At 42.5% G+C, this 57,671-nt stretch carries 49 protein-coding genes and 1 tRNA gene (1 of these 50 running past the window's edge); 32 read left to right on the forward strand and 18 right to left on the reverse strand.

What is annotated here, in order from left to right; all coding sequences use genetic code 11:
• Positions 1–278 (reverse strand): helix-turn-helix domain-containing protein (locus FC26_RS08910; RefSeq protein ID WP_157061161.1); only part of this gene is annotated, 278 nt, incomplete at its 3' end.
• A gap of 73 nt (positions 279–351) precedes the next feature.
• Here FC26_RS08910 and FC26_RS13230 point away from each other — a divergent pair.
• Positions 352–456, forward strand: coding sequence for a transposase (locus FC26_RS13230; protein WP_083483807.1), 105 nt, complete (start codon positions 352–354; stop codon positions 454–456).
• 311 nt (positions 457–767) lie between these two features.
• On the opposite strand, the gene mnmG is transcribed toward FC26_RS13230, so the two are convergent.
• The 6 genes from mnmG to rpmH all read right to left on the reverse strand — a co-directional run bounded on the left by mnmG (position 768) and on the right by rpmH (position 6,667).
• Positions 768–2,687: a tRNA uridine-5-carboxymethylaminomethyl(34) synthesis enzyme MnmG gene (gene mnmG, locus FC26_RS08915; protein ID WP_057779781.1), complete on the reverse strand. Its 1,920-nt coding sequence runs from the start codon at positions 2,685–2,687 to the stop codon at positions 768–770.
• A 60-nt stretch (positions 2,688–2,747) separates the two neighbouring features.
• Complete coding sequence (gene mnmE / locus FC26_RS08920; protein WP_057779783.1) at positions 2,748–4,136, reverse strand: tRNA uridine-5-carboxymethylaminomethyl(34) synthesis GTPase MnmE; 1,389 nt, start codon at positions 4,134–4,136, stop codon at positions 2,748–2,750.
• A gap of 180 nt (positions 4,137–4,316) precedes the next feature.
• The gene (gene jag, locus FC26_RS08925; protein ID WP_057779785.1) at positions 4,317–5,141 is read right to left on the reverse strand and encodes an RNA-binding cell elongation regulator Jag/EloR; all 825 of its coding nucleotides are present in this window, start codon (positions 5,139–5,141) and stop codon (positions 4,317–4,319) included.
• 134 nt (positions 5,142–5,275) lie between these two features.
• Positions 5,276–6,109 carry a membrane protein insertase YidC gene (gene yidC / locus FC26_RS08930; RefSeq protein ID WP_057779787.1) on the reverse strand — a complete coding sequence of 278 codons (834 nt, stop codon included), beginning with the start codon at positions 6,107–6,109 and terminating at the stop codon, positions 5,276–5,278.
• A gap of 3 nt (positions 6,110–6,112) precedes the next feature.
• Complete coding sequence (rnpA, locus tag FC26_RS08935; RefSeq protein WP_057779789.1) at positions 6,113–6,469, reverse strand: ribonuclease P protein component; 357 nt, start codon at positions 6,467–6,469, stop codon at positions 6,113–6,115.
• A 57-nt stretch (positions 6,470–6,526) separates the two neighbouring features.
• Positions 6,527–6,667, reverse strand: coding sequence for a 50S ribosomal protein L34 (rpmH, locus tag FC26_RS12570; protein ID WP_338045568.1), 141 nt, complete (start codon positions 6,665–6,667; stop codon positions 6,527–6,529).
• Positions 6,668–7,155: 488 nt separating this feature from the next.
• On the opposite strand from rpmH, the gene dnaA reads away from it, so the two are divergent.
• The 13 genes from dnaA (at position 7,156) to FC26_RS09010 (ending at position 22,826) form a co-directional block, all read left to right on the forward strand.
• On the forward strand, positions 7,156–8,475 hold the full coding sequence (gene dnaA, locus FC26_RS08945) for a chromosomal replication initiator protein DnaA (RefSeq protein WP_057779792.1): 1,320 nt from the start codon (positions 7,156–7,158) through the stop codon (positions 8,473–8,475).
• Positions 8,476–8,642: 167 nt separating this feature from the next.
• Positions 8,643–9,782 carry a DNA polymerase III subunit beta gene (dnaN, locus tag FC26_RS08950; RefSeq protein ID WP_057779795.1) on the forward strand — a complete coding sequence of 380 codons (1,140 nt, stop codon included), beginning with the start codon at positions 8,643–8,645 and terminating at the stop codon, positions 9,780–9,782.
• Between the two features lie 335 nt (positions 9,783–10,117).
• Positions 10,118–10,342: a S4 domain-containing protein YaaA gene (yaaA, locus tag FC26_RS08960; protein ID WP_057779799.1), complete on the forward strand. Its 225-nt coding sequence runs from the start codon at positions 10,118–10,120 to the stop codon at positions 10,340–10,342.
• Between the two features lie 8 nt (positions 10,343–10,350).
• A complete protein-coding gene (gene recF / locus FC26_RS08965) occupies positions 10,351–11,526 on the forward strand; it encodes a DNA replication/repair protein RecF (RefSeq protein WP_057779801.1) in 1,176 nt (391 codons plus the stop codon).
• A 57-nt stretch (positions 11,527–11,583) separates the two neighbouring features.
• Positions 11,584–13,527: a DNA topoisomerase (ATP-hydrolyzing) subunit B gene (gyrB, locus tag FC26_RS08970; RefSeq protein WP_057779804.1), complete on the forward strand. Its 1,944-nt coding sequence runs from the start codon at positions 11,584–11,586 to the stop codon at positions 13,525–13,527.
• A gap of 30 nt (positions 13,528–13,557) precedes the next feature.
• On the forward strand, positions 13,558–16,086 hold the full coding sequence (gene gyrA, locus FC26_RS08975; RefSeq protein WP_057779806.1) for a DNA gyrase subunit A: 2,529 nt from the start codon (positions 13,558–13,560) through the stop codon (positions 16,084–16,086).
• 218 nt (positions 16,087–16,304) lie between these two features.
• Complete coding sequence (gene rpsF, locus FC26_RS08980) at positions 16,305–16,601, forward strand: 30S ribosomal protein S6 (protein ID WP_057779808.1); 297 nt, start codon at positions 16,305–16,307, stop codon at positions 16,599–16,601.
• A gap of 37 nt (positions 16,602–16,638) precedes the next feature.
• Entirely contained in the window at positions 16,639–17,187 is a 549-nt protein-coding gene (gene ssb, locus FC26_RS08985) for a single-stranded DNA-binding protein (RefSeq protein WP_057779810.1), read from the forward strand.
• A 24-nt stretch (positions 17,188–17,211) separates the two neighbouring features.
• Positions 17,212–17,448, forward strand: a complete 237-nt coding sequence (gene rpsR / locus FC26_RS08990; RefSeq protein ID WP_057779812.1) for a 30S ribosomal protein S18 — start codon at positions 17,212–17,214, stop codon at positions 17,446–17,448.
• A gap of 217 nt (positions 17,449–17,665) precedes the next feature.
• Positions 17,666–19,684, forward strand: coding sequence for a DHH family phosphoesterase (locus FC26_RS08995; RefSeq protein WP_057779814.1), 2,019 nt, complete (start codon positions 17,666–17,668; stop codon positions 19,682–19,684).
• A gap of 5 nt (positions 19,685–19,689) precedes the next feature.
• A complete protein-coding gene (rplI, locus tag FC26_RS09000; protein ID WP_057779816.1) occupies positions 19,690–20,142 on the forward strand; it encodes a 50S ribosomal protein L9 in 453 nt (150 codons plus the stop codon).
• A 33-nt stretch (positions 20,143–20,175) separates the two neighbouring features.
• Positions 20,176–21,561 (forward strand): replicative DNA helicase, encoded by a 1,386-nt coding sequence (gene dnaB, locus FC26_RS09005; protein WP_057779818.1) that lies wholly within the window; start codon positions 20,176–20,178, stop codon positions 21,559–21,561.
• Between the two features lie 86 nt (positions 21,562–21,647).
• Positions 21,648–22,826, forward strand: coding sequence for an MDR family MFS transporter (locus tag FC26_RS09010; protein ID WP_057779820.1), 1,179 nt, complete (start codon positions 21,648–21,650; stop codon positions 22,824–22,826).
• A 44-nt stretch (positions 22,827–22,870) separates the two neighbouring features.
• Here the strand turns inward: FC26_RS09010 and FC26_RS09015 are convergent, their stop codons facing one another.
• Positions 22,871–23,305, reverse strand: coding sequence for a helix-turn-helix domain-containing protein (locus FC26_RS09015; protein ID WP_057779822.1), 435 nt, complete (start codon positions 23,303–23,305; stop codon positions 22,871–22,873).
• Positions 23,306–23,740: 435 nt separating this feature from the next.
• Here FC26_RS09015 and FC26_RS09020 point away from each other — a divergent pair, with 435 nt between their 5' ends.
• Positions 23,741–24,112: a DUF1304 domain-containing protein gene (locus tag FC26_RS09020; RefSeq protein WP_057779824.1), complete on the forward strand. Its 372-nt coding sequence runs from the start codon at positions 23,741–23,743 to the stop codon at positions 24,110–24,112.
• 326 nt (positions 24,113–24,438) lie between these two features.
• Here FC26_RS09020 and FC26_RS09025 read toward each other — a convergent pair.
• Positions 24,439–24,511: transfer RNA gene (locus tag FC26_RS09025), tRNA-Lys, on the reverse strand.
• A gap of 225 nt (positions 24,512–24,736) precedes the next feature.
• Here FC26_RS09025 and yycF point away from each other — a divergent pair.
• The 10 genes from yycF to FC26_RS09080 all read left to right on the forward strand — a co-directional run bounded on the left by yycF (position 24,737) and on the right by FC26_RS09080 (position 35,369).
• Positions 24,737–25,438, forward strand: a complete 702-nt coding sequence (gene yycF / locus FC26_RS09030; RefSeq protein ID WP_057779826.1) for a response regulator YycF — start codon at positions 24,737–24,739, stop codon at positions 25,436–25,438.
• Positions 25,439–25,452: 14 nt separating this feature from the next.
• Complete coding sequence (gene walK, locus FC26_RS09035) at positions 25,453–27,315, forward strand: cell wall metabolism sensor histidine kinase WalK (protein ID WP_057779828.1); 1,863 nt, start codon at positions 25,453–25,455, stop codon at positions 27,313–27,315.
• The gene (locus FC26_RS09040) at positions 27,296–28,600 is read left to right on the forward strand and encodes a YycH family regulatory protein (RefSeq protein ID WP_057779830.1); all 1,305 of its coding nucleotides are present in this window, start codon (positions 27,296–27,298) and stop codon (positions 28,598–28,600) included. The genes walK and FC26_RS09040 overlap by 20 nt, the downstream gene beginning before the upstream one ends.
• Before the next feature lie 26 nt (positions 28,601–28,626).
• Entirely contained in the window at positions 28,627–29,454 is an 828-nt protein-coding gene (locus tag FC26_RS09045; RefSeq protein WP_057779832.1) for a two-component system regulatory protein YycI, read from the forward strand.
• Positions 29,455–29,480: 26 nt separating this feature from the next.
• Positions 29,481–30,284: an MBL fold metallo-hydrolase gene (locus tag FC26_RS09050; RefSeq protein WP_057780310.1), complete on the forward strand. Its 804-nt coding sequence runs from the start codon at positions 29,481–29,483 to the stop codon at positions 30,282–30,284.
• A gap of 92 nt (positions 30,285–30,376) precedes the next feature.
• Positions 30,377–31,666, forward strand: a complete 1,290-nt coding sequence (locus tag FC26_RS09055; protein ID WP_083483827.1) for a S1C family serine protease — start codon at positions 30,377–30,379, stop codon at positions 31,664–31,666.
• A gap of 728 nt (positions 31,667–32,394) precedes the next feature.
• A complete protein-coding gene (gene rlmH, locus FC26_RS09065; protein ID WP_057779838.1) occupies positions 32,395–32,874 on the forward strand; it encodes a 23S rRNA (pseudouridine(1915)-N(3))-methyltransferase RlmH in 480 nt (159 codons plus the stop codon).
• Between the two features lie 48 nt (positions 32,875–32,922).
• Positions 32,923–33,408, forward strand: a complete 486-nt coding sequence (locus tag FC26_RS09070) for an isochorismatase family protein (protein ID WP_057779840.1) — start codon at positions 32,923–32,925, stop codon at positions 33,406–33,408.
• Positions 33,409–33,608: 200 nt separating this feature from the next.
• The gene (locus FC26_RS09075) at positions 33,609–34,385 is read left to right on the forward strand and encodes a DeoR/GlpR family DNA-binding transcription regulator (protein WP_057779842.1); all 777 of its coding nucleotides are present in this window, start codon (positions 33,609–33,611) and stop codon (positions 34,383–34,385) included.
• Positions 34,386–34,481: 96 nt separating this feature from the next.
• Complete coding sequence (locus FC26_RS09080; RefSeq protein WP_057779844.1) at positions 34,482–35,369, forward strand: LysR family transcriptional regulator; 888 nt, start codon at positions 34,482–34,484, stop codon at positions 35,367–35,369.
• On the opposite strand, the gene FC26_RS09085 is transcribed toward FC26_RS09080, so the two are convergent.
• Positions 35,359–36,171, reverse strand: a complete 813-nt coding sequence (locus FC26_RS09085) for a Cof-type HAD-IIB family hydrolase (protein ID WP_057779846.1) — start codon at positions 36,169–36,171, stop codon at positions 35,359–35,361. The genes FC26_RS09080 and FC26_RS09085 overlap by 11 nt on opposite strands.
• 154 nt (positions 36,172–36,325) lie before the next feature.
• Here FC26_RS09085 and FC26_RS09090 point away from each other — a divergent pair, with 154 nt between their 5' ends.
• Together FC26_RS09090 and FC26_RS09095 are read left to right on the forward strand one after the other, a co-directional pair.
• Complete coding sequence (locus FC26_RS09090; protein WP_057779848.1) at positions 36,326–37,357, forward strand: lactonase family protein; 1,032 nt, start codon at positions 36,326–36,328, stop codon at positions 37,355–37,357.
• Positions 37,358–37,886: 529 nt separating this feature from the next.
• Entirely contained in the window at positions 37,887–38,360 is a 474-nt protein-coding gene (locus tag FC26_RS09095) for a YbaK/EbsC family protein (protein WP_162259981.1), read from the forward strand.
• 533 nt (positions 38,361–38,893) lie between these two features.
• Here FC26_RS09095 and FC26_RS09100 read toward each other — a convergent pair.
• The 5 genes from FC26_RS09100 to FC26_RS09120 all read right to left on the reverse strand — a co-directional run bounded on the left by FC26_RS09100 (position 38,894) and on the right by FC26_RS09120 (position 45,921).
• Positions 38,894–40,282 (reverse strand): DHA2 family efflux MFS transporter permease subunit, encoded by a 1,389-nt coding sequence (locus FC26_RS09100; protein ID WP_157061165.1) that lies wholly within the window; start codon positions 40,280–40,282, stop codon positions 38,894–38,896.
• 302 nt (positions 40,283–40,584) lie between these two features.
• Positions 40,585–41,931: a dihydrolipoyl dehydrogenase family protein gene (locus FC26_RS09105; protein WP_057779855.1), complete on the reverse strand. Its 1,347-nt coding sequence runs from the start codon at positions 41,929–41,931 to the stop codon at positions 40,585–40,587.
• A gap of 56 nt (positions 41,932–41,987) precedes the next feature.
• Positions 41,988–42,416 carry a MarR family winged helix-turn-helix transcriptional regulator gene (locus tag FC26_RS09110; protein ID WP_057779857.1) on the reverse strand — a complete coding sequence of 143 codons (429 nt, stop codon included), beginning with the start codon at positions 42,414–42,416 and terminating at the stop codon, positions 41,988–41,990.
• A 175-nt stretch (positions 42,417–42,591) separates the two neighbouring features.
• Positions 42,592–44,562 (reverse strand): glycoside hydrolase family 127 protein, encoded by a 1,971-nt coding sequence (locus FC26_RS09115; RefSeq protein ID WP_057779859.1) that lies wholly within the window; start codon positions 44,560–44,562, stop codon positions 42,592–42,594.
• Between the two features lie 15 nt (positions 44,563–44,577).
• Positions 44,578–45,921 carry an MFS transporter gene (locus tag FC26_RS09120; protein ID WP_057779862.1) on the reverse strand — a complete coding sequence of 448 codons (1,344 nt, stop codon included), beginning with the start codon at positions 45,919–45,921 and terminating at the stop codon, positions 44,578–44,580.
• Between the two features lie 296 nt (positions 45,922–46,217).
• Between FC26_RS09120 and FC26_RS09125 the strand changes: the two genes are divergently transcribed.
• Positions 46,218–47,171, forward strand: coding sequence for an AraC family transcriptional regulator (locus FC26_RS09125; protein ID WP_057779864.1), 954 nt, complete (start codon positions 46,218–46,220; stop codon positions 47,169–47,171).
• Between the two features lie 533 nt (positions 47,172–47,704).
• On the opposite strand, the gene FC26_RS09130 is transcribed toward FC26_RS09125, so the two are convergent.
• Positions 47,705–48,625 (reverse strand): AraC family transcriptional regulator, encoded by a 921-nt coding sequence (locus tag FC26_RS09130; protein ID WP_057779865.1) that lies wholly within the window; start codon positions 48,623–48,625, stop codon positions 47,705–47,707.
• A 132-nt stretch (positions 48,626–48,757) separates the two neighbouring features.
• On the opposite strand from FC26_RS09130, the gene FC26_RS09135 reads away from it, so the two are divergent.
• Together FC26_RS09135 and FC26_RS09140 are read left to right on the forward strand one after the other, a co-directional pair.
• Positions 48,758–51,226 (forward strand): DUF5695 domain-containing protein, encoded by a 2,469-nt coding sequence (locus FC26_RS09135; protein ID WP_057779867.1) that lies wholly within the window; start codon positions 48,758–48,760, stop codon positions 51,224–51,226.
• 33 nt (positions 51,227–51,259) lie between these two features.
• Positions 51,260–52,828, forward strand: a complete 1,569-nt coding sequence (locus tag FC26_RS09140; protein ID WP_057779869.1) for an MFS transporter — start codon at positions 51,260–51,262, stop codon at positions 52,826–52,828.
• A 358-nt stretch (positions 52,829–53,186) separates the two neighbouring features.
• Here the strand turns inward: FC26_RS09140 and FC26_RS09145 are convergent, their stop codons facing one another.
• On the reverse strand, positions 53,187–55,349 hold the full coding sequence (locus FC26_RS09145; RefSeq protein ID WP_235809499.1) for a glycoside hydrolase family 36 protein: 2,163 nt from the start codon (positions 55,347–55,349) through the stop codon (positions 53,187–53,189).
• Positions 55,350–55,529: 180 nt separating this feature from the next.
• On the opposite strand from FC26_RS09145, the gene FC26_RS09150 reads away from it, so the two are divergent.
• A complete protein-coding gene (locus FC26_RS09150; RefSeq protein ID WP_057779872.1) occupies positions 55,530–55,868 on the forward strand; it encodes an ArsR/SmtB family transcription factor in 339 nt (112 codons plus the stop codon).
• Positions 55,861–56,541 carry a type 1 glutamine amidotransferase domain-containing protein gene (locus tag FC26_RS09155; protein WP_057779874.1) on the forward strand — a complete coding sequence of 227 codons (681 nt, stop codon included), beginning with the start codon at positions 55,861–55,863 and terminating at the stop codon, positions 56,539–56,541. The genes FC26_RS09150 and FC26_RS09155 overlap by 8 nt, the downstream gene beginning before the upstream one ends.
• Positions 56,542–56,655: 114 nt before the next feature.
• Here the strand turns inward: FC26_RS09155 and FC26_RS09160 are convergent, their stop codons facing one another.
• Positions 56,656–57,671 carry the 3' portion of an NADP-dependent oxidoreductase gene (locus FC26_RS09160; protein WP_157061185.1) on the reverse strand. The gene runs 4 nt beyond the window's last position, so 1,016 of the gene's 1,020 nt are visible here — the last part of the coding sequence; its start codon lies beyond the right edge, outside the window — the gene reads right to left on this strand; it ends in the stop codon at positions 56,656–56,658.

Raw genomic sequence — 57,671 nt, forward strand, 5'->3', positions numbered from 1 at the left:
TCTAAATCATTATCATTAAGCCAACCATGAACATTTGATATGCCAGTAGATGGCGTTTTTAATCGTTGTTCTAGTGTTTGAATTCGTTTTTGTACTAGTTCAATTGGTATTTTCACTTGGTGAAGTAAAAATAATTCGTTATTCATCCCATTCATTTCATTGTAGATGAAGCGACTAGCGTCGCTATTCCGTTTAATAAGTCTTTTCTGCTCATTAGATGGAAAAATACGTAATTTTACGCCGTAGTGATAGGGAAGTTTGGCCATGGTTTTACTCAATTAGTTTCACCTCCTCAACTATGATAAAATTATTATAGCACACAAACGAACGTAAGTTCCCCACAATATTATAATGATAACACTGAGAAAAATCGTAGATCTAAATGAGATTACAGTAGAAAAAATGGAAATCATGCCCGACCATGTTCACGCGTTGATAAATTTCAACTCTTACTAATATCGTGAAAGTATTTAAAGGGACCTTTGCACACATTTTTTCGAAAATCACCAAAACTAAAGCGGCAAAAATTCTGAGGGAAGGCCATCTATGGTCTCTCACAGTTACTACATGAATACCCTAGGCAACATAAGCAAAGATGTTGTGAATCAATATATCCAAAATCAAAATAAAAACGCCTTACGGCGTTAATACATGGGCATTCATCTACCTGATTAAAATCCGGAGATTTCTGCCGTATTTCCTATTAAATTTCACAAAAAAATAGCGTTGCGCAAGGACACTACTGTGTTCGCGCAACGCTATTTTGCTTATTGGGCCGCTTTTAGCTTGGCAATTTTGCCTTGTTGAATATAGACACTCAAGATCGCAATATCTGCGGGGTTAATGCCGCTAATCCGCGATGCTTGGGCAATAGTTTCCGGCCGAATCTTGTTCAGCTTTTGATGGGCCTCGGTAGCTAGGCCATCAATGGCATCGTAATCGATTCGATCTGGAATCTTCTTCGCTTCCATCTTCTTCAACCGTTCAACTTTTTGTTCGGCCTTTTTGATATAGCCATCATACTTAATTTGGATCTCGACCTGTTCAATGACCCGCCGATCTAATTCGTGATCGGCTGCTGGGATAAATTGCAGCAAATCGGCGTACTTCACTTCTGGCCGCCGCAAGAATTCACTTGCGAGCACACCATCTTTTAACGGCTTTTGCCCATTTTCAGCTAAAAAGGCGTTCACAGCCTCATTGGGCTTAATCCGAATTGATGCCAATCGTGCTTCTTCGGCTTCCACTTCATGCCGTTTGGCAAGCATTGCTTCATAACGCTCGTCGCTAATGAGACCAATTTCATGTCCCATTTCCGTTAACCGTAGATCAGCATTATCATGACGCAAGATCAACCGGTATTCGGCCCGACTCGTTAGTAGCCGGTAAGGCTCGTTGGTGCCCTTAGTAACCAAGTCATCGACCATCACGCCAATGTAGGCATCCGAACGCTTCAGGATTAGAGGATCCTTGCCCAGAGCTCGCAACCCGGCATTAATTCCGGCTAACATGCCTTGGCCGGCTGCTTCTTCATACCCTGACGTTCCGTTAGTCTGTCCGGCCGTGTACAGGTTCTTAACCAGTTTCGTTTCCAGTGTGGGCCGTAATTGATAAGGCGCCACAACGTCGTATTCGATGGCGTAACCTGGCCGCATCATTTCTGCATTTTCAAGCCCCTTGATTGAATGAACAATCTGCTGTTGAACCTCTTCTGGTAATGACGTCGACAGCCCCTGAACATACCATTCGTCAGTGTTTCGTCCTTCAGGTTCTAGGAACAGCTGGTGGCGTGACTTATCCGCAAACCGTACGATCTTATCTTCAATCGATGGGCAATAGCGGGGACCCACACCCTTGATCGTGCCGGCAAACATCGGTGCCCGATCCAGATTATCCCTAATTAACTTATGGGTGTCTTCGTTGGTGTAGGTCAACCAACAAGAGAGCTGATCCTTTAACAAGAGGTAGTCACTATCCGGGGTCGTAAAGCTAAAGTGGTTAGGCTCCGCATCCCCGAGTTGTTCCTCGGTTTCGGCGTAGTTAATCGTCGTTCCGTCCACCCGGGGAGGTGTTCCCGTCTTGAACCGCTTGAGTTCAAAACCGAGCTCTTCCAAGTTACCGGATAGTTTCATGGCTGCTTTAGAGTTATTAGGACCAGATTCGTATTGCAACTCACCGATAATAATCTTGCCACGCGCCGCCGTACCAACCGTTAAGACGACCGTTTTGGCACCGTAATGTGCCCCAGTATTCGTCACGACGCCCTTGCAGACCCCGTCTTCAACGATCAAAGAATCGACCACTCCTTGCCGTAAGGTTAAGTTCGGTTCCTTTTCAATCGTATGTTTCATTTCGGCATGGTACGCATGCTTATCAGCTTGGGCCCGCAATGCTCGGACAGCAGGACCCTTCCCCGTATTCAACATCCGCATTTGGACGTAGGTCTTATCGATATTCTTACCCATTTCACCACCGAGGGCGTCGATTTCACGCACCACGATACCCTTAGCAGGTCCCCCAATGGAAGGGTTACATGGCATGAAGGCCACCATTTCGAGACTAATTGTGATTAACAGGGTCTTATTTCCCATTCGGGCGGCAGCAAGGGCCGCTTCACTACCGGCATGACCGGCACCAACGACGATAACGTCGTAATCTTTTCCTTTATAAGGTAAAGCTTGTTCCATGATTTTTGTCTCCTAAGTTTTTAAGTTAAATCTGAACGTTGCACTGCTTGGACGAACCGCTTATTTCCCCAAACAGAATTGGCTAAAGAGTTGATCTAGCAACTCATCTTGATAGCTATCACCGGTGATTTCACCGAGTAAATCCCAGCAACGGGTCATATCGATCTGGACAAGATCTACCGGCATACCGGCCGCAATTCCCATCTGCACATCGTTCAGAGCGTCACTGGCCTGATGTAACAGCCCGATGTGTCGCGCATTCGTGACCATCACGCTGTTTTGGTTACTCTCAATCCCCTCTTCAAAGAAGAGATGGTTAATCTTGTCTGCCAGCTGGTCCATCCCCGCATTATGCACGATCGATGTTTCAATCACATGATCATCATCGACATATGTCCGGAGTTGATCGCGGTCTAATTGCATCGGTAAATCCGTTTTGTTCAACAATACAATCCGTTGGCTCGCATCAGTTTCTTGCAACAGATCCAGATCCTCTTGTTGCAACGGCTCACTACTATTAAGAAGGAGGAGCACTAAATCGGCCGTTTCAATTGCTTGATGGCTCCGTTCAACGCCAATTTGTTCAATTTGATCGGTTGTTTTACGAATACCGGCCGTATCGATTAATTTCAGTGGGACACCGTTCACGTTCACGTATTCTTCGATCACGTCACGCGTCGTACCGGCAATGTTCGTGACAATCGCCTTATCTTCGTGTAATAAATTATTAAGCAGGCTTGATTTACCCACGTTGGGCCGGCCAATAATCGCCGTTGCCAGACCATCTCGGAGGACCTTGCCCTGCTTAGCCGTCTTAAGCAACTGATCGATTTGTTGCTTGAGTTCGGCACTTTTTTCTTTTAATAATTTGGTGGTCATCTCTTCGACCGCATCATATTCGGGATAGTCAATATTGACTTCAACTTGAGCCAGCACGTCCAAAATATCCTGACGAAGCGCCTTAATTAATCGCGATAAATCACCATCAAGCTGATTTAAAGCCACCTTCATTGAGCGATCCGTCTTAGCCCGGATCAGGTCCATCACCGCTTCAGCCTGCGACAGATCAATGCGGCCATTCAAGAAGGCCCGTTTGGTAAATTCACCCGGTTCGGCCAACCGTGCCCCGTAGCTTAGGGCTAGTTGTAAAATTTTGTTGGTGGCCACAAGACCACCATGACAGTTGATTTCAATAATATCTTCACGCGTATACGTTTTTGGGGCCCGCATCACGGATACCATTACTTCATCGACTTCTTTTTGCGTCGTGGGATCAATGATATGGCCGTAGTTAATCGTGTGACTCGCGACCTGGGTGAGGTCCTTACCATGGTAGATTTCACTAGCCACGGTCAGGGCGTCATCACCACTAATGCGAATAATCGAAATACCGCCTTCCCCCACCGGGGTCGAAATCGCCGCAATCGTATCAAACTCTGAATTTGCCACGTTAGCTCTCCTTTCAAAATACATACACCAAATAAAAAAAGCGCCACTCCACGCCTGCCAAAAAAGCCAGCGTGGTCAAAGCACTTTCACTACTTTACCCGTATTAACATTTAAACGTCCATTATTTTAGAAAACTTTGGCAAGATTGTCAATCATTATTGTCTCCCGCCATGATATTCACTAGCTCAATTCGCTGGCCGGGGCAACAACAACACTCCGCCGTGGGTCGCGACCGTGCGAATAAGTCCGCACAAATTTATTTTCTGCTAAAATTTGGTGCACCTGCTTCCGTTCATTGGCCGGCATCGGATCTAAGTAAACCGCCGTGCCACTCGCAATGACTTCCGTGGCCGCCTTTTTCGCTACCCCGATCAGCACTGTTTCCCGCTTTTTACGGTAATCATTAGTGTCCAGCACGACGGTGACCTTTGCAACACCGTGTAGGTTCATAAAGGTCTGTCCCATCGATTGTAACGCGTTAATGGTCATACCATGACGGCCAATCACCTTGGCCGGCTGGTCCGTTGCTAACTCAATCGTTACCGTTCGGCGATCCACCGTTACGGTCGTTTCAACTGGTAACTGCATACCATCTAAAATATCACCCAAGTAATACCCCGCCATTTCGGCCACCTGGTTTAGTTTTTGCTGGTTCGCCACTTCACGACGGTGAATTTCGGCCGGACTAATTTGCTGATCGTCGGTCGCTTCTTCACTTTCGTCTTCGGTCGGTGCTTCTTCCACGCCGCCAAATCCTTCCGTGGCCTCTTTTTGGTGCTGCTGCACATTGACCTCTTCAGCAAGGTCCGGATGAAGGAGTGCCCCACCCGTATGTTGGGGTAAAATCGCCTTCACTTCGACTTGCGCTTCTCGCCGATGCAAGCCTAAGAATCCCTTCTTAGGCGACTCAATCAAGTTAATTTCAACTTCGTGTCGGCTTAATTTAAGGGTGCGCAACCCATTTTGAATCGCCTCGGCAACTGTTTTACCTGTAAAAATCGCCATTTCGCGACCTCCTCATGTTCTTATCGTCAACGATTATACCATACATGGACATGAAACCTGGCACAACGTTTCTGGCCATCCGATCGTATAAAAAAAGGCCCCGCCTCACGACGATGACCTTAATCAAGTTCAGCTTATTTTCGACGACCCTTTACGGCCCGCCGCTTGGCTTTTTCTAGTTTCTTACGCTTGGCTTTTTCAGCGGCTTCCTTCTCAGCCCGTTCGCGATTAATCTTGAATGGGTTTTGAATAGCGAGTGTTTGACCAGCTTGGAAGACGTTCGTCACCACCCAGTAAAGGGAGATGGCTGACGAAATATTCATTGCCATGAAGAAAATAAAGATTGGCATTAACCATGTCATACTGGTCGTCATCGCGTTTTTCTCTGGCATTGAGGCCATTGATAACCACGAGCTAACAAACGTAAACAGTGCCGCAAGGAGTGGCAAAATGAAGTATGGATCTCGGTGACCCAACTGTAACCACATAAACGACCCAGCCCGCAAAACATCCGTCCGCCAGATTGCTTGATACAGCGCATAGATGACTGGCAATTGAACAATCATTGGTAACATGGATGCGAATGGGTTTACGCCCGCTTCAGCATACAGCTTCTTTTGTTCAGCCTGCATCTTCTGAACGGTTTCCATATCCTTAGAAGAATACTTCTTTTGTAGTGCCTTCAGTTTAGGTTGCAGTTCCTGCGTCTTACGCATTGATTTCGTTTGGTAAATCATCAACGGCAGGATAATGATCCGGATGATGATCGTGAAGATGATGATCCCCATGCCATAACCGCCGAAGCTGTTTGACAACCAAATGATGGCCCGTGAGAAGTTGTAAACAATCCAATGATCCCACAAACCAGTGCTGTGACTATTAATGGGCTTATTCGAGCACGCTGCCAAAAATAGCCCTAGTGACAAAACACTTGCCAACGTCAGGTACTTTTTGATGTGTTTTTTCAAGCCTTATTCCTCACTTTGTTTTTCGTCTAAGAGTTGAGCCAGTTTTAATGCATGCATTAAATGCTTTTTAGTCTCGACCATACTCATCTGATCAGCGGCTGGGCGAGCAATCACCAAGAAATCACAATCGGCTTTCAATTGGGGCTTTACTTCCAGCAACGTTTGCCGAATCCGCCGTTTAACCCAGTTGCGATGAACCGCATTACCAATTTTCTTGCCGACTGAGATCCCAACACGAAAATGCTTTTGTCCCGGTTTCTCCATTGTATAGATGATGAATTTACGGTTAGCAACCGAGTTATGGGTCTCAAATACGCGCTGAAACTCGCTTTCCTTTTTCACCCGATACGATTTTCTCATAATTAATTTTCTCCAAAACTTTTCAGAAAAAAAGACCACTATAGTCTAGTGGCCTTTTTATGCAGATAATACTTTTCTGCCTTTTGAACGTCTACGTGCTAATACTTTACGGCCGTTACTTGTACTCATGCGTTTACGGAAACCGTGAACACGTGAACGATGCCGTTTCTTTGGTTGAAATGTGCGCTTCATATATATAGCACCTCCTATTTAGCAATTGATTTATTTTTATAGTCGAAAAGTCCGTTCTTTCCAAACAATACCTATCGATTTTAGCACACTCATTCCTAATAATAAAGGATAAAAAATAAATAAAATTTTTTTAGTTATCCACAATTTAGCCAAATAATCCACAGCGTTGTTTTTGCACAGCTTTGTCTCAAATTCTTTCCACAGGTATTTTCCGCGTTTTTGCACATGTAAACACCCTGTTAATAAAGTTATCCACAGGCATTTTATTTGCTGTGAATAACTCTCTTAAGTCCCGCTATTATCACATTGGTTTCGAACACCTTTTTGTGGAAAACTCTATTCTAGTCCAGTCCGTCTTTGTTTTACACATCCCTGTGGATTATTTCCACACAGCGTTGTGCAATTTGTTATTTCTTTTTTTAACACCCTGTGGAAAACTCCTTGTCAACATGCTAAACTAACTAAAGTATTTCTTTAAATTAGGAGGAGTCACTGTGAATGATCTAGAAGCACTTTGGCAAATGATCAAAAAATCCTTCAAAACGGAAGCATCGCCCGTCACCTACTCAACCCTGATTGAGCCGGCTAAGGCTATCTCGCTAGCCAATAACCAAATGACTATCGAACTCCCCACCCGTTTTCACAAGGACTACTGGAATGATTCGCTTGCAGATAAGTTTCGCTTGTACGCTTATGAGGCCACTTCGACGAAAATTGAACCTCACTTTATCGTTGAATCGGAAGAACCGGCCGAACAGCCCCAAGCAACTGTCGTTAAGCCATCGTTCAAGGTCAACACTGCCCTTAATCCGCGTTACACCTTCGATACCTTTGTGATTGGTAAGGGTAATCAAATGGCTCACGCGGCTGCTTTAGTGGTTTCAGAAGAACCCGGCAATATGTACAACCCGCTCTTCTTCTATGGGGGCGTGGGACTTGGGAAGACCCACTTGATGCACGCCATTGGCAATAAAATGATGGCTACCAACCCCGAAACCCGTGTTAAATACGTCACCAGCGAGGCATTCACGAACGACTTCATTAATGCCATTCAAACCGGGACGCAGGAACAATTTCGACAAGAATACCGTAATCTCGACCTCTTATTAGTCGACGATATTCAATTCTTCGCGGATAAGGAAGGAACGCAGGAAGAATTCTTCCATACTTTCAACGCCTTATATGAAGAAAACAAGCAAATCGTGCTCACTTCCGACCGTTTGCCAAACGAAATCCCTAAGCTGCAGGATCGCTTGGTGTCCCGGTTTAAGTGGGGGTTGTCCGTCGATATTACGCCTCCCGACTTAGAAACCCGGATTGCGATCTTGAGAAGCAAGGCGCAGGCTGACCACATCGACATCCCCAACGACACCCTGACCTACATCGCTGGCCAAATCGACTCCAACGTCCGTGAATTAGAGGGCGCGCTTTCCCGTGTTCAGGCTTATGCCCACCTCAGTAAAGCCATGATCACAACCAGCTTGGCCTCCGACGCCTTGAAGGGCTTAAAGCTGTCTGGCTCAACGGTTTTGACAATCGCCCTCATTCAAGAAAAGGTTGCCAGCTACTACCACATTTCGCAAGCGGATCTGAAAGGAAAGAAGCGGGTCAAGCAAATCGTCGTTCCCCGGCAAATTGCGATGTATCTGTCACGAGAGCTCACGGATAATTCGCTCCCTAAAATTGGGGCCGAGTTTGGTGGGAAAGATCATACGACCGTGTTACATTCCATCGACAAAATCGAAGAAGCCCTGCAAACCGATCAAAGTTTGCAAGAAGATGTGCAAAACCTTAAAATGGAACTGAAACCTTAGCTTGTGGAAAACACAGGAATGAATTGGGCAGTTATCCACAAGATATCCACAGGTGGAAAACTAACTGGTCATTACGTTCACCGTCCTTTTCAACATTATCCACAGGCCCTACTACTACGACTTTCTTTTTAATTAATAATATATAAATCCCGTTAGGAGCTTATCAGATGAAATTTACAATTAATCGTTCTGCGTTTACCGCAAAATTAAATGATGTGCTACGTGCTATTTCTTCCAAAACCACGATTCCCATTTTGACTGGTCTTAAGATGGTTGTCTCACCACAGGATGTTACCTTGACGGGGAGCGATGCTGACATCACCATCCAAACCGTTATGACGACCGAAGATGATGCCTTTGGCCTGACCGTTGATCAAGCCGGTTCAATTGTTCTACCAGCGCGATTCTTCAGTGAAATTGTGAAGAAACTACCTGATCAACAGGTAACGATTGAAGTTAGCGATGGTTTTCAGGCTCAAATCACATCTGGCTCAGCCTCATTTACTATTAATGGGCAGGATGCTGAAAATTATCCGCGATTACCAGAAATCGAAACAACCGACACCGTGAAACTAGCGGGCGACTTGTTTAAAGAAATCATTGGGCAAACCGTCATTGCTGTTTCCAATCAAGAAAGTCGACCAATTTTGACTGGGGTGCACTTCGTTTTAGAGGGCACGCAATTAATGGCCGTCGCCACGGATAGTCACCGATTGGCGCAGCGTAAGGTGCAACTCCCCGAGGCGATTGCTCAACGCTATGATGTGATTATTCCCGGAAAGAGCTTAACGGAACTGTCACGAATGATTAGCGACGGCAGTGAAACCGTGGAATTACGAATTGCTGAAAACCAAGTACTCTTTATTCTCGGCGAAACTTGGTTCTACTCTCGTTTGCTGGAAGGAAACTACCCTGAAACTAGTCGTTTGATCCCAGAATCATCCGAAACAACCGTTGAATTGAACGCGTCGAGTTTCTTAGCTTCAATCGAACGGGCCTCGTTGCTCTCTCACGAAAGTCGCAACAACGTGGTTAAATTGACCCTCGGACCAGATGCTAACTTGGCAAAGATTAGCGGTAATTCGCCAGACGTCGGAAATGTTGAAGAAGACATTCAGGCTTCTAGTCTGGAAGGTGCGGGTCTTGAAATCTCGTTTAATCCCGATTACATGAAGGACGCGCTGCGGTCATTTGGCCAAAGTGAAATCAAAATTGCCTTTACGTCGGCACTGCGACCATTTACACTGGTTCCAACAGAAGACGAAGATAATTTCATCCAACTGATTACACCCGTTAGAACCTACTAGTCAGAAATAACGGCAACTCAAAATAAACGTTCCCACGCTATGTGGTGAACGTTTATTTTTTTGAAAATGTTCGTTTTTCCCTTCATAATCACTAAAAATGATGGTCAAATGTTCTCATTACTCTATGAAAACGCCATCATCTCAGCTGACGACCCTCAAATGACCAAAATGGACGCTAAACGGGCTGATTTTAATTTTAAGGCGTTTTTTATTGTTTTTGATAAAAATGCCAAAATACATAAAACAGGCTATAAAGTGGGTAAATAAGCGTGATTCATTTGTTTTTCGCCATTTTTAAAGGTATAATAGATGGGTAAGTGAGAGTAGGTGATGAGATGCAAGAATCCAAAATTGTTCAGATTGAGGGCCCCTTTATTACCCTCGGACAACTGTTGAAAGAAGAGTCAATTATTGCCTCTGGTGGTGCCGCTAAATGGTTCCTCAGAGAAAATGAAGTGTTAGTCAATGATGAAATTGATCAACGTCGTGGCCGGAAACTTTATCCCAATGACCATGTGACGGTCCCCGAGGCCGGTAGCTTTGTCATTCAAAGTAAGTAGGTAGCACAATGATTTTAAAGCAACTTCATTTGCACAATTTTCGCAACTACGATGATTTGACCGTGGACTTTGCCCCCGGAGTGAACGTCTTAATTGGTGAAAATGCGCAGGGGAAGACCAACCTATTGGAGGCGGTCTACGCCCTAGCATTAACCCGCAGTCATCGCACTTCAAATGACCGAGAGCTGATTAATTGGCAGGCGCACGAAGCCGTGTTATCAGGATCGGTTGAAAAACGAACTGATACGGTACCACTAGAACTCCATTTTTCAGCGAAGGGAAAAAAAGCCAAGGTCAATCATTTGGAACAAAGCCGGCTATCCCAGTATGTGGGCCAGCTGAATGTGATCGTGTTTGCCCCCGAAGATCTGTCCCTTGTTAAGGCCGGACCAGCTGTTCGGCGGCACTTTATGGATCTTGAATTTGGGCAGATGAGTAATAAGTACCTTTACAACTCTGGTCAGTATAAAACGGCGCTCCGGCAGCGAAACGAATACCTCAAGCAATTACGATCGCGCCGTCAGTCGGATCGGGTCTTTTTGCAGGTCCTGTCTGATCAGGTTGCAGCCTTGGGAGCGGAAATCATTGTTGCGCGCGCAGCCTTTCTCAAGCAACTAGAGAAGTGGGCTCAGGTGATTCACGGAGATATTTCACTTCAAAAAGAACAGTTACGGTTTCAGTATGCGACGCAGGTGACGTTGGACGATGACCTCAAGGTAGAAGATGTTTACCAGGCGTTATTAGAGCTGTTAACTAAAAATGAAGATCGAGAAATTGACCATGGATCAACGCTTTATGGACCACATCGCGACGATCTTATTTTTTTGGTCAACGATAAGAATGTTCAGACCTACGGATCACAAGGCCAGCAACGGACGACAGCTTTGTCGGTTAAACTGGCTGAAATTGATCTCATGAAGGAACAGACTGGCGAATATCCGGTCTTGTTGCTCGACGATGTGCTGTCAGAATTGGACGATGATCGGCAAACACATCTGTTAACAGCCATTCAAAATAAGGTGCAAACTTTTTTAACCACCACGAGTTTGAGCGGGATTGCGCGGCAGTTAATTAATGCCCCGACGATCTTCAGAATTGCACATGGCACGTTGGAAAAGGAAACAGAAGAAACAAACGAAACAAAAACGGACGAGCAAGTAGACTCGTCATCGGAGACGGAGTGACTCAGGGAACCATTGCGCAACGCGTGGATGGTGTAATTCAACTAAGGAGGAAACAAAGTGAGCGAGGAAAACGAAACCAAAGCAGAACGGGCGAGAGAATATAATGCCAGTCAAATCCAAGTTCTAGAAGGACTAGAGGCCGTACGGAAACGTCCCGGAATGTACATTGGGACCACCACGTCTCAAGGACTGCATCATTTGGTGTGGGAAATCGTCGATAACGGCATTGACGAAGCCCTTGCCGGCTTTTGCGACGAGATCAACGTGATCGTTGAAAAGGACAATAGCGTGACCGTTACTGATAATGGCCGGGGAATTCCGGTTGATATTCAAGCTAAAACAGGGAAGCCCGCCCTAGAAACGGTCTTCACGATTCTGCATGCCGGTGGTAAGTTTGGCGGCGGCGGATATAAGGTTTCCGGTGGTTTGCACGGTGTGGGAGCCTCTGTCGTGAATGCTTTGTCAACCGAATTAGACGTTCGTGTGATTCGGGGTGGCAAGGAATACTACATGGACTTCAACCGGGGTCATGTGAAGACGCCGATGAAGGTCATTGGTGATCGTCCTGAAGATCAGCACGGAACAATCGTGCACTTCACGCCAGATCCAGATATTTTCCAAGAAACGACGACCTATGACATCAAGGTACTCACCACCCGGATTCGAGAATTATCCTTCTTGAACAAGGGCCTAAAGATCACAATTGAAGACAAACGGCCTGCAGAGCCGACCAAAGAGTCATTCCACTATGAAGGCGGAATCCGGCACTACGTGGAATACCTTAACCAAAACAAAGACGTTCTATTTGACGAACCCGTCTATGTTGAAGGGCAGGAAAAGGGCATTACGGTTGAAGTATCGTTGCAATACACGGACGATTTTCACAGTAACCTATTAACCTTCACCAACAACATTCATACCTACGAAGGTGGGACCCACGAAACGGGCTTTAAGACTGCTTTGACGCGGGTCATCAACGACTATGCCAAGAAGAATGGGCAGATTAAGGCAAATGAGGATGCCCTTTCGGGGGATGATGTGCGTGAAGGCATGACAGCCGTTGTGTCAATCAAGCATCCCGATCCACAATTCGAAGGACAAACAAAGACGAAGTTGGGTAATTCAGATGCACGGACCGTTACGGATCATTTATTTGCTGAAACGTTTAGCCGATTCATGATGGAAAATCCCGACGTCGCCAAAAAGATTGTCGACAAAGGTATTTTAGCGTCTAAGGCACGAATCGCGGCTAAACGGGCGCGCGAAGTTACCCGGAAAAAGAGCGGACTAGAAATTAGTAACCTCCCTGGGAAACTGGCCGATAATACCAGTAAGGATCCAGCGATTTCTGAATTATTCATTGTCGAGGGTGATTCGGCCGGTGGATCTGCTAAGCAGGGGCGGTCACGACTGACACAAGCAATCTTGCCAATTCGGGGGAAGATTTTGAACGTTGAAAAGGCCAGCATCGATAAGATTCTGGCTAACGAAGAAATTCGGTCCCTCTTTACGGCACTTGGCACCGGCTTTGGTTCGGATTTTGATGTGACGAAGGCGAAGTACCACAAACTCATCATCATGACTGATGCCGATGTCGATGGGGCTCATATTCGGACACTACTGCTGACGTTGTTCTACCGCTTCATGCGGCCAATGATCGAATCCGGGTACGTTTATATTGCCCAGCCACCACTGTATCAAGTGCGTCAAGGGAAGTATATTCGCTACATCGATTCAGACGAAGAATTGGATCAAGTATTGAGTTCCTTACAACCAAGTCCTAAGCCCGCTATCCAACGGTATAAAGGACTGGGTGAAATGGATGCTGAACAACTTTGGGAAACCACAATGGATCCAGAAAAACGCCGCTTATTGCGGGTTAACTTAGACGATGCGATCGAAGCCGATCAAGTATTCTCAATGCTGATGGGTGATAAGGTGCTGCCACGGCGGAACTTTATCGAAGAAAACGCAACGTTCGTTGAAAACTTGGACTTGTAAACTGACTAATTACGAAATGGAGGAATCACTGTGGCTGAACAAGACTTGCCAAGTCGCATTACCGATGTCAATTTAAGCAAACAAATGCGGACATCATTTTTGGACTACGCCATGAGTGTCATCGTTTCACGGGCGTTGCCTGACGTGCGTGATGGCCTAAAGCCGGTGCACCGCCGGATTTTATACGGAATGAACGAATTAGGTGTGACGCCGGAAAAGCCGTACAAGAAGTCTGCCAGAATTGTGGGAGACGTCATGGGGAAGTTCCATCCCCATGGGGATTCTGCAATCTATGAATCAATGGTGCGGATGGCGCAGGACTTTAGTTACCGCTACATGCTTGTTGATGGTCACGGAAACTTTGGCTCTGTCGATGGTGACGGTGCCGCTGCCATGCGGTACACCGAAGCTCGGATGAGTAAGATCGCGGTTGAAATGTTGCGCGATATCAACAAGGATACCGTTGATTTTACGGATAACTACGATGGTACCGAAAAAGAACCGAGCGTTTTACCTGCTCGGTTCCCGAACCTGCTTGTCAACGGGGCGTCAGGAATTGCGGTCGGAATGGCAACCAGTATTCCCACCCACAACCTAGCTGAAGTGATTAGCGGGATCCATATTTTGATGGATAATCCGGAAGCGACAACGGCCGATTTGATGGAGGCCATCCCTGGTCCTGATTTCCCAACTGGCGGCATTGTCCTTGGTAAGTCAGGGATTCGGAAGGCCTATGAAACTGGTCGGGGATCAATCATCGTCCGCGCAAAAGTGGATATTGAGGAATTGAAGAACGGCAAGCAACGGATTGTCGCAACCGAAATTCCTTACATGGTCAACAAGGCTAAGTTAATCGAACGAATTGCGGAATTGGCGCGTGATAAGCGGATCGAAGGCATTACCGACGTTAATGATGAATCCGATCGTGATGGGATGCGAATCGTCATCGACGTTCGGCGTGATGCCAGTGCCGAAGTGATCTTGAATAACCTGTACAAGATGACGCTGATGCAGACATCGTTTGGCTTTAACATGCTGGCGATCGTCAACGGAACGCCACGCGTATTGAGCCTGAAGGAAATTCTGCAGTACTACCTTGAACACCAAGAAAAGGTTGTACGGCGACGGACTGAGTTTGACTTAAAGAAGGCCCAAGCACGGGCCCATATCTTGGAAGGGTTACGGATTGCCCTGGATCACATTGATGCGATCATTAGTATTATCCGTAATTCCCAGACGAGTGAAATTGCAAAGAACCAGTTGATCGAAAACTACGGTCTTTCTGATCGTCAGGCTCAAGCAATTTTGGATATGCGGTTAGTCCGGCTGACCGGTTTGGAACGTGAAAAGATTGAAAATGAATACCAGGGATTGATGAATTCAATCGCTGATTACAAGGATATCTTGGCGCACACCGAACGAATTCACCAAATCATTTACGATGAATTACTCGAAATTCAAAATAAATTTGGTGACGAACGGCGGACCGAGCTACAAGTCGGAGATGTGACAAGCATTGAAGACGAAGACCTGATCGAAGAAGAAGACGTGATTATTTCACTGACCCATAACGGCTACATCAAACGGTTGCCCGTCGATGAATTTAAGACGCAACACCGTGGTGGTCGTGGTGTGCAGGGGATGGGTGTTCATGATGATGACTTCATTGAACAAATGATTTCAACTTCCACCCATGATCGTCTACTCTTCTTCACCAATGCCGGTAAGGTTTACTCGATGAAGGGCTACGAAGTTCCCGAATACGGGCGGACGGCCAAGGGGATCCCAGTAATTAACTTGCTGGGCGTGGATTCGAAGGAAAAGATTTCGGCGGTTATTAACGTGCAACACGACGTGAATTACGACGACAAGTATCTCTTCTTTACTACGCTTCATGGAACCGTCAAGCGAACGGCCGTCAGTGAATTCACAAATATTCGGAGCAACGGTCTCAAGGCCGTTACGCTGAAGGATGATGATCAGCTGATTGGGGTTTCAATTGTCGATGAAGATCAGAACATGATTATCGGGACCCACTTGGGGTATGCCGTTAGTTTCAAAGCAGCCGACGTCCGTTCGATGGGCCGTTCCGCTTCCGGAGTACGGGGAATTCGCCTGCGTGATAATGATTATGTTATCGGTGTTGACTTACTGAATGCTGATAGTAAGGTCTTTGTCATTAGCGAACATGGTTTTGGTAAGCAAACAGCGGCTGCCGAGTACCCAATTAAGGGTCGTGGTGGTAAAGGAATCAAGACGGTTAATGTGACCGAAAAGAATGGACCGCTAGTTGGCTTAACCACCGTTGATGGTGATGAAGACATCATGTTGGTTACTAACCGGGGCGTTATCATTCGCTTTGGCATTGAGACGGTCTCCCAGACTGGTCGTGCCACTGTTGGGGTTCATCTGATTAAGATGGATGACCAAACAAAGGTTGCAACGATGGCGAAGGTGGACAAGGAAGCCGAAGCAGATGAAGAAACTGAGCAATCTGCTGACACTGACACGCCCGCACCGGTAACGGACACGTCATCCGCTGATAAACCACAAGAATAAGCGACTTAATTTCGCATTAATAAAAAATAAATCAAATCCTAAATTGCGTATTTATAATGTGTATCGCAATTTAGGATTTTTTTATTTGTTTGTTTTGATTGTTTTATTGAAAAGGGCATGCTATAATTTTAAGCTGTGAGTATACGTAAAAGGTGTGCTCTCCTTGCTCTTTTCAATTGGGAAAAAGGGCCAAAGTCCATAAGGAGGTGTAACAGTTAATGGAACCAACAAAATATGAAATCACATACATCATTCGTCCCGACCTCGACGAAGCTGCTAAGACTGCTTTAGTAGAACGTTTTGATAAGATCGTATCTGACAATGGTGCTACCATCGTTGATTCAAAAGACTGGTCGACTCGTCGTTTTGCATACGAAATCAGTAACTACAATGAAGGTACTTACCATATCATCAATGCAACTGCTAACGACGACGCAGCTTTAAACGAATTTGATCGTTTAGCTAAGATCAGTGACGACATTCTTCGTCACATGATCATCAAGCGCGAAGACTAATTTTTTGAAATTACTTGTCAGAAGGGAGTTTTAGTCTATGATTAATCGTACAATTCTTGTTGGACGTTTAACTAGGGATCCTGAGTTGCGATACACAACTAGTGGAGCTGCAGTTGCGACATTTTCGTTGGCCGTCAATCGCCAGTTTACTAATCAGCAGGGCGAACGCGAAGCTGATTTTATCAACTGTGTGATTTGGCGTAAGGCAGCTGAAAATTTCAGTAACTTCACTCATAAAGGGTCTTTGGTTGGGATTGATGGTCGTATTCAGACCAGAAATTATGAAAACCAACAGGGACAACGGGTCTATGTGACTGAAGTGGTTGTCGAGAACTTCTCGTTACTCGAACCACGGTCACATAATCAAAACCAAGGCGGTTCATACCAGAACCAAAACGCTGGTGCGCCTAGCTTTGATAACAATCAGACGACTCCTCAAAACTCATCAATGAATAATAATCCATTTGGTTCACCTGCTGCATCAGCCGGCAATAATAATGCGGGTAACAGTGCCTCAAGTGCAAATGATCCATTTGCAAGCAATGGCGAATCAATTGATATTTCCGATGATGACTTACCGTTCTAATCTCTAAACGAGGAGGGAAATACAATGGCTCAACAAAGAAGAGGCGGACGTCGTCGCCGTAAGGTTGACTTCATCGCTGCTAACCATATCGAATACATCGATTATAAAGACACTGATTTATTGAAGCGGTTCATCTCAGAACGCGGCAAGATTTTGCCACGTCGAGTAACTGGTACGAGTGCCAAGAACCAACGTCGTTTGACAATTGCGATCAAACGCGCACGGATCATGGGTCTTCTACCATTCGTTGCTGAAGACTAATCAGTAAAAAACGAGTCTGGCTTTTGCCAGGCTCGTTTTTTGTATCAACTGTTCTTTTTTTCGGGAATCATATATTATTGGATTGCTGACTAAACACGTTCTGTGGTGCGTGGCAATCAAGTATCCTATGGCCCACGAGATTCAAGTAGGAATCATCTATGTGGTGAGCAGAAGTGTGATAAAATACAGGTATATGTAAAAAATAGGGAGTAGCAAAATGAAATTATTTGAACGCGAAAAATTACCTTTTTTCTTTCGTAATTCGCGTGTAAGTTGGATTGCGCTATTTTTATTTGTGGTCTCGGCCGCGGGCATCATTTTTGCATTCATCACCAATGTTATTTTGGGCGTGATTGTGCTAATTTTGATTGCTTTCGGACTGTATTTTGTGATGGTCGCCTTACAACGACTGGTACTAGATACCAATCAGTACCTAACTGACTTGGCTTATCACATCAAGCGCGGGCAACAAGAGGCCTTTTTGCAGATGCCAATTGGAATGATTATTTTCAATGAGCAGCGTGAAGTTGAATGGGTGAATCCATATATGGTGAAGTATTTTGATCAGCAAGAGGTCATTGGGAAGACCCTTGATGAAATCGATGAACACCTCGCTAAAAAGGTCGATGAAAATAGTGATCAGGATACGCCGGTAACCATTAAATGGGGGAATCGACGGTTTACGATGCTGGTACAGCCAGCTTTGCACACGATTTACTTGATGGAAATTACCAAATATGCCAAGATTGACGAACGGTATCAAAATGAAAAGGTGGTTATTGGCAATATCTACCTCGATAATTACGCTGAAGTAACCCAAGGCATGAATGACTCGGAGGAATCCAACCTCCGCAACTATGTCACGTCTGAGCTCAACGACTGGGCGCACAAGTACGGGGTCTTCATGAAGGTCATTGATACTGATGATTACCTGATTTTGGGGCATCAGCAAACGTTACGTCAAATTGAAGCCGATAAATTCAGCATTCTGGATACGATTCGGGAAAATACGTCGAAACAAAATGCACCTGTCACGCTGAGTGTGGGGGTTGCCTACGGGGACGATGATCTCAACAAGCTTGCCGATCTCGCGCAAAGTAACCTTGATTTAGCGCTTGGTCGGGGTGGTGATCAAGTCGTTGTGAAGGCCGACGGGCAACAAGCGCGGTTCTACGGTGGTAAGACGAATCCGATGGAGAAACGGACGCGGGTTCGAGCCCGGATGATTAGTCAGGCACTGCAAGAATTGATGTCGGAATCCGATCAGATCTTTGTCCAAGGCCATCGGGGACCGGACATGGATTCACTGGGAGCCTGTCTTGGGATTCGGCGGATTGCGAAAATGAACGGCCGTGAGTGCTGGATTGTGCTCGACGACGACCACATTCATTCTGACATTAAGCGCCTAATGCATGAAATTGATGGTTATCAAGATATTAAGGATCACATTATTACGATTCGTGAGGCCGAAGAAAAGGCCACCGATCAAAGCTTGCTGATCATGGTGGACCACTCGAAGCCAAGCATGTCGATGTCTGAACAGGTCTTTAATCGCCTACAAAATCGGGTGATGATCATTGACCATCACCGGCGGGGGGAAGAATTCCCTGAAAATCCAATTCTGGTTTACATTGAACCGTATGCTTCTTCCACGTGTGAGTTGATTACCGAAATGTTGGAATATCAACCACGTGAAAGTGAGTCGCTCAATAAGCTGGAAGCCACGGCCATGTTGACGGGGATTCAGGTCGATACGAAGTCGTTTACGTCCCGTGCTGGAACGCGAACGTTCGATGCCGCGAGCTACCTGCGTTCAGCGGGAGCAGATGGAATGTTGATCCAAGAATTTATGAAGGAAAATGTGTCAAGTTACCTAGATCGTAACCACTTAATTTCCCTCGTGCAAATTCTGGATGACAAGATTGCGATCTGTACCGGTGAGGATACGCAGTCGTATGGATCAGTAACCACCGCTCAGGCCGCGGATTCATTACTCCAAATGGAGGGGATCGATGCCTCGTTTGTCATTACCCGCCGTTCCGACGATCAGGTCGGTATTTCTGCGCGGTCGATGGGTGATTACAACGTGCAGGTGATCATGGAGAAGATGGGTGGCGGGGGTCACCTATCGAATGCTGCAACCCAAATTAGTGGGAAGCAGGTCTCCGAAGTAGAGCAGGAATTGGTTGCCATTTTACATGGTGATGATGAATCAGAAAAAAATGAAGAGGAGTGACCAACATGAAGGTTATTTTTTTAGAAGATGTTAAAGGACGCGGTAAGCGCGGTGAAGTTAAAGAGGTACCAGATGGTTACGCACAAAATTTCCTAATCAAAAAGGGAAAGGCCAAGGAAGCTACTAAATCAGCAATGAGTGCCTTGAAGGGCCAACAACACGCCGAAGAAAAGAAACAGGCGGAACTTTTGGCTGACGCCCAAGAACTCAAGAAGTTGCTGGAAGCTGATGAAACGGTGATTGAAATCAAGGCCAAGGCTGGGACGGATAGCCGTCTGTTCGGTTCGATCCCAAGCAAACAAATTGCACAGGCGTTGAATAGCCAGTACAATGTCAAGTTGGATAAGCGCAAGATCGAGCTTAACGAACCGATCAAAGTGCTAGGTTACACGAACGTCCCCGTCAAGCTTTACCCACAGGTAAGTGCTAAGATTCGGGTGCATGTCGTCGAAAAGTAGTGTCTCACAAGGGTGTAAAAGGACGAAACCAATATGAACAATGATGTTTTAGGGGACCAAACGCCGCCACAAAACGTCGAAGCCGAAAAAGCAGTTCTTGGAGCTGTTTTTTTGAGCGGGGACGCTTTAGTGGAATCGATGGAGTACGTCGGTCCAGATGATTTTTACCGGCGGGCTCACCAGATCATTTTTGAAAAAATGATGGCGATTAACGATCAGGATAAACCGATTGATCCGTTAACCATGGCCGAAGAATTGAATAAAACAAATCAGCTTGATGATATTGGTGGAATCAGCTACATTGCAGAGTTAGCCTCTGCGGTGCCGACGGCCGCCAATGTGGTCTACTATGCTAAAATCGTGCATGAAAAGTCTGTTACCCGGCGCTTGATTAAGACCGCCACGGAAATCGTTACCAAGAGTTACGCGGGCGACGAGGACGTGAGCGACTTGCTGGATGAGGCTGAGCGCTCAATTTTGAACGTTTCCGAGGATCAAAACCAAGAAGGGTTCAAGGATATCAAAGATGTCTTAAAGGGCACCTTCGAGGAAATTGATCGTTTATCGCAACAGGAGTCAACCGTAACTGGTCTTTCAACGGGGTATCCGGAACTCGATAAGATGACGACCGGACTACATTCCGATGAACTTGTCATCTTGGCGGCCCGACCGGCCGTTGGGAAGACGGCGTTTGCGCTGAATATTGCCCAAAATGTTGGGACAAAGACCGATAAAACCGTGGCACTGTTTAGTTTGGAAATGAGTGCGGAGTCGCTGGTTAACCGGATGCTGTGCGCGGAAGGCAGTATCAATGCCAACCACCTTCGAACCGGACAACTGGACGAAGAAGAGTGGCGAAACCTCGTCGTTGCGATGGGGAGCCTGTCCAAAACCAGCATCTTTATTGACGATACGGCCGGAATTAAAGTCGCTGAAATTCGAGCTAAATGTCGACGGTTGGCCAAAGAAAAAGGGAACCTAGGGCTCATCGTGATCGACTATTTGCAACTGATCGAAGGTACGAACCACGAAAACCGGCAACAGGAAGTGTCTGAAATTTCGCGGCAACTGAAAAAGCTCGCCAAAGAACTGAGCTGTCCGGTTATTGCACTATCGCAACTTTCCCGTGGTGTGGAACAACGGCAGGATAAACGACCTGTTCTATCCGATATTCGTGAATCGGGATCAATTGAACAAGATGCCGATATCGTTGCATTTTTATACCGTGACGATTATTATGAACGGGATAATGATGACGAGGATAGTCCACAAGATCCCCGCGATAATGAGGATGAAAATGTCGGCGAAGTTGAAGTTATCATTGAAAAGAACCGGAGTGGTCCACGGGGGACCGTTAAACTGCTCTTTGTGAAATCGTATAATAAATTTTCTTCGATTGCCTACACGCAAGAGGGATAGACACTTAATCTGGGACCAAGACGGTGACCGTCGTTGGTCTCTTATTTTTTTAAGTCGATTGAGCACCGTTAGCAAGGAGAGATAACGTGAAACAAACACTGAAACTAAAATGGCTCATTGTGGGCGCCTTTCTGAGTAGTATTGGGACCAGCTTTATTTGGCCCCTCACGACGATTTATTTGCATAATGAGTTACACCGCTCACTGACGGTGATTGGGGTTGTGCTCCTACTATATTCTGGCACGAACGTGGTGGGTAGTTACCTCGGAGGGATTTTATTTGATCGTTTTAATCCGCAGTGGTTAATCCTTGCTGGCCTCCTGGTAGATATCGCTGCGATGGTTGCGTTAGTGTTTCATAGCGGCTGGCCGCAGTACCCGACGCTACTGGCAGTCATTGGATTCTTTAACGGTTGGCTGACAACCCTTGTAAATTCGATGGGGACGCTGATTCGCAATAAAGATGGGCGCTACATCTTTAATATGCTCTACTTTGCGGTAAACCTGGGGATTGTGCTCGGTACGTCAGTGGTGGGGTTTATGTATCACGGAAGCGTGGCCCCGATGTTCATGGTTACGGCAAGCTTATATGTGGTCTTTTTGGTGATTGTGGTGCGATTTTACCGAATTAAACGGGAAAAGGGACACCAAAAGCAGCAACAGGCGGCCCAACGTGTGCGGATCAAGCCAGCCAACCTCAAGATTATGTGGACGTTTTTTATTTCGCTAACCATTATTTGGGTGATGTACGAACAATGGGTCAGTAATATGTCGGTCTACATTACCGATCAGGGAATTTCAATGCCGCTGTATAGCATGTTATGGACGATTAACGCGAGTTTAATTGTGGTCATGCAACTCTTTATGAGTTGGGCCAATCAACGCATTAAAAACGTTTATTTGCCCGTTTACGTCGGGGCCTTATTTTGCGGCGCTTCGTTCATTATTTTAATCTGGGCGCACCAGTATTGGATGTTTTTGGTGGCGATGATTATCCTGACGGTGGGGGAAGCAACCGCCTTTCCGGCAATCCCAGCGATCGTCAATGATCTATCTCCGATGGCGGTGAAAGGGAAGTACCAAGGGCTGACCAATGCCTTCTCGTCGGCAGGTAAGGCGCTCGGACCGTTATTTGGCGGTTTGATTATTGAAAATGCCTCCTACCGGATGTTGTTTGTTGTCTGTGCCATCGCAATTTTTATGGTCACGGCGATCATTTACGCAATTGTGCAAGTGTACCGGCAACGAGTTGAATATTATAGATAGCAAAAGCGTGCCATGAAATTTATTGTGAATTTCGTGGCACGCTTTTATTCGTGATTAGCATGGTTCATAATTTCAAGAATTTGAGTATCAACCGCCTGCCACTGCTCGCACAGCTTCAGAGCGTTGAAATAGGATTGTCGTTGAGTCTCAGCCTCAGGCCCACATTCGGGGGCTAAGGTACTGATGTGTTGCCAAATAACGGGGATGTAGTCGCCAGCCGTGTCAAAATGACCGAATTCGGCTAGCTCTTCTTGCATGTAGCGTTGGAGTGCCTGATGAATCAGCCTCGTGCGGGAGAGGGTAATCGGAATTTCAAAGGTTTGGTTGTACTCGTTGAAGTGTTTGATGAATCGGTTAACGCTGATAAACGGAATATCTAGGTAACGGCTAATTTCTTTGGCGGTTTTACCACCAAAGTACAGGTCTAAAATGCGTAATTTAACTAAGGGTTCAATAGTAGCGGACTTTTGTTTCCCCACGGAGCTCACATCCTCGATTTGGTACCTGAAGCAACTGATTAGATATTAGTAAGTATAACGCCACCACACAAATTGAGGGGTAAAAACGCCTTATCAATTTGAGCGCAAAAAAGCCCCCCGAGGTGATGGCTCGGAGGACCCTCAATTAGAACTAGTCAAACAAATGCGCATTGGAGAGCGCTAAATATTTGCTAGCAAGAACATCATAAACGAAATGGGAGTTGGTGGCAATTATTAAGGCTTCTATCCGATGAAAAACGATAATTTACATTGGTATTGGCTGTAAAATGGCCGGTGTTAGTTACGGATAGCGGTTCAAAGAGGAGAATAATCGGGATCAGGAAGTAGTTTTTGAGCGTAATATCTGGAAATCAACACCGAAAATAATGATAATGTGATTATCAGGATTGTAGCAACGAAAGGAAGAACGCAAAGATGACATGGATAAGTAATTTTTTAGTGCTCGTAGTAGCGGCAGAGGCGCTCTTTATTATGGTACTTGAACTGTTTTTAACGCAGACAAAGCTTGCTCGGCAAGCCTTTGCGCTTTCAAAAAAATATCTGGTTCAAAAGGAGGCGCAAGTCAGCATGGCAAATCAGGGCCTCTATAATGGGTTTATTGGTGTTGGAATTTTGATGGTGCAGTTTGTATTTCCAGCAAATGCTCGCTTAATGGGCCTCTACTTGTTTATCGGCTTTGTGGTCGTGGCGGCAATTTTCGGCGCGCTGACGGCTAACAAAAAGATTATTGTGACACAGGGGTTGCCAGCATTTCTGGCGCTAGTGGCCCTGTGGTTGACTAATTAGATCGGCTAGTTGGTCCCGCTTCAGTTAATTTGGTGCAGACACTATGTTATACATAGAGGTGAAACTGATAATTGTAAATCAGGTGCTGCTATCAAGTATAAGTAATGAGACATAATCAAAGGATAAGTGTAGAAAAATGGCCCACCAGTATGGAAACTACTAGTAGGGCTCTTTGGCGGTAATGCGCATATAATTGGCTACGTATTTGGCTTACTTTTCCGCCTCTAAGGATGAAAAGTGGCTCTAGCTTATGAAATAGAAATATTCAAAAAAACCTGTAACCACGGCGATTGAACGCTTCGTGATTACAGGTTAATGTTGATTGATGGGCAGTCAGGGGATCGAACCCTGGACCCACGGATTAAGAGTCCGTTGCTCTGCCAGCTGAGCTAACTGCCCATGTCATATCTTATCGACTAGAATATAGTAGCATGTTAGACAGTCATTGGTCAACACTATTTTTGAAAAAAGTTTTAAAATGAGAGAATTCTAATATAAACGAGTTTGGCAGCCCATGATTCAAAGGTGACATGTGGTATAATGAAACTACTTGTGAAGAGCTGAAGAAAATGAATTGATTGATTTCAAAAAAATTAGTGAATTAATTGTGGAGGAACCTAGCCGATGAAGAAAGTTTTAGTAGTTGATGATGAAAAACCGATTTCTGATATTATCAAATTCAACCTTGCTAAGGAAGGGTTTGACGTCGTCGTCGCGTACGATGGTGAAGAAGCCCTTGAAAAGGTTGAAAGTGAAAACCCAGATTTAATCGTTCTAGATTTAATGCTACCAAAAATTGATGGCCTTGAAGTGGCCAAACGTGTGCGGGCTAATCACACTACACCAATTATTATGGTAACTGCTAAGGATTCCGAGTTAGATAAAGTCCTTGGTCTTGAATTAGGGGCCGATGATTATGTAACTAAGCCATTCTCAAACCGCGAACTGGTGGCACGAGTAAAGGCCAACTTGCGACGGCAAGAGACCGTTGAATCAGCAGAACCTGATGAAAATGCGGATATTACGGTTGGTGATTTGACGATTCATCCGGAAGCGTACACCGTTTCCAAACGAGGTGAGAATATCGAATTAACCCACCGTGAATTTGAATTGCTTCACTATCTAGCCCAGCATATCGGGCAGGTTATGACGCGTGAACATTTATTACAAACTGTATGGGGCTACGACTACTTTGGTGATGTTCGAACCGTGGATGTTACCGTCCGTCGTCTCCGTGAAAAAATTGAGGATAACCCCAGTCACCCAACTTGGTTGATCACGCGGCGTGGGGTGGGTTATTACTTGAATAATCCTGAAAATGATTAGGAGTACCACGAACCTTGAATAGCAAGATTAAATTTTTTCAATCGATCCACTTTAAAATCGCCCTCGTCTTTGCGTTAATGCTTATTTTAACGCTGGAAGTCGTTGGGGCGGTTTTTGTGCGTTCATTGGAGCGACAAAACCTGAGTACCTTTAAACAGCAGATTGAATTACCGTCATATGTCGATAATTCGCTATCAGAACAGTTAATGAAGAGTAGCACCAAATCAGCCAACAAAGAAATTCAACAGATTTTGTCGGACGTTAATAATACGAACATCACTGAAATTCGGGTTGTCGACAGTAAAGGGATTATCCGGGGAACGAGTAATGTAAATAATCAATCGATTGTTGGCGAAAAAACAACGGATGAGAACGTTAAAAACGCGATTTACAATAACCGTTCGTATAATCAAAATGTGTATGACGATTCAAACAATAATCGATACTACGTTTCCGTTGTCCCATTGTTAAATACCTCAAGTAGCAATAATAACGTTGTTGGGGTGCTCTATATTCGAGCCAATCTTGAGAGCGTCTACGCCAATATTAATAACATTACCGTGATTTTCCTATCGGCGTCATTAGTGGCGATTATTTTAGGCCTCTTGATGGCAATTGTTATTTCCCGGGCAATAACGCGGCCAATTGACGAAATGAAAAAGCAGACCATCCGCATTGCGCGGGGGGATTTCTCTGGGCAGGTTCATGTGTATGGAAATGACGAGTTGGGCCAACTGGCTGGCGCGGTCAATAACCTCTCGGTGCGGGTTGAAGAAGCCCAAGACTCGACAGAGGCTGAACGACGGCGTCTAGACGGAGTTTTGACACACATGTCAGATGGGGTGTTAGCTACGGACCGGCGCGGAAACGTGACGATTATCAATGAAACAGCGGCCGATTTATTATCGACGAATGCCGATGAAGTCACGGGTAAGTCAATTTTGGACGTGCTTAATATTCGTAAGAGTTACACAATTCGTGAATTACTTGATAATCAGGATGAAGTTATTATTGACCTATCAACGCAGCAACAGGAACTGATTTTACATGCTTATTTCTCATTGATTCAACGAGAATCTGGATTTATTAGCGGCTTAGTGTGTGTGCTACACGACATTACTGAACAACAAAAAGTGGAGCGCGAGCGCAAACAATTTGTTTCCAATGTGTCGCACGAATTACGGACGCCACTGACCAGCGTTAAGAGTTATGTGGAAGCTTTGACGGACGGTGCTTGGCAAGATCCAGAGGTCGCGCCGGGTTTCTTACACGTGGTGCAAGATGAAACCGACCGGATGATTCGGATGATTAATGATCTTCTCAGCCTGTCACGAATGGATTCTGGGACGTCAAAGCTTGATTTGGAGTACGTGAACCTCAATGAACTCTTCAACTATATTTTGAACCGTTTTGATATGATCTTGAAAAATGAGGAAGAGCCTAGCAAAAAGTACTCAATCGATCGCGTTTTCACGAAAAAGGATCTTTGGGTTGAAATCGATACCGATAAATTTACGCAGGTGGTCGATAACCTCATGAATAATGCCGTGAAGTACTCGCCTGATGGTGGGGTGATTACGGCCCGATTACTTGAAACACATAATCATGTGATTTTGAGTATTTCTGATCAGGGCTTGGGAATTCCACGGGCAGATATTCCACACGTCTTTGATCGGTTCTTCCGAGTCGATAAGGCGCGGTCTCGTAAGCAAGGCGGTACGGGGCTTGGCCTAGCGATCTCCAAGGAAGTCATTAACTTCTTAGGGGGGCAGATTTGGGTCGATAGTGTTGAAGGCCGCGGTTCGACCTTCTATATTTCGCTACCATATGTACCGTATGAAGGAGATGAATGGGACGATGATTCGGAAAATTCGTAATAACTGGCTACCGATCGTTTTAACGATCGCGGTCTTGGTCAGTCTCGGACTTTCCGGGTTGATCTGGACCAATCCATCACGCTATGATCGTGGACATGAGGCAAGTACGTCTAGTGGACAAAGTCAATTATCCAACAAAACGATTGCGGACGTCTTTTTGCCCAACCAGGCAGTGTGGACAAACAAAAAGGGCGATCAAAAATTACTGTATACCAAGAAGAGTAGTCTGACGAAAGCCATCAAGACCAAGGTAAGTGGCTGGGATTTCGGCCACATCTCTAAGGTTGCCAGCAAAGATAACCAAAGCTATCTCGGCTACTTGAATCAACGAGATGCGCTAGTCTTGAACTACCCAGATAGTGTCACGACGGCGATCTTTAATGAGACCTTCAAGCAATCCCTCAATCAAAAGAAAATTAGTAAAATCGACCGAATTGTCATTCCGCTTGAAAATGCGCGGCATATCTACTTGCTCCATGATAGTGATGCATCGGTGTACTCCGTAACGGTCAAAAATCACAGTAGCCTCGAAAACATTCGGAAATTGATGCAAGAAGATGCGGATCAGGTTCAGGTAAGTGAACAATTCTTGAACAATCGGATTATCTTGGCGTTTGATAACCAAACGACACTGCCGATTTACAGCTATTTGATGACGAAACAAAGTGATAGTAGCTTTACAAATTCGCTATTGAATTCAGATAGTTCGTATAATATTGCGGTTCACAAAAAGGATCACATTACGACCTACACGGATGGCACGGATAAGCGAATGACGATTAACAGTAAGAACGGCAAGGCCGCTTACGAGGACTTTCTTGATGAAAATGACCGGGTTGCCGATAGTCAGTTACTGACTAAGAGTTTCCAGCAATTATCAGAAATTGGGGTCAATTTAGAAAGTATGCACTACGACAATATTAACCTGGCAAAGAATCGGGTTACTTATCGCACGTATGTCGAATGCTTCCCCATTTTCAATCAGGATGGCTATGGAACTGTATCGCTCACGTACGCGAAAAATGGTAAGCAAACTTATAATTTCTCATTGTATGGACTAGAAGTGCCAGTTCCAAATAGTGCCACTCAAAGTGTTCCGGCGACTAAGGATGTGATTGCATCCCTCAACCGGGTGGGAATCAAAACGAAGGATATTAGTGATATGCGGATTGAATATGAATGGAATTCAACGCGTAAATCGAATACCGTGGTGAACTTGAAGCCCGCGTACTACGTCAAGTACAACGGTAAATGGCAAAATTATCAGGATTTAATTAACCGCTAAATTTTAACGAAAAGGGGGCCTAAATCATGAACTTTCGGCGGATTCAATGGATTTTTTTGGTGGCGTTTATCGCCATTGATATCTTTTTAGGAGTATCGTTAGCGTCGGACAAGCCGTTTACGGTCACCAATAAATCGGCAAGTCAGGAAGAAACGATTCTTAAGGAAATGAATGATGATTCGATTTCAATTGGAACGTTGTCGACCAAGCACGCGTCGGGATATTACATCGCCAGTTCGGGAAGTGGTATCTTGCAGACGAAAATGTCACAGTTGAAGAACCAAACGACGAGCTACAGCGATGGCGAACTCAATAGTACGTTCAACTCGACGATTAAAATTGATCCGAAGAATCCACAAAAGGTTCTCGATAAAGTGGTGAAAAATCAAAATCGCGTCCTGTTTGGGACCCACTATGTTTATGATGAACGGTTAAGTGCCGAAAAGGATAATTCGGTGGTTTATGTCCAAAAGGGCCCCGATTTACACGTCTTGTCTGATGATGGTCAATTGCGCTTTAAGGTTCGTAACCATAATTTGGTCACGGGCTACACGCAGACTTACTTGAACGGGATTCAAACATTGCGTGAAGAGGAGACGACCATTAGCCAGAAAAAGGCGGTTATTTGGTTGTACCAGCATAATGAGATTCCCAATAATTCTAAGATTAAGTGGGCTAAGCTCGGGTACGTCAAATTGCTTTCAGCTAAGGGGAGCAACGTCTACATTCCCACGTGGGTGATTGGCATTCAGACCAAGAACACAGAGGGGACTCAAATTCGCCAGATTAACGCCTTTACGGGAACGTTAATTAAGGCGAACTCGAACTTGTTGAATGAATCTTCGGCTAAATAACATAACAAGAGGTAACAGTTTTGCAGATGATAGATGATCAATTACACTATAGTATTTTAGCGAGTGGTAGTACCGGCAACGTCACCTACTTGGAAACGCCGGAACATAAGATTTTAATCGATGCCGGACTAAGTGGGAAAAAAATTAGTGGTCTCATGGCTAAAATTGGACGGGACTTAAGCGATGTTGACGCGTTGTTTGTCACGCATGAACACAGCGACCATATTCAAGGTGTCGGTGTGTTGGCGCGCAAGTACGGCATGGATGTGTACGCCAATGAAGGTACCTGGGATGCCATGAGCCGCAAGATTGGAAAGGTCGATGTGGCACAAAAACATATCTTGGCACCTGGAGATACATTAAGCATGGGTGATATGGACGTTGAAAGCTTTGCGGTGTCACACGATGCGGCTGAACCCCAATTTTATCAAGTTCATCACGACGGCAAAGCGTTTTGTGTGCTCACGGATACCGGCTATGTGTCAGACCGGGTTGAACAAACGATTAAGGATGCGGATGCCTACCTGATTGAATGTAATCACGATATGGAAATGTTGCGCATGGGACCCTATGCTTGGGCGCTCAAACAACGGATTCTCGGTGATGAGGGCCATTTGTCCAATGAGGATGGGGCTAACACGATGATGAGTGTGATTGGTCGGCAAACGAAGCAAATCTTTCTCGGACACCGGAGTCAGGAAAATAACATGCGGTCGTTAGCACATTTGACGGTTTCAACGGTCCTGGAGCAGCATGATTTTGGCGTTGAACATGATTTTTACCTACACGATACGGAACCGGATGAACCAACAAAGTTATTTACGCTGTAATTAGCGTCATACTTTCACAAAATTTTCACAAAAATTTTGTATGCTTGTGTTAATCAAGTCAGTTGAGGAGGGTCGGCGTTTAGCCAAACATGATGGATAATCAACAGAAAACACCTAAGAAGAAACGCGGTTTCAATTTGTGGTGGAAGGTTGGCGTGGTGGCACTATTTGCCGGATTAGTTGGTGGCGGTATTGCCTACGGCGTGGGATATTTGATCGATAACGGGTATGCGACAAGCTCGAGTACCGCAGTCCCCAAGGGCTCTAATAAGTCAGGGGGAACAAAGGTGAACGAAAATAAGGTCACCGGTTCCACCCAGTCAACGAAGGCGTTCAAGTCTGTAAAGGCGGCCGTTGTTTCAGTGGTTAACTTGCAGGCGCAATCGAGTAGTACAGGTTCGCTGGGCATCTACGGCACCACCGATTCATCGTCGTCGAGTTCATCGTCATCCAGTAGTTCACTGGAGGCTTCCAGTGAAGGCTCTGGTGTGATTTATAAGAAAGACGGTAACACGGCGTACATCGTGACGAATAATCACGTGGTTTCTGGGTCGTCGGCCCTCGAAGTTATTTTAAGTAATGGTAAGAAACTCAGCGCAACGATTGTTGGGACGGATTCGACGACCGACTTGGCTGTTATCAAGATTAACTCATCCGATGTCACTACGATTGCCAGCTTTGGGAACTCTAACCAAATTGAAGCTGGACAAGATGTGTTGGCAATCGGGTCGCCGCTTGGTTCGGAATACGCGACCTCTGTGACGAAGGGAATTATTTCCGCCAAGAAACGGACCGTGCAAGTGCAGGATAATAGTGGGAATACAACCGCTAACGCGTCCGTCATTCAAACGGATGCAGCCATTAACCCCGGTAATTCTGGTGGGCCGCTGGTCAACATGGCGGGGCAAGTCATTGGGATTAATTCCATGAAGCTGTCGAGTGATGATGATGGTACCAGTGTTGAGGGGATGGGCTTCTCGATCCCAAGTAACGAGGTTGTCAGCGTGATTAACCAACTTGTTAAGAACGGGAAGATCACCCGCCCCGCCCTCGGGATTGAACTAGTCAGTCTTGATAACGTCTCCGCAGCCCAACAAAAATCGATTTTGAAGCTGCCAACTAGCGTGAATAAAGGGATCGTTGTCATGAAGATCTTGTCACCATCATCAGCCGGTAACGCCGGACTGCAAAAGTACGATGTGATTACTGAAATGGATGGTACGAAGATTACCTCTGAAGCGACGCTAAAGGATGTTTTGTATAAGCATAAGGTTGGCGATTCAGTTTCCGTGAAGTACTATCGAGACGGTCAACTAAAGAGCGCTACGATTAAGCTTAGTGAATCAACGGCCTTGTTGAGTAGCGACAGTAGTAGTGAATAATAATGAAAAAAATGAAGCACATCGTCAAACGCTGACGGTGTGCTTTTTAGGTACAATGGATAAAATGTGCGAGTCTATTTAGATAGTATGCCTGATGTTTCTGAAGAAACCGGCCAGTATACTAAGACTATCGAATCATTAGTGGTAGGTGACAGCCAGTGTGTGGGCAGCAATAATGGATCTGGAGGGCTCAAATCACTAAATGAAGCCAAGGAACCTTTCGGAAACGGAAGGCTTTTTGGCGTGAAATCGGAAAAAACGAACCATTGTTTTCAATGTTCGGTTTTAATACGATTTCAATGCAAATTTATTGATAAATTGCGAACAAAAGTAATTGGTCATATTGAAGAAGTTCAGGTCAGTAAAAACAAGTGATTGGTGAGAAAAATTTAATTGTGGAAAACTATGTGGAAAAAATTTGGTATACTAACACACAGGTGGAAAAAGCTGATATATCAATAACCAAATCCGTTGGAAAAGTTATCCACAGGCAGGGTGTGGATTTGTGGATAAGTTGAAAACTTTAAAAAGTAGAACGGATAAACGTTGATATATCAACGTTTTTAATTGGACGGCACGAACGGATGTTGCTGTGCAAAACTGTGGATAAAAAATTATCATCAAAATCTTAAAAAGACAAAATTCAGGGATTTTGCTGATCAGAATTGGAAAAAATACCCACAGCCTGTGGAAAACTCTGTGGATAACATGTTGAAAGGTTGTTAGTTATGAACATCAAAATTATTGGCGTTGGAAAATTAAAGGAAAAGTATTTTAAGGCGGGCATCGCTGAATATGCAAAACGACTTGGTCGCTTCTGCAAATTTCAAATTGTTGAAGTGCCAGATGAAAAAGCACCGGAGTCGTTGAGTCAATCCGAAATGGATGACGTGATGGCAAAAGAAGGCCAGCGCATTTTAGACAAGATCAAAGATCGAGAATATGTCTATGCGCTGGCGATTAAGGGAAAGGAACGCTCATCAGAAGAATTCGCGAAAGAAATTGCGAATTTAACGACGTACGGGCATTCCGATATTACGTTTGTGATCGGGGGCTCGTTAGGACTCGCGCCGGAAGTATTAAAGCGTGCGGACACGCAGATTTCGTTTGGCCGCTTTACATTGCCGCATCAATTGATGAGATTGGTGTTGACGGAGCAGGTTTATCGGGCGTTTATGATTAATGAGGGGAGTCCGTATCATAAGTGATGAGGTTTTTTAAATTGGTGATGTAATTGCGTTTGAAAAGAGGTACTAATGAAAAAACGAGCATTGTTAGTGATTGACTTACAAAATGGCGTTGGCCCGTTAATAGACAATCAACAATTGATAGATAATGTTAATTGTGTGATCGATGAATATCATCAACAAAAACGACCGATAATTTTTATTCAGCATCAGGATAGTGATTTGAAAGCTGAATCAGAGGAGTGGCAATTAGTGTCTGAACTTCATGCGCGGCCAAGTGATTACTATGTACGAAAAATCCATGCAGATTCGTTTTATAAAACTAACTTAGCCAAACTGTTGGCTGAATTGGAAATTAATCAACTAGAAATTTGTGGGGCTGAAATTCCATTCTGCATCGATGCAACGATTAAAGCGGCCTTTGATCGAAAATACCAACTATTCATGCGTCATGGAATGGTTTCGACTGAACATGATGCACTTATCGCAGATGATGTGATGGTACAGCACTATGAACAGATTTGGGACGGACGATTTGTCACTTATTTGGACTGAATTAACCAAGATTACAAATATATATTCAACAATTAATACTAAATAACTAAGAGCCACAACCGATATAAAGATTGGTTGTGGCTCTTTATTTTGACGTGGTAGGAATTTAAGGAGGTTAATCCAGAGACAAATATTGAGAATAAGTTATTTTAAGTATATACTATAAAATAGCTTATATTTACTTAAAAATGAGGTGATCAATGATGAATCAGGATAAGCGACTGGAAGTAATTATGCAAACGCTAGAGAAAAATCATACTTTGACGCTCCAAGAGATTATGAAATTGACGGGTGCATCTCGTGATACAGTGCGGCGTGACATAGTGAAGTTATCAGATTCCGATTTGGTGAAACGCAATTATGGTGGCATTAGTCTGCCACATACTTTTCGCTATGTTGACGACTTTTTAAGCCGGACTGATGAAATGACAGCGGTAAAACAGGTAATAGCGCAGGCGGCAGCAAAGTTGGTACAGGAACAACAGCAGTTATTTTTAGATGTTTCGACAACAATTAACTGCATACCAGCATATTTACCCAAGATAGAGCAGGGGTTGGTACTGACAAATTCATTAGATATTGCTGATCAATTATTGCGTAAGACAGAACTATCAGTCAGATTGATCGGTGGTGTGTACCAACAGAAACGACGGGGAACTAATGATAGTAACGCACTACGTGATTTGCTAAGTTATCGATCGGAGATAACTTTTATTAGTGCGGTCGGACTGACAACTGATGGTGTGTATTATGCTTTCGAGGATGACGTGGCCTTCAAGCAACAGCTTGCTGATCAATCTCAGCAAGTTGTCTTGGTAATCGATCATACCCGTATTGGCATGCGACATAATTTTCGTGCGCTAGGATTAGAGAAGCTCGATTATTTGGTTACTGACCAATCCCTACCAGATGAATTAGCACGGCAGTTGGATGATGCAAAAGTTCGAGTTATCGTAACTGATAAAGCGAAAAAATAAAATTTCTATTGCTGATTTTGAAATTATGCACGAAGCCGATGTGATTTAAGCTGGTTTTTACGGCATGGACTTTTTACTGAGAGGAGCATCACAGTCGTGGATTCTCGGTTAATCATGACATTTTTAAGATTAGTAAAGGTTGGCCAAATCACTGCGACTGCGCGGTCATTGGGGGCTCAATCAGAAGTTGTGATTAAGCAGATTGATCAGTTACAGAAGCAGGTGGGTGTCACTTTAGTTAAATATCATAATATCGAGTCTAATGTGAGTCTCACACAGAATGGTCAAAGATTTATTCCAATTGCACGGACGTATCTGAGATTGTCTCAAGATACAGTCGATTTAAAGGAGACAGATCACTATGATCAATTGACGATTACGAGTTCGATTGATATCAATACTGGTATTTTATTAACTAATCTCACTAAAATTATGAGCAAAGATCCGTTTGTCCACTATACCGTGACCAATGCTAGCAATGATGAAATTTACGCCAGCGTGCGGAATGAAACTGTAGACGTAGGCTTTTCCTACGAAAGAGATATCCATCAGAATATTGTATTGCAAGATATTGGAAAAGATCCATTAGTAGTGGTTACAGGATGGCAAAGTGATTATCCAGACGTTGTATTTGCACGTGAGTTAGAACGTACAAATGAGCTGTATGTTCCTTGGAGTAGCAGCTACAAAGAATGGCATGCTAGGTACTGGGACTGCAAAATTCAGCCATTGTTAACAACGGATTGTGCGATTCAGTTACCAAATTACATCAATGCTGCCAATGCGTGGGCAATTATGCCTAAATCATTTTTGCAGACGGTAGATCGTAAACAAATTTATTTTCGCAGATTGTACTTGTTGGAAGAAATACCAGAGTTAACCTTGTTTGCAATAAAAAAAGAGGACTGCCTATTAAAGCAATCCCTCATTGACTGGTTTATTTTACAAATTCGTGAGTTATCTAGTATTCCGATTATCCTTTAAATTCTGGTAAAGTTTGGAGCGCATAAGCAACACCATCTTCAACATTTGACTTGGTAACGAACTTTGCAACTTTTTTGATATCTTCTTGAGCACTCCCCATAACTACAGGGAGGCCAACCATGTTGAGCATTGGCAAATCATTATAGCCATCACCAAAGGCAGCAGTTTCATTTTTGCTCAATCGTTCCTGCTCAAGAATGTAGTTAATACCACGTGATTTCTTGGCATCAATATTTGTGATTTCAAGGTAGGCGGCGCCTGCTTGGGCGACACTAACACCTTGATAGTTAGCCTGATTAAAGTAAGCTTTCAGCCGCTCCATTTCTTCGCTGTCAAAGGTGATCATCATGATTTTAAATACTTCGAAGTTCGGTTGCGAGAATACTTCTTCAATTGGCAAAATGGTGGGTGATTGTCCCGTTAATTTTTGTTCATATTGAATACCATGATCAATATTATCGGCGTACCAACGATATTTATCATAGTAACTGAGGCTAACATGCGGAAAGTTACTTTTGACGGCATTCAGAATTTCTCTGGCAGTGATCGTAGTAATTAATCTGGCACTAATGGTTTTCCAGTCATTACCAGTACGTTCATAAATCAGGCCGCCATTAAAGCCAATTTGAGGTGTATTTAGGCCAAGCTTATCAATGGCGTCCTTCATCTCAAGCGGTGCTCGTGCAGACACAAGGGTAACAGGAATATGGCTGGCTTTAATTGCTTGGGCTGTAGCATCACTAACAATTCCTTCGGGGGTGAGCAAGGTACCATCCATATCAGCAAAAATTCGTTTGATCATAACTTCTCCGCCTTTTTAAATTATTTGAGTACATATTCAGTGTACTTCAAAGAACAATAATGTGTCAATCGTTAAATAATGTAATAATTAATATACATTATTCTATTTAGTGGCTACTAAATTAACGCTTCAGTAAATGGAGGAAAATTAAATTATGAAGGAAAGATTTTTGATTGGGACTTATACACGTAAAAGTAGTCAAGGAATTTACGTAGTTACTTTAGATCATGATGAACAACTGATTACACAGGTTGATCATGTATTTAGTATCAATAATTCTAGTTATTTGGGACTATCGAAAGCAAAGCATCTTTACAGTGTCGTACGACGTAATGATGAGGGCGGTGTTATGGCGCTAGATTTAAATCAACGCTCATTTCAAGAAATTAACGAAATTACAGAAGCTGGCGCCCCGCCTTGTTATATCGGCGTTGATGAGGAACGTCAATTAATTTATAGTGGAAATTATCATACCGCTGTGATTAATGTTTTTCGAATGAACCGTGATGGCAGTTTGTCACAAACCGATCATGTCACACATAGAGGTAGTACTGGTCCTAAACCGGAACAAGATAGCCCGCATGTTCATTACTGTGATTTGACGCCTGATAATCGGTTAGTAGTTTGTGATCATGGCATGGATTTGACGTTTGTTTATGATATTTCTGTGACTGGAAAATTATCGGAAGTATCAAGATATCAAAGTAAAGCTGGTTTTGCGCCGCGGCATATTGTGTTTCATTCGAACGGCCAGATTGCATATTTATTGGGTGAATTGGAGAGTGCAATTGAAGTATTAAAGTACGATGCTAATACTGCTAAGTTTACGCATTTGCAAACAATTTCCACGGTTCCCCCCGATTGGGACGGTCAAAAAAGTGCTGCGGCGATTCATATTACTAATGATGGAAAATTTGTTTATGCCAGTAATCGGGGACGAAATACAATTGATGTCTTTCGAGTAGAAAGTGATTTCAGATTAAGTTTTGTGCAATCAATTAGCACGACGGGTGTTTTTCCTCGTGACTCTGAGTTGAGTGAAGACGAAGGCTACTTGATTGCCGCTAATCAAGAAACGGATAATCTCACACTTTATATGAGAAATGCACTAAATGGCGAACTTACTTTGGTACAAAAAGATATTGCGGTTCCAGAAGGTGTTTGTGTGAAGAGATGGGATTTGTAATTTTATTATGAACCAAAATGTGCTTTATTATTTGATTATTCAATCCGATATGAGTGTGACCTAAAATAGCAACGTTTGTATTGAGACTGTTGCAGCTCATCATGAAGGTGTGGACTTTTTGTACGATGGTAAATTAATTGAGGCAAATCATGAAATTAGATCAAGCACAAAAGTACGGGCCAGTAGTAAATTTTATGAAGGTTGTTAATTTAGAGTTTGATACGATGAAAACGGAAAAATTGAACGCTTAATGAACTATGTAAAAGGATATTTGGCGGCATCATTTTTGTTACTATTGGAATGTGGAGACCAAGTAATTGATGCTCGCGCAATGGATCGTATGAATCAAGCGTGGAATCAATCGCAGTACTGAACGATATAGATCCCCTAGCATAATCGATATGGTTTTTTAGACAATTAACCGCTGGGTAGAGTGTTACGGGAGTCCGTATCACAAGTGATGAGGTCGCTCAATTGAATGTTGATACTATTTTTAGACATGTTTATTGTGCAGGACAGAAAGGAAATTATGAGTTATTTTTTGAATCGGTTAGATGATGAACAGATTACTTTTCGGGTGATTAAGCATAAGCCAGTTTGGCATTTGGATGAAGGCTTAGAAATCCAAAAGCAATGTATGGTAGTGAAGAATATGTTACTTAAAGATCACAAACATGCGCACTACTATTTGGTATTGACTAAAGGTGATACGCGGTTGAATTTTAAGAAACTGGCAAGCCAGTTTAATACAAGCCGTAGTCAGCTGAAATTTGCCGATCCAAGCGAGCTTGAAGTGACAATGCATGTGATTTCGGGCATGGTATCGCCCCTAATTCTTGAAACAGGATTGCCACTGACAATTGTGGTTGAATCGAGTTTGAAACAAGCCGAGGACTTGGGTTTTCACGCCGGAACAAACACTGAAACAGTGGTATTAACTTATAAAGGGTTGGCTCAATTAGTGACCACATTAGGATATCCAATCATTACCTTAGAAGACTGATCAAAAATTTATGTATCACTATGGTTTCTACCAATCATGATGTATTTACTGCAGCTGATTTACTGAATAGTATTGGTGAAAGATGTTTGAAATTCATTGAGAAAATTAGTTACTTTTTTGAATAAGCTTATTGGCTAGTTTGATAAACCACTTTAAGGTAGCAAAAGACCATAACCGGGTAAGATCGGTTATGGTCATTTTTGTGACGTACGAAGAACACCATTAAAAAAGTAGAAATAAAAATTAACGAGCTTTAACGAGCTTTAGCAAGTTTAAGCTCGTTATGATTTGTATGATAGTTATGAAGTATAATGTAGGAATAAAATACTGAATAATATTTGGGTGGTAGTTATTAATAGTCAAAAATTTGATAACAATAAATTAACAAGCATGCCTGAGAGTAAAACTTTTGATCGAAAAAGTATCAAATACGATATTAATAAGCTAGCTAATATTTTAATAGCGACGCCTTAGCATCGTGTACTTAAAAAATCGACAAATTCCTCATTTACGAGAAATTTGCCGATTTATTTTTATGATGCAGCATTTCTTGGATTTTGTACCATTAAAGCCAGAATAAAGCCAATGGTTGCCAGTAAGCCAATAAACCAAAATCCGGCGTGGACACCGGCAATAAATTGAGTTTGCATGGCAATCAAACTTGTTGCGATCGCAGTGGCGATGGCTCCGACAATTTGTTGTCCGGTATTTAAAAGCGCACTGCCATCTGCAGATAATGCGCTTGAAAGGCTGTTGAGACTATATGTTTGGGCTGGGGATGACACGAGCTGGGCACCGATCAGGATCGTGATATGACCGATGATCACTTGACTGACGGTGCTGTGCATATTTGTCGAGATTAGAGTAAATACGCCGATTAAAATTATCAAAAAGCCACAACGCGTTAACCATTTTGCTCCATGGGTGTCATAAAGTCGTCCGGCAATCGCAGCAGTGATGGCGTTGGCTGCACCACCGGGGAGCATGATTAAGCCAGTGATGGCGACGGGAAATCCTAACCCGTTGCGTAAATACAACGGCAGCAAGTACATTGTTGCAAGAATCACGCCAAAGTCGAGCATCACTAATATGGTACCAATTGTGAATTGACGGTTGGTAAAAATGCGCAGGTCTAGCATGGGAGTGGATGACTGAAGTTGTCTGTAAGCGTAGATTCCTAGCATGCAAACACCGATGATCAACGCCGTTAAAACTTTGCCAGAAAGCCATCCGTAGCTGGCGGCTAATGATGAGCCAATCACAATGCCACTAAATCCAATGACCGAAGCGAGGATAGACCACCAATCGATCGGAATGTGATTTTGTTCATAAATATTTTCCACTGTAAAAGCACACAGTAACAATGCAATCACGAGTACCGGAATAAATAGCCAGAAAATGAGTCGCCAAGAGGCAATTGAGAGAATCAAGCCGGTCACAGTCGGGCCTAAAACGGGGGCCAACATGATCACCAGCGAGGCCAAACCCATGACAGTACCTAATTTAGGTGCTGGAAAGATCAGCATCACAATTGAAAACATCATCGGTAAAATCAAGCCGGTACCGATGCCTTGAATCATACGACCAATTAAAACCGTAGCAAAGTTTGAGCCAACAGCCGAAATCAGTGATCCTATAATGAAGGTGCTGAGGGCAAAAATAATCATTTGTTTTGTCTTTACCCAGTGCGTCAACAAACTGGTCAAAGGCATGCAGATTCCGATGATGAGCATATAACCGGTGACGAGCCACTGAACGGTATTTTGTGAAATTGAAAAAGCTTGCATTAATGACGGTAAGGCAATGTTGAGCGCCGTTTCTGAAAACATACCGACAAATGAGCCCAGCATCAAACCCAATAAAATTAACCTGGGATGTGATACATGAACCCTTGCGGTAAGTAAAATTTGTCTAGATTTCATGGTTTCTCCTATTTTAATGTAATCAAAAATAATGACATACCTGAGCGCCCGAGGCTGCCGTTATTTGCTTGATTAGCGTAACAGAAAAAATTTTAAAATGTCAGCACAAATTTAAAAATCTTTTTTATCATTGCCATAATTGGTGTTGAGTTATAGTAGCTGCGATGAAATGCGTAGAGCCAGATTAATTACGGGCTTATTTGTTAGCAGTTTAGGGTAACGATCCCTAGCAAATTCGGCTATTTTTGTAATCAAAAACAGGTGTAGTCTATTATTGGGACTCACCTGTTTTAATTCGCGTTTTAATTACGGGGCAACAAATTACTCAATAGATCTAGTAGACCAACGGTAGCACTTGGAAAAGCGAAAATTTGTTGTTGCAACATGGTAGCAGTGTAATGACCATTGATGATTAAGGTCAGTAAGTTGATCAAGTCATCGCTATCATCGGCATATAGACTAGCACCAACTAAATAGCCGGCCTGATCAAAGACTAAGGTAGCTTCAGCGTCAAGGGTCCGTTTGTACTGAAACGCAAGCTGTTTACCGAATGGTAAGACTTGAGTGTGATAAGTGTTTGGATGTGCTTGAGCCTCAGTTACTGTAACCCCAACTTCGGCTAAACGTGGCATTGTGAAAACGACGCTTGGAATTACCGGATATGAAATAGGCGCGGCGTTACCGAGAATAGCTTGAGCGATGTAGTTTGATTCAAACGTGGCTGTTGGTGTCAACTTAGCCTGAGGCTTGTCGATCACATCACCGCTGGCGTAAATATTTGGTACGGTCGTTTGTAGGTGATCGTTAACAACGATACCGCGTTTAGAGGCTTGGATGCCTAATGATTCAAGTCCGAGATCTTCTATGTTGGCTACGCGGCCGGTAGCGCCTAGGATGTAGTCACAATCTAGTATTAGGCCCTTAGCCGTCGTAACGGTGATCCCTTTTTCATTTTTGACCACCTCATTAACTGCTTCGTTGAAGTGGAACTGCACGCCTTGTGCTTGAAGTTTGGTCCGTAAGCGCGCAACGTAGGTTTGATTGAATGGGGCTAACGTTTTATCGCTGAATTCTACAATGTGAACGGTTTTGCCCATGGTAGCGGCCATAGCAGCGAATTCCATTGCGATAATACCGGCACCAATGAAGACTAGACGTTCGGGCATATCTGGCAGGTCAAGGAATTCACGGCTATCATGAATGTATTCAGCGCCTGGAATATCCAAGGTCGCGGGTCGTTGACCAGTACCTAACACAATATAGTCGCTGGTGTATGTGTGGTCGTCAACGGTGACGGTATGGGCATCTACCAATTTTGCCGTACCGGTGAGCATGGTGACACCAAGCTGGTTAAGGAGAGTTGTCATTGTTGGTGCAAGGGGATCGATCACTTGGTGTTTGTAGGTCATTAAGTCTGACCAGTGAATATCTGGCGCCTTGTCAACGCCAGCACCAGTGAAACGTTCGAGCTGTTCGATCAATTGGAATGGGCCATCTAGAGCGATCTTGGCGTCACAGCCATAGTTTGTACAGGTGCCACCGACAAGATCTTTTTCAATGATCGCGACATGTTTGCCTTGTTGAGCCAAGGCTACGGCTCCGTGCCAAGTTGCGTGGCCAGAGCCAATCATCATTACATCATAATCCATATCATTACCTCCATGTTTTTTAATCGTGCACGACTAATCAGGTGAAAGAAAACCGCTCATCCTTCCATAGCGGCGATTAACTTCTGATTCAACGTGAGGGCCTGTTCGTAGTCCTCTGCGGTAAGATGATATTTTCCTAGGCATTCGGCCAGTGCGGACTGGATCGATGTTTCACTGTCCTTGGCGTGGGTGGTCAGGCTGACAATTAAACGACGCTTATCGTCTGCGGGATGGATTCGTTGCACCCAGCCGCGTTCTTCTAGGCGCTTGACCAACGGTGTCAGGGTGTTGGAGTTGAGTTTCAGTTCTGAGCCTAGTTCGCGTAATTCTCGGTGATCATGGTTCCATAACACAGTAAGTAGTAAGTATTGTGGATAGGTTAAACCGTAAGCTGCTAAGGCATCTTGATAGAACTTGTTGAATAAACGGTTAACATTATAGACGCTAAAACATAGCTGGTTTGCCAGATTAACATGTGTGGTCATAGATTTCTCCTTATTAGTCGTGCACGATTAAAATGAGTATAACGCATTGAATGGCTAATTGGCAAGGGGTGATTGATCAGATAGGAATAGTCAAAAAAAGACGTTGCATGCTTGCAACATCCTTTTAGCCATTTGTATTACCAATTAAAATTTAATTCATTTTGAACTAGGGAAATTACGATTGATGTAACCACACAGTCATTTGGCCTTCTTCTCGATTTGCCCATGCATAGTAAGGAATCAGTTTTAGATGTGATTTCTTTACTACTTTTTCTTTGTCAAAGGTGTAGAGCTCATCAGTTGAACTATTTTTTTCTAGTTTTTTAACATCGTTAGTTTCTAAGACACCAACTCCGTCCAATAAATTATCTTGGAACTCGTACTTGAATGCAGGTTTTGAATCGAGTTTGTATAACCAGAGAGGGCTTGCATTATCTGATTCTTCAGCACAATAAACAATAGGGCCTCGTTGAACAGCAACTTTACCAACATTGTCCTTAACGAGAGTACTGGTACTGATTAAATGTGCTGCCATATTGAATTGAACTGATATTTCAACTGTTTCATCTTCGATAGGAAGATATAGGATTTGATCGATTAAATCAGTTTTTACTGATTTTCCGGCAATGGTAACTTCATATGAATTGAGTGTCCAGCTTGGAATCCGAATTCCAAATTTGAATTGAGTCTTGTTGGGATTAGAAATTGTATATTTAATGTTGCCATCCCATGGATAATTACTGTCTAGCTTAATTTCAATGCCGTTTTCAAAGCTGGTGTTGTTAGCAATAAATTGATGAGAAAGAATGGTATGATCCTTTACTTCGTACAAATATTTATCGACGGAGGCAATGAGACGTGTAATATTTGAGGGACAACAAGCACATGCAAACCATGACGAGCGCCGTGTATTAATATGATTTTTACCTTGGTTGCCACGACTAGCTTTAGGATCTGCCTCTAGTGGATTGACGTAAAAGTAGTGTTTACCATCGAGCGCAATGCCACTTAAAGCGCCATTAAATAGTTCTTTTTCTATAATATCGCCATATTGCCCATCCATGTGTGTTTCTAGCATTTGTTTGGCAAAAAATACCATTGCAACGGAAGCACAGGTTTCCCCATAGTCAGTATCATTTGGTAAATCGTAATCGTATGTGAATGCTTCGCCATGGGTGGTCTGACCGACATTACCGGTGATATATAACTGTTTCTTAATAATATCTTGCCATAGTCGGTCTGCGGCGTCTTTTAGTTCCTTGTCGTTGGTTAAACGTGCAACATGAGCTAAGCCGGTACAGAAATAAAGAACTCGAACTGCATGACCATGAGCATCTGTTTGTTCAGTGACAGGTTTGTCTGCGAAATAGTAACGATTTCCAATCGTCCCTAAACCAGGGAAGAAGTCGCGATCGATGCCATCGGCTTTGTTTTGTTTTTCAAAGAATTCAGTATCTTGGCCACGTTGTTTAATAAAATATTGTGCAAGATCTAAATACTTTTGTTCATGAGTTGCTTCATACAACCGTGCAAGTGCAAGTTCAATTTCGGGATGACCAGGGATGCCAGGAATCTTATCCTCAGTGGTACCAAAATGATTATCAATGCAATCGGCCATTTTTTTAGCAATATCCAATGCTTTTTGGTTACCCGTGACAGAATAGTAAGCAACACCTGCTTCAATATAATGCCCCATTGAATACAATTCATGAGACTGCTGAAGTCGTTTGAACTTTCTTTCGGGCATTTCGATTTGGAACATGGTTGATAAGTAGCCATCATCTTCCTGTGCATCAGCAATTAGATCAACAACTGAATCGGCTTCTTTTTGTAATTTAGCGCTAGGAGCATAGTTTAAGACATAGGCTGCAGATTCTAGCCATTTATAGACGTCAGTATCTTGAAAATCCATTCCAAAAAACTCACCATCCACTTGACCGGCTGCAATTTTTAAATTGGCAATTGCGTGACTTTTATCAGCTGAACCGCCAGCTGCAAAGGGGTCATTGGTTACTTCGACTTCGTTGTTGTCATTAATCATATCCCATTGAAATGGAATTGAATCATTTGCCATCAGATCACGGTATCGCTTCCAAAAATTTGAAGTAATGTTTGAGTGATTTAATTTTAAATTTTGATCTTGCATTGAGTAAATTCTCCTTTATTTAACGTGTTTAATCCAAAGAATAAATAGTATACCAATAATGGTTGTTGCAATTGATCCAGTAAATACTATCGAGTAGCTACCAGTTGCCGTGACAATCATCGATGTTGCTGCGGGAGCAATCATTTGACCGGCGGTGTTTGTCAGGTTGCCAAAACCAACATATTTTCCAGTAGTATCATTTATACGTGCTGTTTCAGGAATAACATCAATATTCAGTGCCATATCCACAGCAAGATAAATCCCATATCCTAAACCAGCTAGTACGACATAACCAATTACTCCATTTACTGATTTAAATAGTAGTGCAGAAACTGCACCAAACATCATAAATAATCCGCCAAATGCGACTGGAATTTTACGAGCTTTTAAGTGGTCTGAAAGAGGACCAGAAAAAGCAAGGCCAATCAGAGAAACAACGAGGGTGAACATAGACAATTTATTCATTGCTCGGGCAGCAGCTAAAGTCGAAAGATTGAGATGATTTTCAAGAATGTAAAGAAGATATTGAGCGATCATTGTATAGCTGGTCACCATAAGAAATCGGCCGGCGCAAGCTTTATAGAAATCGTGGGCTCCCTTTATGCTAGGTGGTAGTAACGTTGAAATTACATCTAAAACCGATTCATTTTCTGCAGATGCTGTACCTTTAGAGGATTTTTCCCGAGGGGTGATAAGCAAAACGATTAGACCGGATGTGGCGATTAAAATTCCACCTACGATAAAGCCAACGCTTTGATAAGACTGACCAAGGAAGTAAGAGCTGATAAATTGTCCTACTGGGGCCCCAACGGCAGTTGCACCAAATCCAGCTGAAAGTGTGCCTCGAACATTTTTGGGTGCTCGATCAGCTAAAAATGCGTACATTGGGGTTTGGATAGCATTTTGGCCCAGCGTGTTGAAAATATATGCGAATGTCAGGCTGGTCGTTGATTCAAAAATTCCCAGTGAATATAGTCCAATACCAGCGACAAATGAACCACAGAAAATCCAAGGGGTTCGTTTACCAAAACGAGACTTAGTTTTATCCGAAAGTGTTCCCCAGATATATCCGACAAATAATGATACAAGTGATGTAACTGATGTAATAACACCATAAGCAGCAGTCGGATTGGCGATGCCGACATCTTTAATATGTTGTGGTAATAGGACACCACCATTTAATGTAAATGCGGCATTGTTTAAAACACCAAAAATAACAAAAGCAATTAAGAAGCGCCATACTAAAGATTTAGGCCATGGTTTTCCGGTTTCTGGGGAGATTGAATCTGGATCAACAGTTGGTGTGGGTCCGGCAGCCATTCCTGCTGGACTAAAAAATTTCCAATTTTTCTTAAACACAGTTTCACCTTCAAATTTTTATAGTAGTCAGAAAACGTTTTCTATGTATCCTATGATGGCGCTTTCTAAAAGTGAAAAAAACTGTTAAAATATAAAAAATAGTATATTTTTTTGACATTTCGATAATTAGTTCACTAATTTTTATAATTATTTACAGTGCGAATTAGCATTATAAATACTGATATATAAGTATTTAAGGCGGCTAATCTGAATGGACAATTTTATATATAGTATACTATATGTTATTTTAGGTATATATTTTTGACTTTGATTAAAAGATAAAGGTGGATAATATTATGGATTATTACACGTTTGATATCGATAATACAGTTACCTTCATGGTTGGAGGTGTATTTACTGCACAAAAAGGATGGAAACATAGTCCCCGGTATCATCATGGAGATTACGAACTTATCATTTGCACGCAGGGGCCACTCTATATAAAACTAGTTGATACTGAATATACTTTAAATACTAATGACATATTATTCGTCCCACCCTACAAATTGATGGCTGGAACTAGATTATCACCTGGAAATGTTGAATTTTATTGGCTACACTTTATTCTTCCTGAAAATATGAAAGTATTTGAAAATACTAACTTAGAATCTTTGGCAATTGACAGACAGAACCCGAAGGTCTTTGTAATTCCGCGACAATTTCGATTTACTAATCTGGATCATCTAATCGTTTTGATTCATCAATTATTAAATAGTGATGTGCAAAATGTTTATGATAGAAAAATTGCTAACTACTTTTCGACAATGATTTTAATGGAAATCAGTAAATCGACACTTAATCAGCTTACATATGAAACTAGTGATATTGAAAGAATTGATCGATTGAAAGAGTGGATCAGAGCAAATCTCTATAAGTCACCAAGTGTTGTTGATATGGCGGAGGAAGTGCAGCTTAATCCACAGTATTTATCGAGATTGTTTAAAAAAGTCACAGGGGTACCACCTAAAAAATATTTATTGCAACTGAAGATACAAACTGCACAGGCGTTGCTAGTCCGAACGAATCTTTCCATCAAAGAAATATCAGCCGGTTCATATTTTGAAAATGAAAAATTATTTATGCGACAGTTTAAACAATTTTGTGGAATGACCCCCAGTAAGTATCGGGCCCAGTTTGATGAAATTTATCATAATAATCAAATTATCAGTCCAGTACTACCGATTCCAGAAGAGATTACGAAACATTTAAACGATGTACCAGATTTTGGAAGAATTCCTAAAAATAAATAAAATAAGGTCCTCAAGAATTTTCTTGAGGACCTTATTACAGTGGTTAGTTACCAAGACTAATATGATATAAGCGGGCCATTTTTGATTGGTTGAACGTGAATTTTATAGTATTTTTATGAGCCTTTTAGTGTCAATTTAAAAGGGATTAAGATCAATGATCTTTTAATGTTCAAGAAAAAATTTATGAGGAATTAATTTTTTTACATCGCGTCGAAATTTAAATTAATTCACAAATTACCTAGTGATAGCATACCTACAATTAATAGATTCTCAACAAAAATATAATGATGAAATGAAGTTATCCTGCATGAAATCGAATGCGTTTAATTTGATGGAAATCTGAAAATTTCTTACCGTATTTAGTGGTACTAGCTTATTTTGATTTGAAAAAATATAAGCTATATTTTGTGATGATACGGTTAGCTTTAGCATAATTCATGATTTGCATTTTATATTAACCAATTAATTACTATTCGGTAACCGTTTTAACTATTTAGTCAATTTCATTGATGAATTAGCTAATATATTGGAAATTAATAGATAATTGAAGTGTCTAACCCCTTTTCTAACAATGATACAACTTTACCAACATCGAAACCAAAATCAACTTTAGGATTATTTAAGAACGTGTTTGTAAAAGTATTTCGATATTTAAGTGGAGTTAAATTAACATAGTGCTTAAAAATTCTAAAGAAGTATTTATAGTCATTAAAAGCACATTTATCAGCAATTTCACTAATGGACCAGTCCGTTGTTAGTAGAAAATATCTTGCAAAGTCCACCCGAGATTTATTGATGTAGTCTTTAACAGTGATGCCAGTTGTCCGTTTAAATAATCGTGAAAGGTAGTCCTGTGAAATATTAAACTGGTCAGCAATTTCGCTGATTTTAAAGTCGTCAAATATACTAGCATTGATCCAGTCTTCAATTTGTTTGACGCGTCCTTCATCGTAAGGCTTTTGATTGATTCCATGCAAATAATCGGTTGAAATTTCACTCACCAGGAGTGTAGTTACATAGTCTTCGCTGACGACTCTTGACTCACTATGTGTGATATCGAGTAATTGAGATGCTAGAGCAATTATTTTTTCTGGTCGATTAAGCTGAAAAAAGCGTGGCAATACTGACGTATATTCTGCAAGTTGCGTAGGATATGTTTTTGTATAATTTAAAGAAGACTGATTCAAAAAGTGTAACCAAATGAAGGAGGCCGATTTTTCCGCGGGTTTCGTGCCAATGATTGTTTCACCTGGGAAAACGGATAAACAACTTCCTGGTTTAAGAATAAATACTTGTCCCTGAACAGATAGGTTAGTTTCGTTGGAAGTTCCAATAAGCAGTTCTGTGTCTTTCTTTCTAGTTGATCGAGCATGTTGCCACCCAACACCATAAGTAAATTGACCACTTTGTATAAAATGAAGTGGCCGTATTAAGTCGTAGGTTCCGTAAAGCATGGCAATACCTCCTTATAAATAAGACGAAAAAGTCCACTTTTTAACAGAATTGATGAGTTTTCTTAAATAAATTAAACGCTTACAATTCGTTTTGTAAGATCTTACATAATAAAAAACTAGAAGGACAATGAAATGGGACGGTTAACTTTTGAAAAAATTTCCGAAGAATTACCACTTCTTAAAAAATTAAACTATGAAAATGATGAAATAGTTTTTGATTTTGGAACAAGTACTGCTAAGCATAAACGAGCTGGCAATTCATTTTACCAACTCGGCGATGTTGAAATCGCCTTACGATCATTAGACAACTATGAAAATTGGTCATTTTTTAATACAAAAGATGATCAAAAACTTAACGAGCTACCCCTAACGTTGCACCGTGAGTGGTCCCAAGTAGGAAGTGGTGTGTCGTTTTCAGTTAAAATTAAAAACGATACAAAAGAGAGTTACGAAATTGGTGGTTTAGGTTTTGCAATGATCTTTAATCAGATATTTACAGACAATACTTTGGATGAAAGCCATAATAATTGTGTATTTGTTGAGCCTTATATTGGAAAGAATGCGGGGTATTTACAAGCATCTCGTTTAAATGGTCAATCACCATCGTTGCTAGTTATACCGGATAAGGATACACAATTTGAAGCATACCGACCATTAACGGATGATGCAACGACTAAAGATGTGCATTTTGAAGGTTTTTATGAGTGGACCGTATTCTCAAAGGCGTATTATAGAACAATTTGGAATTCTAAACAACAGTGGAACCAAGCGACTTCTACGTTTATCAAACCGGGTGAAACATTAACTTATTCATTACGATTCATCGCAATGTCAGATGCTCAAGCAACTGAGAACACACTAATAGAAAATGGATTACCAACGGTATCAGCAATTCCAGGGTACGTGATTCATGGAAATGAAACGGGACAATTGTATATTCAAAGTGCGTCCACTGTAAAATCCATTGAAGTTACTCCGCATCAGGCTATAACTATAACAGAACGAGAAATGAATAAAGAATATGTTCTGCATAGAAGTAATAATTTCTTTGGCCCAGTGCGTCTGACGATTGAATATCAAAACGGTCAAAAGCAGGTTGTCAATTATTTTGTAACCGCTTCACCAATCAAAAGTGTTACCAAATTATCTGATTTTCACATGCAGTATCAGTGGCTTGATCAATCTGATTTGTATGGACGAGAGCATTCGTTTATCACTTTTGATAGAGATACTAATCAAAAGGTTTTATCGGAGGAACGCTCATATATATCGGGTGTTTCTGATGAGGCCGGTGCTGGTCCTAACCTTTTGATGGCTGTGAAAAACGAATTAATGCCAGATCGTAAACAGATTCAGTTTTTAGAAAAATATGTCGATGATGTCTTATGGGGGAATTTGCAGAATAGTGATTATAGTATTAAGGCAAGCTTATACTATAACGATAATCATTCGATTTATAGCTGGAATAAAACACGTAGTGAAGAAACTTGGCGGGCATATAATTATCCACACCAAGCAGCTATTTACTGGTCGTTATACCGACTTGCTCGTAATTACGCTGGTTTAGTCACGGCACATTCGTGGAATTGGTACTTGCGTCAAGCCTATAAGACAGTCCTAGCGATGAAACGTTTTTGTGGTAAGTCAGCGTTTTTACAGTTAGAGCAATATGGATTGATGGTAGGAAGTGTTCATAGACTAATATTAGAAAGTTTGAAAGAGGAAGGTTGGCAAGAGGAACGGCTTAAATTTGAAGATTACATGCACTACCGTTACGAAATTTGGTCAAAATTACAGTATCCATATGGTAGTGAAATGCCGTGGGATTCGACCGGCCAGGAAGAAGTGTATACATGGTGTACATACTTTGGTGATACGAACAAAGCAAATCAAACAGTTCAAGCAATTCTGGCATATACTCCATTGATTCCACATTGGGGATATAACGGTGCCGCTAGGCGGTACTTTGACTCTTTTGTGTACGGTAAATTATTCAAAATAACCCGTGAATTCGATCATTACGGTGCTAGCTTGAATGCAATCCCAATTTTAGATGATTATAAGCGACGACATTCGGATGATTTACGAGAATTGAGTATCGGCTACGCTGCATCCACGAGTCCATTAACATCAATTGATCAAGATGGCTTTGGCGCAATGGCATTTTTAACAGACCCTACATTAATGAGGTTTGAGCCGTATACATCAGACTATGGGCAGGCTTTTTATGGTTATGCACATGATGCCGGCCAATACGCATTTTTAGATGATCAAAAAGGATGGATTTCGTTTGGAGGTCAGTTAAGTCAAACGAAAGATTCAGTGATTTATCAGCCAACGGACGCATTTAGGAAACGGTTATTTGTGCATACGGCGTTTTCAGATTTTGAAATCAAGTCGGAAACAATGCCAATTAAGCAGATAATTTATCATCTTCGAGATCAACAAATTACAGTAATTTTTGCACAATCTGAAATTTATCCAATTAAGAATCGTCTAAGATTGTCTGATAATCTTGTGCCAATCACGCAAAATGATATTAACCGTGGTGCGTATGAATTTGATCTGACAGAACAACAAGTAGTTTTAAAACTTAAATAAAAAATTGTGATTTTGATGAGGAGGATCCAGTAAATGGATACACAAAAAAAACATGATGGGTGGAATGAATACAGAAATCGAAAGATTTACACCCCAAGAGGCAAGATTGGAATTCTTCGTTCAACTGGTTATGGGATGTATAGTTTCATAGGATCAGCAGTTGGTTTAATTTGTTATGGATATATCTCGTTTTTTTATACATCATTTTGTGGTTTAACACCAATGCAAGTAGCGTTTTTACTGGTTTTTGGCCGGATATTAGCTTCAGGTGTTGCACTATGGATTGGTCACTTTTCTGATTCACTGTATCGGTTTAAATTTGGTCGAAAATATGGTCGACGACATTTTTTTATTCTTGCCACAATTCCATTTTTTATTTACGCAATGTTTATTCCGATTGCAGGTCTCAATTTTTGGTACTACTTTATTACGTACTCAGTTTTATTGGCATTCTTCAACACTATTCATTTACCATGGACAACAATTCCAAGTGAAATGACGGATCAGTTTGAAGTACGAACGAAAATGGGGACAGTTAGAGCAGTTGTAGCCGCATTGCTTAACACAATTGCTGCTTTTGTTGTTGCACGAGTACTGGGAGCATGGCCAAAAGATGATCCTAAAATCTATCTGTATTTGCAAATTGGTTTATCAATTGTTGGTATTATCTTTGCCTTAATCACGTATTACACGACTTGGGAGCACTTTGTTACTAAAAATGAAGCTGCGCTAATGGAGCTAGATCAAAAACAAGGAAGTAATATTTCAGCATCCAGATGGCAAAATTTCAAAGCAACTTTTAAAGAATTTCAGGAAATTTTTAAAATTAAAACTTTCCGTAAACATTTATTTATTGATGGTGCAGACCAAATGGCAGGAAATTTAAACGGACTAATTTTAACTTATTTTATTGTGAATGTTTTAGGATTAAATCCGTCCGTTACTGCTTATCTATCGTCACTGAGCACCTTTATTGGAATCTTCATCATGATTGTAGCAGGGTACGTAATCAATAAATATGCCCCAAGATATATGTATGGAATTGCATATGGGATGGCTTTAATCGCTTGCACAGGTTTTGGTATATTAGGATTTGTGATGCCTGGTCACTTGGTAACCTGGTTGTTAGTTGCTCAAACGTTCTATATCTTTGGTGGTCAGCTATATGGCTTCTTGCCAGGAACGGTCTTCCCATCACTTCCGGTTTTGGATACATTATTAACAGGTAAGAGTCGGGCAGGAACCTTCTCATCACTTGCCGGTTTGTTTGAGCAGGGTGGGTTTGTCATCACTAACTTGCTCGGTGAAGGCGTTTTGCAGTTATCTGGTTTTAAAAGTAGTACAAGTGGAGCGGCTGATCAATCTCCAACTGTTAAACTTGTTTTAACGCTAATGATTAGTGTTGGTGTTGGTATTTTCTTCTTAATTGCCATGTATAATGGACTTACTTTTAAGGCAGATAAGACTAAACTTGATTTAATCGGACAAGAGGTTAAACGTTTACAAGATGGTGGAGTGAAGGCTGATGCCTCAGCTGAGGTGAAGGCAGTTACATGGGAATTGACTGGAACGGACTATGATAAAATTACCGGCTGGAAATAAGAATCGCCTGCAGTACCTAATGGATGATTTTGAAAATGATAAACACAAAAAATTTTAAATTATGGTAAAATAAATAGCAGAAATCAAAAAGCATTGTTTCCATTTATAAGTTGCGAGAATCAAGAAATTAAATGATGTACTTGATTTTTGAAAAATTTCTAAAATCAAGCAAAATAAGACTGATCAAAAACATTTGTTTTTGATCAGTCTCTATTTTGCTTTCTGATACTATGGTGTTAGTTGGAAAGTTACTTTCTATTGTTTAGCTATGAAATAATAAGGGATTTATAAATCGAAATATTTATCATTCATAGATTATGATCAAAATACTTTGTTCACTCTTATTACAATATTTATATTAGTTACCAAGACTAATATGATATAAGCGGGCCATTTTTGATTGGTTGAACGTGAATTTTATAGTATTTTCGTAAGATTTGAAGTGTGCATTCAGATCAGAAATAGGAGCGGGATATATTTGTGTAACCTCTTTTATTGTTCCATATTGTTCTAGCGAAAGTTCGTGGGTGACTTCGCTGCCTACGCCGTGCCAGACGGCCAAGTATAGCTCACTATTATTTGCTAGGCCAAAACTGTACCATTCGTCGTCTAGGTGTCCGAGACCATCGGGCCAAATTGGTAGCAGAGTTGGGATTTTTTCTCGATAGGTTTTATAGACGCGAATTCCTTCAACGACTAGGTTAAGTCGTTTGTCGTCGATATGATTTAAGAGGCCACTTTGATGAATTCTAACTAGCATTGCATTAATCATATTAAAGATAACTTCTTCAGAATCACCATTTTGAAGCGGATAAGACCAAATGGCGCACTGTTCAGGTGTTACTACGGAAGAGCCAACGGCTGCGATATTTCCGTTTCGCACATAGTCAGTTTGATCGGTCATTGATTGAATACTATGTCTTTGGAGCATTGCATAATCATGCCGCATACCGCCGCTTCCGCAGTTTTCGATCACTAATTCTGGGTATTCTTCAAAGATATGATCCAACCATTTTAAATAGGCTCGATTATGGTTTAAAAGACCATCGCCAAAGCTATCAGAGTTCTGCTCGGTACCAATGCCGGTCGTGATGTTGTAGTCCATTTTGATGTAACCAACACCATATTCCTCAATTAAACGTTTCATAATTTTATCGGCAAATGAGCGGACGTCGGGATTATTAAAATCTAAATGATATCGGTCACAATCAATAATTCGTTTACCATGACGTTTAAAAAACCAACTGTCTGGTAACTGATTTGCTAGGGGTGAATGAATACCAATAACTTCAATTTCTAACCATAATCCAGGTGTTAATCCTTTGTCACGAATGTATTGAATTGTTGATTCAATTCCGTTTGGAAACCTCTTTTTTGAGGGTAGCCAGTCACCGACACTATCCCACCAATAACCATCGGAATACCAGCCACAGTCAATGACGAAATAGTCACAACCAGTTTTTGCGGCCGCATCAATTAATGGTCGTTCGGTAGCCTCGGTAGGGTCACCCATTAGACCGTTCATATAATCATTGAATATAACTGGTAATTTCTGATTGTCTTGATTTTTATTGCGAATGAGACGGCGATATTTAGTTATTTCTTGAAGAGCTCGTTCGTAATTGCCGCTTACTTCGCAGAAGGCGGCCGTTGCGGTTGTAAATGATTCTCCTGGTGCTAAATTTTTCCACCAATGATTGTCCAGCTCTTCAGGACCAGATAGACGTAACGATAAAAGTTCACCATTACTACTATCAGTTAATTCATAGTGCCACGCACCGTTATTTTCGATTTGCCAAATAGCAGTCTGATTGGTTACGGTGTTAGTCAGAATACCACTAGGAGAAAATTCTGCACAGGACCAGGATGAATTATTAGTGATATTAATACGTTTTGAAGAGTTCTGTTGGTCATCAATGCGATCCGTTTGGTAGTCTAAACCAGCTTCTTTCAATGTTTGTTTGTGCCACTGTGCTTCGGCTTGCCAATTATTGTGTGGTGTATAAAGAAGATTATCGGTTGCGTAATTCGCCAAAGGATCGCTTCCCTGATTAAGACCTGTTATTGCAAACGATGAGATGTATTCAAGGCCAATGTTTTCGTTACTAATGTTTTCAACTGTTACCCAGCTCCTAATAACAGCTGTTTGGTCAAATAATTGATAATAGTTGGTCACGACTAGCCTTTTTTTAGGATCTTGAGATGTAATTTTTAGTAACTTTCCATTTGTTAGTTGATCAACTTCATGGGTAAGGTAGGTGAGATTGGCACCGGGTGACGTATTTACAAAACTTAGCCCTTTGTGGTGAAAATTATCACCGGTTACTTGTAGTTCAGTAATGACTAGGTGTTCTTTTTGCGCATCGGTTAGGTTGGATAAGTCATTTATATTAACCTGAATTAATGCAATTTTTTTATTATTAAGTATTTCGAATTTTAATTTCGAGTTTGTTGTACTAACACATAGCTCTTTCATATGTTGTTCCTTTCTAGACAGAAAACGATTTCTTACTAAAGACAATTCTATTGATCTTCGTGAAATTGAAAAACTGTTAAAATTATATTTCTGGTTCATTAAATTGACATTGAACAGTGGAATTGCTGAATGGTTTGCTGCTTCGTCGATAATTTTAAACGAACCAATTGACAGGTACCGACAGAGATGGTTTAATGGTTTAAAATAACGAACGGAGATGGTTGAATGGCTGACTTATCAAAAATTAAAGCTGAATTTGCGGCTTCCAGTAACTTTTTGGTGGCACTGGGGGATGAAAAGCGCCAGGCAATTCTGGTGGCTTTAATGGCGGATCGAGCGTGTCAGGGCGTGCGTGTTAGTGAACTGACGGAGGCAACCCAGTTATCACGCCCCGCCATTTCACATCATTTAAAAATTTTGCGGGATGCGAAACTGATTGATTATCGCAGTGAAGGAACCAAGAATTTTTACTACATTGTCCATGAGACAACGGAGATTAATCAATTACAGCAGTTGCTGGGTGACGTGGTGCAAGCTATGACGACGGAGAATCAAAATGACTAAGGTATTAATTGTTGAAACTAACGTGACACGGTATGGTGGTACCGATGATCCGACGGGCTTGTGGCTGGGAGAAGCGGCTGAATTCGTGGAAGAAATGCAACAAGCTGGGATCGACGTCGATTATGTAAGTCCTAAGGGTGGCTTTGTGCCACTCGATCCACGAAGCATGAAGTACACAGATGACGCCATCCTGACGATCTACGAGAACCCTGATTTCATCGAACGTGGGTTAACACACACCATGCGGCCAAGTCAGATCGATCCAGCAAACTATGCGGCGATTTACTATACTGGTGGGCACGGAGTCATGTGGGACTTCCCCGATAATGAGGAATTGCAACAAATCGCACGGCAAATTATGCAGCAGGGTGGTTACGTGACCTCGGTTTGCCATGGTATTGCCGGGCTGCTCAATATTAAGGATGATCAAGGACAGTATGTAATTGCGGGGAAAAAGATTACCGGTTTTACGACGGCCGAAGAAATAATTGCCGGTAAAAAGTCAGTGGTGCCGTTTTTAAATCGAACCGTTGCCGAAGCACATGGGGCACATTTCACGAAAAAAAGATTTTACAGTGAGTATGCGGTTCAAGATGGGCAGTTGATTACTGGTCAAAATCCCTTCTCGGTTCGTGCAGTGGCCAAAATTTTAGTTGAAGCACTGACACATTAAGACAAGAAGCCAGCTTTCCTCATTGGGAGAGCTGGCTTTTAATCTAATTTTGGTTTTAAGTAGAACGTGACGGTGTTTTGAATGAGTGTTTAGTGGTTGCCAAGAGAACCATAATCAATTCCCCATTTCTGCCGGATCTGCGATTTGTAAGATAATTTTGCCAGTTGCTTTGCCAGAATGCGAGTAACGAAGGGCCTCCTGAAGCTGGTTGAAAGGAATCACGCGATCAATGGTCGGTTTGAGCGTACCATTTTCAAATAATGGTGTTAAGCTTGCGAGCTGTGGACCACTAGGATTCATGAAAAGAAAGGTATACGTGGCTTGGCTGCTTTTTTCAAGGGCGGTTAAGCGACGAGTGACAAACTGAAAGGCGAGTCGTTTCCAAAGGGGTAATCCATATGCTTGAGCAAAGCGCGCGTTGGGGAGCCCAGCAATACTGACAACTTGGCCGCCGGGTTTGATAATTTTAAATGCATCTTCTAGTGTCTGACCACCGCGGGTATCAAGGACGGCATCGTAGTCGTGCAAGATATCTTGAAATTTTTCTGTCCGGTAATCGATGATTTTGTCAGCGCCGAGGGAGCGAACGAGGTCGAAGTTTTTGGAACTGGTGGTTGTGGCAACGTATGCGCCTAACCATTTGGCAATTTGAATGGCGATGGTGCCAATCCCACCGGAACCGCCTTGAATTAAGACTTTTTGACCAGCTTGGAGATTCATAACATCGTGTAAGGCCTGATAACTCGTCAGCCCGACAAGGGGAATCGAAGCTGCTTCTACAAAGGATAGGTGATTGGGTTTGAGGGCGATAGCACCTTGATCAACGGCAATGTATTCCGCAAAGGTGCCAATTCGGTTCTTTTGAACGCGCCCATAGACCGCATCACCCGCCTTGAATTGGGTGACAGCGGCCCCAGTTTTGACGATGATTCCGGCAAAATCACTACCGAGTGTCAGTGGCATTTGATAGGGCAGCAACATTTTGAGGCCGCCATCCTTTGTTTTAAGATCGATCGGATTGATACTGGCGGTCACGATTTTAACCAGTACGTCGTCATTTTCAACGTGGGGAATGGGGACTTGATTAATGGCTGGTATGGCCTGCTTGTAGCGTGTAATTTGTGCGGCTT

Source organism: Paucilactobacillus vaccinostercus DSM 20634 (assembly GCF_001436295.1).
In the GTDB taxonomy this organism is placed as follows: domain Bacteria; phylum Bacillota; class Bacilli; order Lactobacillales; family Lactobacillaceae; genus Paucilactobacillus; species Paucilactobacillus vaccinostercus.

Bases quoted from the DNA above. Each gene is read 5' to 3' on its own strand.
- FC26_RS13230 (WP_083483807.1), top strand. From the start codon at position 352: ATGATAACACTGAGAAAAATCGTAGATCTAAATGAGATTACAGTAGAA.
- mnmG (WP_057779781.1), bottom strand. From the start codon at position 2,687: ATGGAACAAGCTTTACCTTATAAAGGAAAAGATTACGACGTTATCGTC.
- jag (WP_057779785.1), bottom strand. From the start codon at position 5,141: ATGGCGATTTTTACAGGTAAAACAGTTGCCGAGGCGATTCAAAATGGG.
- rnpA (WP_057779789.1), bottom strand. From the start codon at position 6,469: ATGAGAAAATCGTATCGGGTGAAAAAGGAAAGCGAGTTTCAGCGCGTA.
- dnaN (WP_057779795.1), top strand. From the start codon at position 8,643: ATGAAATTTACAATTAATCGTTCTGCGTTTACCGCAAAATTAAATGAT.
- yaaA (WP_057779799.1), top strand. From the start codon at position 10,118: ATGCAAGAATCCAAAATTGTTCAGATTGAGGGCCCCTTTATTACCCTC.
- recF (WP_057779801.1), top strand. From the start codon at position 10,351: ATGATTTTAAAGCAACTTCATTTGCACAATTTTCGCAACTACGATGAT.
- rpsF (WP_057779808.1), top strand. From the start codon at position 16,305: ATGGAACCAACAAAATATGAAATCACATACATCATTCGTCCCGACCTC.
- ssb (WP_057779810.1), top strand. From the start codon at position 16,639: ATGATTAATCGTACAATTCTTGTTGGACGTTTAACTAGGGATCCTGAG.
- rpsR (WP_057779812.1), top strand. From the start codon at position 17,212: ATGGCTCAACAAAGAAGAGGCGGACGTCGTCGCCGTAAGGTTGACTTC.
- FC26_RS08995 (WP_057779814.1), top strand. From the start codon at position 17,666: ATGAAATTATTTGAACGCGAAAAATTACCTTTTTTCTTTCGTAATTCG.
- rplI (WP_057779816.1), top strand. From the start codon at position 19,690: ATGAAGGTTATTTTTTTAGAAGATGTTAAAGGACGCGGTAAGCGCGGT.
- dnaB (WP_057779818.1), top strand. From the start codon at position 20,176: ATGAACAATGATGTTTTAGGGGACCAAACGCCGCCACAAAACGTCGAA.
- FC26_RS09020 (WP_057779824.1), top strand. From the start codon at position 23,741: ATGACATGGATAAGTAATTTTTTAGTGCTCGTAGTAGCGGCAGAGGCG.
- yycF (WP_057779826.1), top strand. From the start codon at position 24,737: ATGAAGAAAGTTTTAGTAGTTGATGATGAAAAACCGATTTCTGATATT.
- FC26_RS09040 (WP_057779830.1), top strand. From the start codon at position 27,296: ATGATTCGGAAAATTCGTAATAACTGGCTACCGATCGTTTTAACGATC.
- FC26_RS09045 (WP_057779832.1), top strand. From the start codon at position 28,627: ATGAACTTTCGGCGGATTCAATGGATTTTTTTGGTGGCGTTTATCGCC.
- FC26_RS09050 (WP_057780310.1), top strand. From the start codon at position 29,481: ATGATAGATGATCAATTACACTATAGTATTTTAGCGAGTGGTAGTACC.
- FC26_RS09055 (WP_083483827.1), top strand. From the start codon at position 30,377: ATGGATAATCAACAGAAAACACCTAAGAAGAAACGCGGTTTCAATTTG.
- rlmH (WP_057779838.1), top strand. From the start codon at position 32,395: ATGAACATCAAAATTATTGGCGTTGGAAAATTAAAGGAAAAGTATTTT.
- FC26_RS09070 (WP_057779840.1), top strand. From the start codon at position 32,923: ATGAAAAAACGAGCATTGTTAGTGATTGACTTACAAAATGGCGTTGGC.
- FC26_RS09075 (WP_057779842.1), top strand. From the start codon at position 33,609: ATGATGAATCAGGATAAGCGACTGGAAGTAATTATGCAAACGCTAGAG.
- FC26_RS09085 (WP_057779846.1), bottom strand. From the start codon at position 36,171: ATGATCAAACGAATTTTTGCTGATATGGATGGTACCTTGCTCACCCCC.
- FC26_RS09090 (WP_057779848.1), top strand. From the start codon at position 36,326: ATGAAGGAAAGATTTTTGATTGGGACTTATACACGTAAAAGTAGTCAA.
- FC26_RS09095 (WP_162259981.1), top strand. From the start codon at position 37,887: ATGAGTTATTTTTTGAATCGGTTAGATGATGAACAGATTACTTTTCGG.
- FC26_RS09100 (WP_157061165.1), bottom strand. From the start codon at position 40,282: ATGAAATCTAGACAAATTTTACTTACCGCAAGGGTTCATGTATCACAT.
- FC26_RS09105 (WP_057779855.1), bottom strand. From the start codon at position 41,931: ATGGATTATGATGTAATGATGATTGGCTCTGGCCACGCAACTTGGCAC.
- FC26_RS09110 (WP_057779857.1), bottom strand. From the start codon at position 42,416: ATGACCACACATGTTAATCTGGCAAACCAGCTATGTTTTAGCGTCTAT.
- FC26_RS09115 (WP_057779859.1), bottom strand. From the start codon at position 44,562: ATGCAAGATCAAAATTTAAAATTAAATCACTCAAACATTACTTCAAAT.
- FC26_RS09125 (WP_057779864.1), top strand. From the start codon at position 46,218: ATGGATTATTACACGTTTGATATCGATAATACAGTTACCTTCATGGTT.
- FC26_RS09130 (WP_057779865.1), bottom strand. From the start codon at position 48,625: ATGCTTTACGGAACCTACGACTTAATACGGCCACTTCATTTTATACAA.
- FC26_RS09135 (WP_057779867.1), top strand. From the start codon at position 48,758: ATGGGACGGTTAACTTTTGAAAAAATTTCCGAAGAATTACCACTTCTT.
- FC26_RS09140 (WP_057779869.1), top strand. From the start codon at position 51,260: ATGGATACACAAAAAAAACATGATGGGTGGAATGAATACAGAAATCGA.
- FC26_RS09150 (WP_057779872.1), top strand. From the start codon at position 55,530: ATGGCTGACTTATCAAAAATTAAAGCTGAATTTGCGGCTTCCAGTAAC.
- FC26_RS09155 (WP_057779874.1), top strand. From the start codon at position 55,861: ATGACTAAGGTATTAATTGTTGAAACTAACGTGACACGGTATGGTGGT.